The following is a 40929-nucleotide window of genomic DNA, read 5'->3' as shown; positions in this document are numbered from 1 at the left end:
ACATCTAATCTCGACCTTAGAACAGTTGTCAATGTTGGCGATACAATGCAGGCTAAAGTTCTGAAAGTAAATGATGGTGAAGGTCAGGTTCTCTTAACATATAAGAGACTGCTGGCTGAAAGAGGCAACAAGAGAATTGAAGAAGCTTATAACAACAAGGAAGTCCTTACAGCAAAAGTTGCTAACGTTCTTGACGGTGGCTTAAGCGTTGTTGTAGAAGAAGCAAGAGTATTTATTCCTGCAAGCCTTGTTTCCGATACTTATGAGAAGAACCTGTCCAAGTACCAGGATCAGGAGATCTCTTTTGTAATCACAGAGTTTAATCCACGCAAGAGAAGAATCATCGGTGACAGAAAGCAGCTGATCCTTGCTGAGAAAGCTCAGAAACAGAAAGAATTATTTGAAAAGATCAATATCGGTGATACAGTTGAAGGCCGTGTAAAGAATGTAACAGATTTTGGTGCATTCATCGATCTTGGCGGTGCAGATGGTCTGCTTCACATTTCTGAAATGTCATGGGGCAGAGTTGAGAATCCAAAGAAGGTTCTTAAAGTCGGTGATACACTTAAAGTCCTGATCAAAGATATTCAGGGCGAAAAGATTGCATTAAGCCTGAAATTCCCTGAAACAAATCCATGGCTTACAGCTGCTGATAAGTATGCGGTAGGCAATGTTGTTGAAGGTAAAGTTGCAAGAATGACAGACTTTGGTGCATTCGTTGAACTTGAACCAGGCGTAGATGCACTTCTTCATGTATCTCAGATTTCCAGAGATCATGTTGACAAACCATCTGATGTTCTTTCATATGGTCAGACAATCACAGCAAAGGTTGTAGATTTCAATGAAGAATCTCAGAAGATCAGCCTGAGCATGAAAGCACTTGATGCAAAGGAAGAAACTGAAGAATAAATTATCATTTATGATTTCAGGAGAGGCTTTGCCTGCTGTTGGCAGGTAAGGCCTCTTTTTTCAAAAGGAGGTTTTATATGCAGCCTTACTATGCGATAAAGTTAAAATGCTTTGTATTACGCTTGATGATGGGATGCTCACTGTTGTTGATTTCAGCAGGGATTGTCGTCTCTATTTTGCAGGAAGTCATGAACAGTTATGATGCCAACAGCAGACTTGCATATATATTAGGACTGCTGATCTGCGCATTGATGGTTGCGTTGGGAATTGTGCTGATTTATCAGGCTTTTCATTTTGAAAGATTCGTTTTTGGACGAAGTCAGCGAAGTTATGATCTGTTGAAGAAAGATATGCAGGACAAGTCAGTGGTCAGTGCAGGCAATCTGATTGTAACGGATCAGTTTATGCTACTCTTTTCCAAGCATATTTTTAATATGTGTAAGGTGATACGGCTGGAGAATGTTATTGCCTGTTTTGAAGATCCTGTTTATGGAACTGTTGCAAAGCCTTCAGAATATACACTGTATATTTATGACCGGGATTTTAAGTGCCATACCATTGTATTGGATGCGAAGCAATCAGAGGCCGGACACCAGGCAAAGGAGAAGATTTGTCAGACACATCCGTGGATTTATGCAGTCAGTCGTGATACTTTTCTTGATCGCACGATGTCTAAAAACAGCAGAAGGAATTTTCTGAATCAGATTGAGAAGAGAAAGTATGAAATGAATTCCACGGTCAATGTGGATAAAGAGGCTGAAGCAGAAATTGATCAGATGGTCAATGATGCCAGAAAGAAGCTGGATTTTCACTCCATCCTCGGCAAAAATAAAAAAGATGCAGAATCGAAGAAAAAATAAAAGGGCACAGAGCCCTTTTATTTTTGCTTTTTAAATCATACGGAAAAACGGTGTTACACAGAAGTAACTTCTTTGATGAGAGAGGATATATAAGACCTGAGAAATGCCGGGTCAGATGTCAATTTTTCTGTATCACACAGGATATACAGCTGCTTGTCATCGAAGCTTTTCCTGAAAGTAGGCTGCAGTGAAGTGTCAAAAGATGGGAGGAAAATCCCCTCCTGGCGGATGTAACAGGTGGCTGCGGTTGCTTTTTGACGGTATGCTTTATCGACGTAACAGGCAATAGAGCGATGGATGGCACGGTCTTCTTTGGGAAGATAATAATAGTCTTTGACGGGGCCTGGGAGAAAATATTTCAATTCACCGGATAAAACCGGAATGACAAGATGTGCCGTATCTTTCTCTAAAGAGAGAGAAAGCAGAGCATTCGACAGTTGGACCCTTTGGGGGACCGGTGTCTCTAATATGAGAGCAAGGTGACAGAAATTCTCTTCTAACCTGCAAAGATGTACTTTGGCGAACCTTCCTCTGAAAAATTGTGTATAGGCAGAGAGTGAATGGAGGTGGAGTAGTCCGATCATATCCGCTTCATGATGGGACTTCAGATGTAAAAGCAGCGTATGTTCTTTGGAAAGCTCCCATGATGTATAGCATTTAACCAATGCTTCAGGGTCAAGATGCTCAGGACGGGTATAGCGAATAAAGGCTTCAGCGGTGGCTTTTCGGGTGTTTTCCAGAGAAAGCAGATGCCTGAAAGGAGAGATATCTTTTTGAATATCCAGCTGTCGGACGCTTTGAAAGAGTGTCAGATCAGCAGTATCTTCGCTGGAAAAACAGTCGGCGTCGCTGTAATTGCGCCAGCGGTTGTTGAGAAAGCGGTAAGTAAAACTGTGACCGCCATAGGTGAGTACCTGGCTGAAATTCTCAAGTATCTGTTGGAAAGACTGCATCAGTTCACGCTCATCCATTTTCTTTTCGGCCAGCAGACATTGAAAATGCCATCCTTTTTCTTCCTGCCATCCCAGTCCGATCATAAACACAAAAGCGTTCCTGGGGGAAAGACCGGTTGTCTCGATGTTCAGAAGCAGCGTCTGATCAGTAATATGTATGTCTGATGGATAAAATGTATCAAATGTAAGCATAATAGATCCTCCTGACGCTATCTTATCATAAAGAGACATAGTTGAACAGCCTTTATCGACTGAACAGTTGTTTTGTGTTTGGACTGGACTGAACAGTTGTTTTGTGGTATGATGATTTTCGAAGAGGTGAAATGAGTGATAGCGTTTATTCAGGGAGAATTATGTGATGCCGGCCAGGATACGATTGTTGTTGCCTGTCATGGTATTGGCTATGAAATACAGATACCCGTGTCGGTAGCTCAGGTACTGCCGGATCCAGGGAATGTTGTTAAGATATATACGTATACTTATGTGAGAGAAGATGCATTGGGATTATTTGGCTTTTTGACGAAAGATGATCTGAAGATCTTCAAGCTGCTGATCACTGTCAATGGTGTCGGACCGAAAGCGGCATTGGCAATTTTGTCAGCGATGACAGCTGACGAGCTCCGTTTTGCAATATTAGCGGAAGATGCCAAGGCAATTGCCAAGGCTCCGGGGATCGGACCGAAGACGGCGAAGCGAATGATTATTGAATTGAAGGACAAGCTGAATCTTGAATCCATGATCGAAGGTCATGGCGATGCAGAGATGAGTCTTTCGGACCCTGGCGATGCGGCTGCGAATGTTCGGGATGAAGTCATTATGGCATTGACAGCACTGGGCTATGGTAATACGGAAGCTGTTCGTGCGGTGCGTGCTGTTTCAGGGGCAGATGAGATGGACAGTGAGACGCTTTTGAAACAGGCTTTGAAGAAAATTATGATATTTTAGGTGAGAGACAATGGCAAAACGAATTATTACAACCGAGTTTGCAGAGGAAGATGTCAAGATCGAGAATCATCTCAGGCCTCAGCTTCTGAAGGATTATATCGGACAGCAGAAAGTGAAGGAAACACTTTCTATTTATATTGAGGCAGCCAGACAGAGAGAAGAACCACTTGATCATGTCCTGTTCTATGGGCCTCCGGGATTAGGAAAGACGACGTTGGCGGGAATTATTGCCAATGAAATGGGCGTGAAGATGAAAGTGACATCGGGACCGGCCATTGAGAAACCGGGTGAGATTGCTGCTATATTGAATAATCTGTCGGAGGGGGATGTTCTCTTCATTGATGAAATTCATCGCTTGAACAGACAGGTAGAAGAGGTCCTTTATCCGGCGATGGAAGATTTTGCAATTGATATTGTGATTGGCAAAGGCGCAGCTGCAAGATCCATCCGTCTGGATCTTCCGAAGTTTACACTGGTGGGGGCAACGACAAGAGCCGGACTGTTGACGGCGCCACTCAGAGATCGTTTTGGTGTTGTCAGTCGTCTGGAATTTTATTCAACCCAGGATTTAATGACGATTATCAGGCGGTCAGCAGAAGTTTTACATGTGAAGATCGATGAGCGGGGAGCGGAGGAGCTTGCCAGACGTTCCAGAGGAACCCCGCGTCTGGCTAATCGGCTGCTAAAGCGTGTGCGCGATTATGCCCAGGTTTGTCATGATGGTGTGATCACGCTGCAGGTTGCCAATGAAGCACTGGATCTTCTGGATGTGGATAAGTATGGTCTGGACCAGTCAGATAGAAACATTTTGCTCACCATGATGAATAAGTTCAGAGGCGGACCGGTTGGTCTTGATACACTGGCGGCAGCTCTTGGAGAGGATTCCGGAACATTGGAAGAGGTGTATGAACCATATCTGATCAAGAATGGATTTATACAGAGAACACCGCGGGGAAGAGTTGTAACAGAACTTGCCAGAGCTCACTGCGGAATTCCGGCTGATGCGTTATAACAGGAGACAATGCCTGCTTGAAGGACGTGAATTAAGACTTGTAATTCCGGTTAATTCGTTTATAATGGTAACAGACGGGATTGGGTGACAATGAACCTTGTAAGGACTGAAGATAAAAGGAGGATATGGAATGGCATCAAAGACAGATGTTCAGGTTTTGCTCGGTGGAAAGGTCTATACACTGAGCGGCTATGAGAGCGAGGAATATCTTCAGAAGATTGCATTATATATCAACAATAAGATGACAGAGCTTAATCAGATGCCGGGATATAAGCGGATGGGCAGCGATATGCAGAAGACTTTGCTGGAGCTGAACATGGCAGATGATTATTATAAAGCAAGGAAACGAATCAGCGAGCTTGAAGCAGATCTGGAAGATAAGGATAAGGCTGAGTATGATCTAAAGCACGAATTGATCTCAGCACAGATTCAGTTGGATGAATCCACGAAGAAGATTGATCAGCTGAAAGACGAGATTAATGAACTTCAGAAACAGATTGTAAAGCTTGAGGCGAAGGCCGAACGCCAGAATGATTAATCGGCTTTCTTGACGATGTAAAAAGGGTTGCTGTACGGATTCAGTAGTGATAAGTTGCGGCGCCCTTTCTTTTTTCACGGCAGGACAGGAGATAGAGAATGAGAGAAATAGAGGTACTGGCACCGGCAGGCTCTTTTGATACGATGAAGGCGGCCTATAAGGCAGGCGCGGATGCTGTGTATATGGGCGGACCGATGTTCGGTGCAAGAGCCTATGCAGATAATGCGGATGCAGGGCAGATGCTGTCAGCGATTGACTATGCGCATCTTCATGGGCGGAAGCTTTATATGACGGTGAATACACTTTTGAAAAACACAGAAATAGAAGGGCAGCTGGAAGATTATATCCGGCCTTTTTATGAACAGGGACTGGACGCGGTCATTGTACAGGATTTGGGCGTTATGGAAATGATCCATACACTTTTTCCGGATATGGCGATACATGCCAGTACACAGATGACAGTCTGTGGAACGGATTACGGCAAATGGCTCAGAGATCATGGTGCATCAAGAATTGTTACACCCCGTGAGCTGGATTTATCAGAAATTGCGGATATGAAACAGCAGACAGGGGTGGAGATTGAGACATTTGTGCATGGAGCACTTTGTTACTGCTATTCGGGACAGTGCCTGATGAGCAGTATGATCGGAGGAAGAAGCGGTAATCGCGGCAGATGTGCACAGCCATGCCGCCTTCCATGGACCTTTCATTCGGACAGCAGGGAGAAGAGCGGCTATCTTCTCAGTCCGAAGGATTTGTGCAGCCTGCAGCTGCTGCCGGATCTGATTAATGCAGGTGTGGATTCTCTGAAGATAGAAGGCCGCATGAAAAAGCCGGAATACGCAGCACTGACAGCTTATTTATATCGCAAGTATACAGATCTATATCTGACAGGCGGGCGTGAACATTATCATGTGGATCAGGCAGATCTGGAGCAGTTAATGGATCTGTATAACAGAGGCGGTTTCACGGACGGCTATTTTTACAGGCACAATGGGCAGGAGATGATGTCGGTTAAACGTCCGAACCATTCGGGCTTGAATATCGGACAAGGAAGAATAAACCGCAGGGGTGAAATGGAGATACAGCCTATGAAGGACCTGGGAGCGGGTGATGTTCTGGAATTGCCGGATGGACAGTCAGTCAAACTGGACAAAGCTGTTTCGGTGGGTGGACAGCTGAAGGTGAAGTATACAGGCAAACCATTTAAGCAGACATGTTCCGTTATGAGAACACGAAATCAATCGCTGATCCAGACGGTTGCTGAGCAGTATGTCAAAAACAGTGACCTGAAAGAGAAGCTTTATGGATATGTAAGTATTTCGAAAGATTTACCTGCTAGAATAGATGTATATTATAGAGATATGCATGTCTGCAGTGAGGGAGCGATTGTCCAGCCAGCCCAGAAGCGGCCGCTTACAGAAGAGGAGATTCGCAGGCGCCTGATGAAGACGGGGGGGACACCTTTTGAATTCGATCAGTTGGAGATTTTCCTTGAAGAGGACTGCTATATGACGGTCCAGGAATTGAACCAGTTTAGGCGTGAGGCGCTTGATACTGTGGAAAGAGCCGTACTGACACCATTCAGAAGACAGCAGCCGTCGATTTTACAGTCGTCGAATGATAGCAGAAAGCGAGAAAAGAGACCTGTATCCATCAGTGTTCTGGCATCTTCGAGAGCACAGGTGCTTGCAGCATCAAAGGTGGATGGTATCAGCCGCATTTATTTTAATTACGAAGGCAATGACAATCTTGCAGTTGAAGCAGCTGCTATGACACATGGTGCGGGCAAAGAATTCTATCTGGCAATGCCTTTTATTTTAAGAAATGATACAAAGAAGCAGTGTCTGTCTAAAATTCAGAAGCTGAAGTCAACGACAGACGGTTTCCTGGTGAGAAATATGGAGACGCTGCTGATGCTGAGAAAGGCAGGATTTGACCAACCGTGTATATCGGATTATAATATGTATTGTATGAATGACAGAGCCGGCCGTGTATATGAGCAGATGATGGATCAGATGACCTTATCTGTGGAACTGAATCGAAGGGAGATTGCAGGACTTCAATCTGCGGTGAACAGCGAGATGATTGTCTACGGATATCAGCCGCTTATGGTGTCAGCACAATGCCTTATGAAGACAACCGGCAAATGCACCAAAGAACCCGGGTATTATGAACTGGAAGATCGCAGACACAAGAAGTTTCTGGTGCATAATGTCTGCGCTTTCTGCTATAATCTTATTTACAATTCAGTGCCGTTATACTTAATGGATGTATTGGATGAGGCAACGGAAAGTGGTATTGGCGGTGTACGCCTTCAATTTGTCAATGAGACAGGCGATACTGTCAGAGCAATGGCAGAAGCATGCATCCGTGCCCTTCAGGGAGAACGGGTGACAGCTGCCGGAGATTTCACGAAAGGACATTATAAAAGAGGAGTAGAATAGGGACAGGATGGTTAATGTTATTACGCAGTTATTTAAGTACATGGTTGCATTGATCATGGCGATTTATACGATTCGCTGTTTTACGGTTTTCAGTGTCAAAAAGGAAAAGAAAAAGCGAAGGATTTACAGAAGCCAGAATTTTCTGATGCTCTGGATTCATCTCATGCTTTATACGATTATTTTTCTGAATGAGAAATCCATGTATGTACTTGTCTTTTACGGTGCACAGCTGTGTTTCTTTATTGTTGCGTTGTTTATGTACAACAATATTTACAGGAATGCGTCAAAGCTTTTGATCAACAATATGTTTTTTCTGATGATGATCGGTTTTGTAATGCTGACAAGACTGGACATGACACTTGCAGTGAAGCAATTTTTAATTGCTGTTGCATCTGTTGCCTTCAGCCTGACAGTGCCGGTGATTGTGGAGAAAGTCGGTTTTTTGAGCAGGCTCGGTATTGTTTACGGCATTATCGGTCTCGGAGTTGTTGGTTCCGTATTTATTTTTGGTACAAAGGTTTATGGTGCGACCAACTGGATCAGCATTGCGGGTATTGGTTTTCAGCCTTCAGAATTAGCAAAGATTATTTTTGTGTTTTTTGTAGCAGCTATGCTGTATAAAAACACCAGTTTGAAGCAGATCATGCTCACCTCCGCTCTGGCGGGAGTGCATGTGCTGATGCTTGTTGTTGAGAAAGACCTTGGTGCGGCAGTTATTTTCTTTGTTACGTATATTGTGATGCTTTACGTGGCAACACGTAGAGCCATGTGGCCGCTTATGGGCCTTGCGGCAGGAGCCGGTGCTTCTGTTGTTGCTTATCATCTGTTTGACCATGTCAAACGAAGAGTTGTTGCCTGGAAGGATCCTTGGGGCAATTATAACGATGCTGGATATCAGATCGCTCAGTCACTGTTTGCCATCGGAACAGGCGGATGGTTTGGCATGGGTCTGTATCAGGGAATGCCAAAGGATATTCCTGTAAGGGAAAGTGACTTTATTTTTGCGGTGATCGCTGAGGAACTGGGTGGTTTTTTTGCCATCTGTCTTATTTTGGTATTTATGAGCTGTTTTATTATGTTCATTAATATTTCGCTGCGTTTGACCAATAATTTCTATAAGCTTCTGGCAATTGGCCTGAGCATTGCATATGGTTTTCAGCTGTTCCTGTGTATCGGTGGTGTTATCAAGTTTATTCCGCATACCGGTGTTACATTGCCACTGATCAGTTACGGCGGAAGTTCCATTCTTTCCACAATCATTGTATTTGCAGTGATTCAGGGACTTTATCTGTTGAAACAGAAGGAGGTGAAAGAGATTGAAGAAAAACGACGAGAATCAGAACAACGACAGTGGAATGACCAGACGCGTGTATAAGAAGGCCAGTCTGGATGATACCGTTGTCAATGTCAGGAAAGATCCATCGGATGACTTTGATCTGCTTTCGGATGACGGAATGATGGACTATGTGCCGGGTGTGGATGATGTGGATCATTTTGATTTTGATGAGAAGGATATCGAACACTACCGCAAGGTCAATGAACAGGAAGCGGCTGAGCGAGACAGACGCAGGAAGCAGCGTGCGCTGGAGAAACAGCGTACTGCTCAGAAACAGCAGTGTGAAACAAAGAAATCAGATGAACAGCCGCAGGGAAAAAGACAGAATAAACAGGCCGCTAAGGCTGTTGCAGACGAGGTTCCTGTGAAAAAGACAAATACCAAAAAGAAAAAACGCCGCAGAAGAAAAGATGAAGAGACGGATATTGATGATATAGAACTGCGCCGTGAACTCAGTGAAAAGAAACGCACGAACAAAGAGATCATGCGTATTACGTATGTGATGATGCTGCTTTTCTTCGGAATGATCGGTTACTTTATTTATTTTGACGGCGTGACAAGCAAGGAAGTTATTAATAATCCGCATAACAGCCGTCTGGCCAAGATGGCGGACAGTGTTGTCAGAGGAGAGATTCTTTCAGCGGACGGAGAAGTTCTGGCAGAATCCATCAAGGATGACAATGGCAATTATTACCGTTATTATCCGTATGGATGTACATTTGCCCATGTGGTGGGAACAAGTGATGTGAACAAGTCCGGTGTGGAGCTGACAGCCGATTACAATCTGATTACGTCAGATATCCAGCCAGTGGAGAAGATTATTAATGAGATCAGAGGTCAGAAGAATCCGGCGGATAATGTGGTGACAACATTAAATGCCAATCTGCAGCAGGTTGCTCATGATGCTCTGGGAGACAGAGAGGGCGCTGTAGTGGCAATAGAACCATCCACAGGTAAGGTACTGGCGATGATTTCAAAACCGGACTACGACCCGAATTCACTGGTTGATAATTATCAGGACATTATTAGTGATGAGAACAGCAAAGTTCTTCTGAATCAGTCAACGCAGGGACTTTTTGTACCGGGTTCTATATTCAAGATGGTGACGTTATTGGCATATCTTCGCAGCGGCGGTGACCCGGATAATTACAGCTATTACTGTGATGGTTCGATTTCACTGCAGTCTGACAGCGGTGACAGCTATATTAAGTGTTATGGCGGTGAAGAGCATGGACAGGTGGATCTGCTTGAATCTTTTGCAGAATCCTGTAATGCATCATTTGCCAATCTGGGGTTATCCATCAGTGTAGACAAAATGAATGAAGTGGCCAATTCGCTGCTGTTTAATCAGACACTGCCAACGAAGTTTACGACGGCTAAAAGCCAGTTCAGTCTGTCTAACACAGACAGCCAGTGGCAGATTGGTGCAACGGCTATTGGCCAGGGCAATACAGTTATTTCTCCGATCCATGCAGCTATGCTCGTCAGTGCCATTGCCAACGGCGGAACATTGATGAAGCCGTATGTGATTGATTCTGTTCAGAGCACGGAAGGTTCTGTGATTGAACAATATGAATCAGAGAACTATGGAACGCTGATGTCAACTTCGGAATCTTCACAGCTGACCAAGATGATGAAGGCGGTTGTTGAAGAGGGTACCGGTTACAAACTTTCCGGCAAGAATTACTCTGTTGCCGGAAAGACAGGAACAGCGGAAGTTGTCGGAAGAGGCAACAATGCCTGGTTTGTCGGTTTTGCACCGGCGGATGATCCGAAGATTGCCATCTGCGTATTGGTGGAAGATGCCGGAACAGCCAGCATCGAAGCGGTTCCTATTGCCGGAGAGATACTGGATGCTTATCTGAATAATTAAATGGACAGGTATTCCTTTACAAACAACAGGTTAAATTCCTGTGATATTATTGTAAAATACCTCAAAGCATTGTATACTAATAGATAGAATACTTGATTGACACACCAATGAGCAGGGAGGAATTGCGATGACAAAGGCAACGAGCTGTGGCGGTGTGGTTATATTCAGAGGTAAAATCCTTCTGCTGTATAAGAATTACAGAAATAAATATGAAGGATGGGTGTTACCGAAAGGTACTGTTGAGGCAGGCGAAGAATTTAAGGAAACGGCACTCAGAGAAGTGAAAGAAGAAACGGGTGTAGACGCATCTATTGTGAAATATGTAGGCAAGAGCCAGTACAGCTTCAATACATCCCAGGATGTGGTGATGAAGGAAGTCCACTGGTATTTGATGATGTCTGACAGCTATTTCAGCAAACCACAGCGTGAAGAGTATTTCGTGGATTCGGGGTATTATAAGTATCACGAAGCTTATCATTTACTGAAATTTACGAATGAGAGGCAGATCCTTGAGAAGGCTTACAGTGAATATATAGAATTCAAGAAGAGCAATCTCTGGGGAAGAAAAAAGTATTATTGATCTATCTGTCCTGCGGACGGAGCACAAAAGAGGGGATGTTGTAAAATACGGAGAGGTCGCAGTACCTTTTCCGGGTATGTCATTTTACGGCATCTCCTTTTGTTTTATTTGCAGAGGAGAATGAAATGCTGAGAGAAGTCGATTTAAATAAAAATCTTACCAAAAACGAATACAAAGAAATGATGGATAAACTGGCGCCGAAGTTTGCTGCGCTTCAGCGAGAAGCGCGGGCTAAGGGTTTGCCGGTGATGGTTGTTTTTGAAGGATGGGGCGCATCCGGTAAGGGAACGATGATCAGTCGCCTGATACAGCCGCTGGATCCGCGTGGATTTAAGGTATTTACCATTCAGGCAGAAAATGAAGAAGAGCATATGCATCCGTTTTTGTGGCGTTTCTGGACGAAGACACCGGCGAAGGGGCGCATGCATATCTTTGACCGAAGCTGGTATCGGCGCGTGATCACAGAACAGATGGATGCGCCAATGGATCAGAAGCGCCTGGATGCAGCGTATCATCAGATTCTTTCATTCGAGGAACAGCTGTCGGCTGACGGAACATTGATCATCAAATTTTTCCTGCATATTTCTGCCGATGAACAGGAGAAGCGTCTGAAGAAGCTAGAACGTTCATCTGAGACGAAGTGGCGTGTGACCAAAGCGGACTGGAAGCATTTTAAGCAGTACAAGGCGTATCTGCCGATGTATGATCATATGCTGGAACAGACCGATATGTCATGGGCACCATGGCATGTCATTGAGGCAACAGACAGGGAATATGCAGCAGTGAAAGTCATGACAATTGTTGCCGGGATGATAGAAGAACGTTTGAATGAAGAGAATGCAAAAGAGAGCCGCAGTCATTTGGCAGAGAGGGCGCAGGAAGAATTGCCGGGTACGGAAGAGACAATGCGTACAACGGTTCTTGACGGTGTGGATGTCAGTCTGACAATGACAAAGGAAGATTACAAGAAGCGTTTATCTGTGCTGCAGAAAGAATTGACCCGTCTGCAGAATGAGATGTATCTGAAGAGGATTCCTGTTGTTGTGGCTTTGGAAGGCTGGGATGCGGCAGGAAAGGGCGGTGCGATCAAGCGTTTGACAGAGCCTCTGGATCCGCGCGGATACGAGGTGGTTCCGACGGCGGCACCGAATGATATAGAAAAGGCCCATCATTATCTGTGGCGCTTCTGGCGAGCCATGCCGAAGGATGGTCATATGACGATTTTTGATCGGACATGGTATGGACGTGTGATGGTGGAGCGTATTGAAGGCTTCTGTAGCCAGGCAGAATGGCGCCGTGCATACAGAGAGATCAACCAGATGGAGCAGAATTTGACAGACCACGGGGTGATTGTTCTGAAATTCTGGCTTCAGATTGATAAGGATGAACAGGAACGACGTTTTAATGAGAGAATGGAGGATCCTGAGAAACAGTGGAAGATTACGGATGAGGACTGGCGCAATCGTGAGAAGTGGGATGCGTATGTCAAGGCTGTCGATGAGATGATCTTGAGAACTTCTACTACCTATGCACCGTGGACGATTGTTGAGGCTGATTCCAAGTATTATGCAAGGATTAAGATACTCGAGACGGTTGTCCGGGCCTTAAAGAACAGAATCTGATTTCTGATGTAGAAAAATAACACAAGAAAAAGTGATTTATCCATTGCATTCTGTTAAAAAATATTGTACAATAACAATTGCATCTGTAGCTCAGTGGATAGAGCAACGGTTTCCGGAGCCGTGTGCGAGGGTTCGATTCCCTTCAGGTGTATTTTTTTAACAGAATTCGCAGAATGATTCTGCAGTGCTGCAGATGAATGTTCAGGAATGAAAGCATCGTTATGATGAGTAATTGTATGGAGGAATAGAGAGGAATGAAAAGTCCATTAGGAGATAGAGAGAGCAGAAGAAACAGTTCTGCCGGTGAGGAGAATATAGCTATGAACCGAAACAGTATATTGATTATTATATTATCGGTTGTTGTCGTTGTTGCTGCCATTGCAGGTTTGGTGGTGAACCTTGGAAGCAAGGAGAATAAAGGGACGGCCGCCAATTCCGGCAGCTTGACTGCAGAATCAACCATCAGTGTCGATGAGAATACCAATGCCCTTCAGGAGAATCAGTATCCTGCAGTGAATGAACTGATTGCCAATTACCGTAAGGCATTTAAGGAGGGTGACACAGATCTTCTGAAGAAGGTTTATAATTCTGATCAGGAGATCAATGCAGATGTATTGACAGCAACCTCACAGATTATTGAGGATTATCAGAATACGCAGTATTATACAAAACGCGGTCTGAATTCCGGAGAATATGTTGTTTTTGTATATGATGAGTTGAAGTTGGCAGATATTAAGACACTGGCACCGAATCTTTCCGTATTTTATGTGAAGTCAGCGGATGACGGAACATTGTATATTTATCGCGGTGATTATAATGCTGCCACAGGTTCTTTTCAGTATGATGAGGCCACTCAGAATTACATCAATCAGCTTTACCAGGATCAGGATGTCATGGATCTTATTTCTACAGTGAATACCAAGATGGACAGTGCCTGTGCGAATGATTCAAGCTTGATGGAATTCATGCAGAAGGTGCGCTCTAAGACAAGTGTAACGAATTCAGCATCTACTGATACCAGCGATACATCTTCAACTGAATCAGGACAGTCAGAGACTGAATCTGCAGCAGAGACTGAGTCGGCCGGTGAGACAGAATCACAGACGGACAGTAGTACAGCTACACAGAACTAATTAGATGAACGAATGATAAAAGCTTTTGCTGGAGGTGTCTGCAGCAAAAGCTTTTTTTGTAACAGAGGTATAGAAATGAGTAATTTTAAAAAGGATATATTACATGAGAATGAAGATAAATCAGATGTTCGTCTTAATCGTTTCCTGAGTGATGCGGGTTTTTGTTCCAGAAGAGAAGCAGATCGTCTGATTGAGGCAGGACGCGTGACAGTGGATGGCACGAAGGCTGAGCTTGGTACCCGGGTGAGGCCGGGGCAGGTGGTTAAGGTAGGATCGAAGGTTGTCAGACAAAACGACAGGATGGTTTTGATCGCTTTTAATAAACCAAGGGGAATTGTCTGTACAACAGATAGAGTCCGTGAGAAGAATAATATTATAGATTATATTCATTATCCGGAGCGGATTTACCCGATCGGACGTCTGGACAAGGATTCGGAGGGATTGATTCTTCTGACGAATGACGGTACAATTGTCAATCATATTCTGAAGGCCAGTCAGTATCATGAGAAAGAGTATATTGTTCGGGTGAATAAAAAGATAACAGATGAATTTATTCAGGGCATGTCAAAGGGAGTGCCGATTCTGGATACGGTGACACGTCCGTGTATGCTTCGGAGGATAGATGATTACACATTTTCTATTATTCTGACACAGGGGCTGAACCGGCAGATTCGGTATATGTGCCGACATTTTGATTACCATGTAACGAAGCTTAAGCGGGTCCGTATTATGAATATCCGTCTGGGCAGTCTGCCGGTTGGAAAGTGGCGGGATGTAACAGCGGAAGAACTTGAGCAGCTGAAAAGACAGTTTATTGCAAATGATCGCAGGAATCAGTCGAAGCGGAGGAAGAGCAGATGATATCAAAAGCAGATAGAATCAAAGAACTGACAGGAATTCTGAATCGAGCGTCAAAGGCTTATTATATGCAGGATACAGAGCTGATGAGCAACTATGAATATGATGCCCTTTATGATGAACTGGTACAGTTGGAGAAGGAGACAGGCATCACCCTTAGTAACAGCCCGACGATTCATGTGGGTTATGAAGTGTTGAGTGAATTACCGAAAGAAGAGCATGAATATCCGATGTTGTCCCTGGACAAGACGAAGGATGTACAGGTTCTTGCGGACTGGCTGGGGGATCAGACCGGAGTTCTGTCATGGAAGATGGATGGACTGACAATCGTTCTGACTTATGACAACGGAGAGCTTGTGAAGGCGGTTACAAGAGGCAATGGTTATGTGGGTGAGGTCATCACCAACAATGCCAGAGTATTTAAGAATGTGCCCCACCGGATTGCTTTTAAGGGAAAATTGACACTGCGCGGCGAGGCGGTGATCAAGTATTCGGATTTCAATGCGCTGAACAGTCAGATTGAGGACAGTGAGGCGAAATATAAGAATCCGCGTAATCTCTGCAGCGGTTCGGTCAGACAGCTGAATAATGCAGTTACAGCGGAGAGAAATGTTTACTTCTTTGCATTTACCCTTGTGGTGGCTGAAGGCATGGATTTTTATAATTCAAGGATGCAGCAGTTTGAGTGGCTTTCCTCACAGGGGTTTGACGTAGTGGAGCATGTCCTGGTTGACAGAGAGAATCTTCCGACTTATGTAGCACAGTTTGCAGATCGAATAGCGGATAATGATTTCCCGTCAGATGGACTTGTTTTGATCCTGGAGGATATCGCATATGGCGAATCCCTTGGTACTACAGCGAAGTTCCCGCGAAATGCCATTGCCTTTAAATGGGCGGATGAGATTCGGGAAACGCATTTGTTGGATGTGGAATGGAGTGCATCTCGAACGGGTCTAATCAATCCGATTGCAGTTTTTGAGCCGGTTGAACTGGAAGGAACCACCGTATCAAGGGCAAGTCTTCACAATATCAGTATTTTGCGGGCGCTGCAGTTGGGCAAGGGTGATGTGATCCAGGTTTACAAAGCCAATATGATCATTCCTCAGATTGCGGAGAATCTGACCAGAAGTGATACGCTTGAAATTCCAAAGGAATGTCCTGTCTGTGGAAAGCCGACTGAAGTCAGATGTGTGAATGATGTTTCATCGTTGTATTGTGTTAATGAAGAATGTCCGGCCAAGCATGTCAAACGTTTTTCGTTATTTGTCAGTCGTGATGCTTTCAACATAGAGGGAATGTCTGAGGCAACGCTGGAGAAGTTTATACAGAGCGGTTTTCTGCGTGAGCCGGCAGATATGTTCCATTTGGATAGTTATCATGATGTGATTGTAGAGATGGACGGTTTTGGGGAGAAGTCTTATCAGCGCTTGATGGCATCCATCCAGAAGGCAAGAAAGGTGACGCTGGCGAAGCTGATCTACAGTCTTGGAATCCTGAATATCGGCCTTTCAAATGCACGATTACTTTGTCAGCATTACAGGAATGATTTACAGGCAATGCTGGCAGCATCAACGGAAGAATTGACTGCGATTGATGGTATTGGCCCTGTGATTGCCGGCAGCTTTACAGACTATTTTGCAGATGAACAGCACAGGATAGAACTGAAGGATCTGCTGGGGGAAGTGGAGATTGAGCAGGAGAATTTCTCGGAAGAGGGTCGTGTCTTTGATGGAAAGGTATTTGTTATTACCGGTTCGTTGGAACATTTCAAGAATCGAAACAATTTAAAGGCGCTTCTTGAAGAAAAGGGTGCCAAGGTGGCGGGGTCTGTTTCATCTAAGACCAGTTATTTGATTAATAATGATTCGACATCAGCTTCGTCCAAGAACAAAAGGGCCAGGGAACTGGGAGTACCGGTCATTACAGAGGAAGAACTGATAGATATGATGAAGAAGCCCTAAAAAACTGTTTTCCCTACCAAAATAGTATGAAAAAGACTTGACGAATATGTGATGAAATGTTAAGATAAAAAGGCAAGTTTTCATTAAAAATGCGGGACATATAACATAGAGAATAATTATGCATATATATAAATATATAAGAGACGGGGAGAGTGTCTGTCCCCTCGCTTTGGAAATATGTCACCAATGATTAATTTTGAATAATTGAAGGAGATGAGCAAAATGGATCATTTAGTTTATCTGGATCATGCAGCAACAACTGCTGCAAGACCTGAAGTCGTTGAGGCCATGCTGCCTTACTTTACAGAGAAATACGGCAATCCATCCAGTATCTACAGTTTAGGCTCAGAAACAAAGGCAGCTATTACACATGCGCGTGAGATTATGGCGAAGTCCATCGGTACAACGTCTGAGAATATATATTTTACAGCCGGCGGCAGTGAATCAGATAACTGGGCACTTGTTGCGACTGCTGAAGCATATGCTTCAAAAGGCAAGCATATCATTACATCCAAGATTGAACATCATGCGATTCTGCATACATGCGATTATTTGGCATCCAGAGGATATGAGATCACTTATATTGATGTCGATGAGAACGGTGTGATCAAACTGGATCAGCTGAAAGCAGCTATCCGCCCGGATACGATCCTGATTTCTGTTATGTTTGCCAACAATGAGATCGGAACGATTCAGCCAATTGAAGAGATTGGTGCTATTGCGAAAGAGCATGGTATTTTATTCCATACAGATGCCGTACAGGCTTATTGTCAGGTGCCTATTGATGTAGGCAAGATGCATATTGATATGCTCAGCATCAGTGGTCACAAGATCAATGGACCGAAGGGGATTGGATTCCTTTATATCCGCAAGGGTGTGAAGATCCGCTCATTTATTCACGGCGGTGCTCAGGAACGTAAGCGTCGTGCCGGTACAGAGAATGTTCCGAGTATTGTCGGTCTTGGCAAGGCAGTTGAGATGGCAGTGGCTGATATGGAAGAACGTACATCGAAGGAAATCGAATTAAGAGACCGCATGATTGATGCCATTTATAAGAGAATCCCTTATGCACGTCTGAATGGTGACAGAACACGCAGATTGCCGAATAATGTCAACTTCAGTTTCCAGTTTGTTGAGGGTGAATCCATGCTGATCATGCTGGATATGGCACATATTTGTGCATCCAGTGGTTCTGCCTGTACATCAGGTTCCCTGGATCCATCCCATGTCCTTCTGGCGATTGGTCTGCCTCATGAGATTGCACATGGTTCTCTGAGACTGACACTGGGTTATGATAATACACAGGAAGAAATTGACGGTGTTGTAGATGAAATTGAGAAGATTGTTGCACGTCTTCGTTCCATGTCACCGTTATATGAAGATTTCATCAAGAAAACAGGAGGAAATAAATAATGTACAGCGAGAAAGTTATGGATCATTTCCAGCATCCGCGTAATGTTGGAGAGATTGAAAATGCAAGTGGTGTCGGCACAGTAGGCAATGCGAAGTGCGGCGATATCATGAGAATATATTTTGATATTGATGAGAACCAGGTGATCAGAGATGTCAAATTCAAAACATTTGGCTGCGGTGCCGCTGTTGCAACTAGCAGTATGGCAACAGAACTTGTCAAAGGCAAGACAATTTATGAAGCGTTGGAAGTAACCAACAAAGCGGTTATGGAAGCGCTTGATGGTCTGCCTCCGGTCAAGGTACACTGTTCTCTTCTTGCTGAAGAAGCAATTCATGCTGCCCTTTGGGATTATGCAGAAAAGAACGGCATCAAGATTGAAGGCCTCCAGAAACCGAAGAACGATATCAGTGAAGGTGAAGAGGAAGAAGACTATTAATGAATGATAAGGGAGGACTGCTGCGTTATGACAGATGATGCGGCAGTCCTTTTGTTACATGAGAAGGAGGATGCATATGGCATCGAAAAAGGTTGTAGTAGGTATGTCCGGTGGTGTGGATTCTTCTGTAGCTGCCTGGCTGCTCAAACAGCAAGGGTATGATGTGATCGGAGTGACCATGCAGATCTGGCAGGAAGAGGAAGATGAAATCGTCGAAGAAAACGGCGGTTGCTGCGGTTTATCTGCAGTGGATGATGCCAGAAGAGTGGCGGAGAGAATCGGTATACCGTATTATGTGATGAATTTCCGGGAAGTGTTCAGAGAGAAAGTGATTGACAATTTTGTTTCTGAGTATGAAAAAGGGCGGACACCGAATCCATGTATTGTCTGCAATCGTTATGTCAAATGGGAAGCACTGCTTGAGAAGGCATTGGCTCTGGGTGCCGATTATATTGCAACGGGCCACTATGCCAGAATCGTTCATCTTCCAAATGGCAGATATGCGATTGAAAAGGCAGCATTTGACAGAAAAGATCAGACGTATGCATTGTATAATCTGAATCAGCATCAGCTGGCGCATACCCTGATGCCGGTGGGGGCTTATGATAAATCAGAAGTGCGTCGTATAGCTGGGGAAATCGGTCTGTCTGTGGCCAATAAGATGGACAGCCAGGATATCTGTTTTGTATCGGACGGCAATTATCAGGCGTTCATTGAAGATTATACAGGCAAAAAACTGCCGGAAGGTGATTTTGTCGACAAGAATGGCAAAGTGCTGGGACATCACAGAGGTATCGGTGCTTATACCATTGGTCAGCGAAAGGGGCTGAATCTGGCCATGGGACATCCGGTTTTTGTTACCGGTATTAATCCTGAAGAAAACAAAATCATTATCGGTGAGAATGATGAATTGTTCCAACGGGCATTGTATGCATCTAATGTGAATCTGATGTCCCGTGCGTCTTTGGATGAACCGGTGCGCCTGACGGCCAAGATACGTTACGCCCACAAAGCAGCACCGTGCATAGCCAGACAGTTGCCGGACGGAAGATTATATGTATGTTTTGATGAGCCTCAGCGTGCGATCACACCGGGCCAGGCAGTTGTTTTGTATGACGGAGATCTTGTCGCAGGCGGTGGAATTATCGAGAAAATTGCGCCGGAATTAGATGATGCGAGTTAAAAGATTGTCAAATCTGGATAGAACTGTGTGTATAATCCTGGATTTTTTGCAAATAATGTACAGATGTAAAAACAAAAAACTTCAATTTGCGAAAAAATCATGAAAATTATGCAGTAATCTGCATCAAATTATAAGGATTGTTAAAAAATTAATAAAGTGGTTTTTGTACTTGAAAAAAACATTAAAATCCGATACAATAGGGACAGAGCGAAAGTGATAAGAAAATTCTTTAAGCTTTCGGTAAAATAATAAAAATGATATACAATATCAGGAGGAGTTATTATGGCAGTAAAAGTAGCAATTAATGGATTTGGTCGTATTGGTCGTCTTGCATTCAGACAGATGTTTGCAGCAGAAGGTTATGAAGTAGTTGCAATCAACGATTTAACAGATCCTAAGATGCTTGCACATCTTTTGAAATATGATTCATCTCAGGGCAGATATGCCGGACATACAGTAACTGTTGGCGAAGACAACGCATCTATCGTTGTTGACGGCAAACAGATTACAATCTACAAAGAAGCAGATGCTTCTAACTTACCATGGGGTGACCTGGATGTTGATGTTGTTCTTGAGTGTACAGGTTTCTATACATCCAAGGCAAAAGCTGAAGCACATATCAAAGCAGGCGCTAAGAAAGTTGTTATTTCTGCACCAGCAGGCAATGACCTTCCTACAATCGTATACAGCGTTAACGAGAAGACACTTACAGCTGATGACAAGATTATCTCTGCTGCATCCTGTACAACAAACTGTCTTGCACCTATGGCAAAGGCTTTGAATGATTATGCTCCAATCCAGAGTGGTATCATGTCTACAATCCATGCTTACACAGGTGACCAGATGATTCTTGACGGACCACACAGAAAAGGTGATTTAAGAAGAGCAAGAGCAGGTGCTGTCAACATTGTTCCTAACTCAACAGGTGCTGCTAAAGCAATCGGTCTTGTTATTCCTGAATTAAAGGGCAAACTTATCGGTTCTGCTCAGCGTGTACCGGTTCCTACAGGTTCTACAACAATCCTTACAGCTGTAGTTAAAGGCAGTGATGTAACAGTTGACGGTATCAACGCTGCTATGAAGGCTGCTGAAAGTGATTCCTTTGGTTACAACGAAGATCAGATCGTATCATCTGATATTGTAGGTATCACATATGGTTCTTTATTTGATTCTACACAGACAATGGTTTCTCCGATTGGCGATGATTTATATCAGGTGCAGGTTGTTTCATGGTATGATAATGAAAACTCCTACACAAGCCAGATGGTTAGAACAATCAAATATTTTGCTGAATTGGCTTAATTTTGAAATCAGAATAAATAAATAAGATCCTTGGCGGGTCCGGTCTCATTGGACCGGACCCGTTTTTGCGCTTAAAGGGCGCTTAAATATAGTCAGACAAAAGGAGATAATAATATGCTGAATAAAGTTTCTGTTGATGATATTAATGTTAAAGGCCAGAGAGTCTTAGTAAGATGCGATTTTAATGTTCCTTTACAGGATGGAAAGATTACAGATGAGAACAGACTGGTAGCATCCCTGCCGACAATCAAGAAACTCATCGCTGACGGCGGCAAAGTTATCCTTTGCTCACATCTTGGTAAGCCAAAGGGCGAAGCAAAGCCTGAACTTTCTCTGGCACCTGTTGCTGTTCGTTTAAGCGAACTTCTTGGTCAGGACGTAAAATTTGCTGCAGATCCTGAGGTCGTTGGTCCAAATGCAAAAGCTGCTGTAGCTGCCATGAAAGATGGCGATGTTGTTCTTCTTGAGAACACACGTTACAGAATTGAAGAGACAAAGAATGGGGAAGCCTTCAGCAAAGAACTGGCAAGCCTTTGCGATGTTTATGTGGATGATGCTTTCGGTACAGCTCACAGAGCACATTGCTCCAACGTCGGTGTCACTCAGTATGTGAAGACAGCAGCTGTTGGCTATTTGATGCAGAAGGAAATCGATTTCCTTGGCAATGCAGTCAATAACCCTGCAAGACCTTTTGTTGCTATTCTTGGCGGTTCCAAGGTATCCAGCAAGATTTCTGTTATCAACAACCTGCTTGACAAAGTGGATACTCTGATCATCGGCGGCGGTATGGCTTATACATTTATGAAGGCTCAGGGCGGTAAGATCGGTACATCTCTTTGTGAAGATGATTATCTTGATTATGCCAACGATATGATCAAGAAAGCTGCTGATAAGGGCGTGAAGATGCTTATTCCTGTAGATACAGTAACTGCTGATGCATTTTCTAATGATGCCAATGTGAAAGTAGTCGATGCCGGCCAGATCGATGACGGCTGGATGGGCCTTGATATCGGACCGAAGACAAGAGAACTGTTTGCCAACGCTGTCAAAGATGCGAAGACAGTTGTATGGAACGGACCGATGGGTGTATTCGAAATGCCGAACTTTGCTGCAGGTACTGTTGCAGTTGCTCAGGCACTGGCTGATACAGATGCAGTGACGATCATCGGTGGCGGTGATTCAGCAGCTGCTGTTAACCAGCTTGGTTTTGGTGACAAGATGACACATATTTCCACAGGCGGTGGTGCATCTCTTGAATTCCTTGAAGGCAAAGAACTTCCGGGCGTTGCAGCAGCAACAGACAAATAATTTAAGTGGATAATGAGTCAATTATTTATTATAAATAGAAGGGATCGTAATATCATGCGTAAGAAGATTATTGCAGGCAACTGGAAAATGAATAAAACACCAAGTGAGGCAGTGGCTCTTGTAGAAACACTGAAACCACTTGTAGCAAATGATGACGTGGATGTTGTTTTCTGCGTACCTGCTATCGATATCATTCCATGTATGGAAGCAGCTAAAGGCAGCAACATCAATATTGGTGCTGAGAATATGTATTTTGAAGAATCCGGCGCTTATACAGGCGAGATTTCTCCTGCTATGCTGACAGATGCCGGTGTGAAATATGTTGTACTTGGTCATTCTGAGAGAAGAGAATACTTTGCTGAAACAGATGAAACTGTCAACCGTAAGGTTCTCAAGGCTTTTGAACACGGTATTACACCGATTGTCTGCTGCGGCGAGTCTCTGACACAGCGCAAACAGGGAATTTACATCGAATGGATCCGTATGCAGATCAAGATCGCATTTCAGAATGTAACAGCAGATCAGGCAAAGACAGCAGTTATTGCTTATGAGCCAATCTGGGCAATCGGAACCGGTGAAACTGCAACAGCAGATCAGGCTGAGGAAGTTTGCGGTGCAATTCGTCAGTGTATCCGTGAAATCTATGATGAAGCAACAGCAGAAGCTATCCGTATCCAGTACGGCGGTTCTGTGAATGCAGGCAATGCAGCTGAACTTTTCGCAAAACCGGATATTGACGGCGGCCTTGTAGGCGGTGCATCTCTGAAACCGGACTTCGGCAAAATTGTTAACTACAACAAATAATTTTTATCAATAACAATATCAATTGGGGCGCGTCTTGAATAATTCGGCGCCCTTTTTTGAAGAAAGTGAGAGAAAATGAGTAAAAAACCTACAGTTTTAATGATTCTTGATGGTTTTGGTTTAAATGACAAAAAAGATGCCAATGCTGTTTATGAAGCAAAGACACCTGTCATTGATAATTTAATGGCAACCTATCCATTTGTCAAAGGCAATGCCAGCGGGTTGTCCGTTGGTCTTCCGGAAGGTCAGATGGGCAACTCTGAGGTCGGACATATGAACATGGGCGCCGGACGTATTGTTTATCAGGATCTTACAAGAATTACCAAAGAGATCCAGGATGGTACATTCTTTGAAAATCCGGCTTTATTAAAGGCCATTGAGAATGTTAAAGCCAACAATTCTGCACTGCACTTATATGGTCTGTTGTCCGACGGTGGTGTCCACAGCCATAATACACATCTGTATGGGTTGCTGGAGCTGGCAAAACGTCATGGACTTGAGCAGGTCTATGTTCACTGCTTCCTGGATGGCCGTGATACACCTCCGGCATCAGGTGCAGATTATATCAAAGAATTATACGAGAAGATGCAGGAACTGGGTGTTGGACAGATTGCTTCTGTTATGGGCCGTTACTATGCCATGGACCGTGACAACAGATGGGACCGTGTAGAAAAAGCTTATCGTGCCATCGCTTTTGGTGAAGGCATACAGGCAGAATGCCCATATGATGCGGTTAAGGCATCCTATGAGCAGGAAGTTTATGATGAATTTGTTGTACCGACTGTCATTATGAGAGACGGCAAGCCAACGGCTACAGTCAATGACGGTGATTCCATTATCTTCTTCAACTTCAGACCGGACCGCGCTCGTGAGATCACAAGAGCTTTCTGCGCAGATGAATTTGATGGTTTTGACAGAGGCGAACGCAAGAAAGTAACCTATATCTGTTTTACAGAATATGATGTAACAATCCCGAATAAAGAAGTGGCATTCAACAAAGTAGAAATCAAAAATACATTTGGTGAATTCCTGGCTTCTAAAGGACTGAAGCAGGCAAGAATTGCTGAGACAGAGAAATATGCACATGTGACATTCTTCTTTAACGGCGGTGTCGAAGCACCAAATCCGGGAGAGGACAGAATCCTTGTGAATTCTCCAAAGGTAGCAACTTATGATCTGAAGCCTGAGATGAGTGCTTATGAAGTGTGCGATAAACTCGTAGAAGCCATCAAATCAGATAAATACGACGTGATCATCATCAATTTCGCTAATCCGGATATGGTGGGTCATACAGGTGTTGAATCTGCAGCGATTAAAGCAGTTGAAGCAGTGGATACATGTGTCGGCCGTGCTGTTGAGGCATTGAAGGAAGTGGATGGCCAGATGATTCTCTGTGCAGACCATGGCAACTGTGAACAGTTGGTTGATTATACAACAGGGGTGCCTTTCACTGCTCATACAACCAATCCGGTGCCATTTATTTTGATTAATTATGATCCGGCCTACACACTGAAAGAGGGAGGCTGCCTGGCAGACCTGGCGCCAACACTCATCGATATGATGGGGTTGGAGAAACCGGTAGAGATGACTGGTCATTCACTTCTTGTGAAACGATAAAATATACTTTACATGCTGTAGGAACCTGTGCTATAATGATTTAGATTGAATGCAGGAGGTGTACGCATGAGCGGTATCAGAATTGCAGCCACAGTGGTATATATCATTGTATGTTTAGTACTTGTATTTTTAGTATTTAAAGGAAAAGGTCAGGGTGCGGATCTGTCTGGCGGAATTACAGGCAGAAGCAACGACACATATTTCACGACCCATGGTAAGAAGCACACAGAAGATGCTTTACTTGAAAGATCAACAGCTATTTTGGCAGCGATCTTTATTGTATTATCTCTTGTGATGAACATGAGCTGGGGATACTAAGAATGTCAGACTGCTGAAGGCAGTATCATTCAGCCGGTAATACTTCCGGCCTGAACATGTACAGCAAGATGAATAGAAACACTCCTTCGGGAGTGTTTTTGTTCTTTCTGCAGATAGAATGTATAGAATGCACAGAGAATGTTAGCGGCAGATACAGATCCGGCCGAAGAATAGAAAAGCGAGTATAGAAACAGGAGGTGACAAACATGGACAAGGTTATTTTTGATGTAAGAAGAAAAATGGTCCTGGATTTTATTGAAGAGAAGAACTACAAACCGATGAAGTTCAAAGAGCTTTGCATGGTATTTTCAGTGCCGAAGCGTGAGAAGGAGGAATTTAAGGAATTTCTGGATCAGCTCATTGCTGGCGGAGAACTGACATTGACTGAGAATGGGCGATATAAGAAGGCAGAACCGGATACCTTCACAGGCAAGTTCTGCGGCAGTACAAGGGGCTTTGGTTTTGTGACAGTTGAGGGCATGGAGCAGGACGTATTTATCCCGGCGGATGAGACAAAGGGTGCTTTTCACGGAGATACGGTTCTGATCCAGCTGGTGGCACCGGCTGTCCCGGCGGGCGGTACAAGGGCAGCCAAGAGGGCTGAAGGAAAGGTACTTCAGATTGTTGAACGCGGTTTTACGGAAGTAATCGGTATTTTTCAAAAGAATAAGAATTATGGTTTTGTGATCCCGGATAACCAGAAGATTGGCAGTGATATTTTTATCCCGTGCGGGAAGACCATGCGGGCGGTGAACGGCCATCGTGTTGTGGTGAAACTGACGGATTATGGCAATGATCGTAAGAATCCGGAAGGAACTGTGACAGAGATTCTCGGCCATGCGGATGATCCGAAGACAGATATTCTGGCGGTTGTGAAAGCCTTCGATCTGCCGACGGAATTTCCGGAGGATGTGAAAACACAGCTTTTATCTGTTCCGGAATCTGTCAGCCCGGAAGAGACCGAAGGGCGCAGAGATTTGAGAGATCGGATGACCGTGACCATTGATGGAGAAGATGCCAAGGATCTGGATGATGCGATTACTCTTGAGATGAAGGATGGCCATTATTTTCTGGGGGTGCATATTGCAGATGTGACGCATTATGTCAAGGAGGGATCTCCCCTTGACAAAGAGGCACTGAAGCGAGGCACCAGCGTCTATCTGGTCAATAAGGTGATTCCGATGTTGCCCCATGCCCTTTCCAATGGTATCTGTTCCCTGAATGAAGGGATGGACAGACTGGCACTCAGCTGTCTGATGGAGCTGGATGAACGGGGCGGTATTATCGGCCATGAAATTACGGAGAGTGTGATCAGAGTCAATCACCGTATGTCTTACAACCAGGTTAGTCGTATATTGGATGGGGACAAAGAATTAACGGTCGTATATGCGGATGCGGTGAAGATGTTTAAAGAGATGAAGACATTGTCGGATCTTCTTCGCAAGAAACGCAAGGAGCGCGGAGGTATTGATTTTGATTTTCCTGAATCCAAGATTGAACTGGACGATCGGGATTTCCCGGTGGATATTCATCCATATGACAGAAATCCGGCAACGAAGATCATCGAGGATTTCATGCTGATGGCCAATGAGACCATTGCAGAGGATTTCTTCTGGCAGGAGCTGCCATTTCTTTATAGAAGTCATGAATCCCCGGATACAGATCGTATTAAACGTCTGATGATCCTGATTAAGAACTATGGATATTATATGAATATCCGTCAGGACAGCATTCATCCGATGGAATTTCAGAAATTGTTAGGTAAGATTGAAGGAACGCCGGAAGAAACCATGATTTCAAGACTGGTACTGCGGTCCATGAAGCAGGCCCGCTATACAACGGAAAATCTCGGCCATTTTGGACTTGCAGTTTCCTATTATTGTCATTTTACGTCACCAATCCGAAGATATCCGGATCTTCAGATCCATCGTATCATCAAGGAGAATCTTCACGGTCAGCTAGACGACGGGCGTCAGGCGCATTATCATCATATTCTGCCGGATGTCGCTGTTCAGACGAGCAGTACAGAGCGCAGGGCGGATGAGGCTGAACGTGAAGTTGAGAAGATGAAGAAGGCAGAGTATATGTCCAAACGGATTGGTCAGAGATACGAAGGCGTCGTCTCAGGCATTACCAACTGGGGCATGTATGTGGAATTGCCGAATACCTGTGAGGGTCTGATCAGACTGCAGGATATGGACGATGATTATTATATTTTTGATGAGAATACGTATACATTGACGGGAGAAGATACCGGAAGAACCTTCAAGCTGGGTGAACATGTCCGTATCATTGTCAAAGATGTAGATTTTCTGGCGAAAGCCGTGAATTTTATGCTGGAGGACAGCATTTTTGCAGAGGGGGAAATGTAATGGCCGGAAAAGGAACCAAACTGATCGCCAATAACAAGAAAGCGTATCATGATTATTTTATCGAGGATAAGTATGAGGCGGGTATCGTTCTGCACGGTACAGAGGTAAAGTCTCTCCGCATGGGCAAGTGCAGCATTAAGGAATCTTTTATTCATGCAGATCATGGAGAGATTTATATTGAGCATATGCATATAGCGCCTTATGAGAAAGGCAACATTTTCAACAAAGACCCGCTTCGTACAAGAAAGCTTCTGCTGCATAAACGCGAGATTACGAAGCTTCTGGGACAGGTTTCTCAGAAAGGTTATACGATCATGCCGCTGCAGGTGTATTTCAAGGACAGCCTTGTGAAAGTCCAGATTGGCCTTGCCCGAGGAAAGAAGCTATATGATAAACGTGAGGATATTGCCAAGAAGGATCAGCGGCGAGAAGCAGAGCGTGAGATGAAGATCCGCCTTCGCTGATTGACGAATCGGGATGCAGCCTTTATAAGACAAAAATTAATAAAATTTTTGTAACTGTTCAGAGCTAACCTCCAAAATGCTACGCATTTCGTCGGTGTGGCGTATCCGCCAAATAAAATTTCAAAAGAAGTCTTAAAAATGCAAGCATTTTATACCTGTTTTTTGAAATTTTGCTTGGCTCTGAACAGTTACAAATTTTTACAGTTTGGTCAAGACTTTGATGCAAAGTTTTTGCTATAATATTAAGAAATAAAGGGGCTGCGATATATGAGAAAAAGAAGAACACGTTATTCAGAACGAAATACAAGGTACCATAGTAGAAAAGGACAGACATTTCAGCAGATTATTTTATCGATAGTGGCTTTGTTTCTTGTTGTTATATTTTTGGTTGTGCTGTGCACGGATCCAATGGGGAATAACGGCAGTGTGCCGCCGGAGAGTGTCATGGCCGCCAAAGATGCGGATGAGACAGCGGACAGCAATGTTTCACAGAGCGATGAGAGTGTATCAGATACAGCATCCGCAGATGGATTAGATCAGACATCTGACGGTCAAACAGACAGTACCGCTTCAAGTTCAGACTGGCGGCTGCTCCTGGTGAACAGTACCCATCCGATTGCTGATGATTACAGTATTGATCTGACGGAATTACGCAATGGTCAGTCTGTTGACTCACGTATTCTCACAGATCTTCAGGAGATGTTTGATGCGGCCAGATCGGAGGATATCTATCCGATCGTCAGCGATGCATACAGAACACGGGAAGAGCAGCAGGCGCTGATGGACGATACGATCCAGAATTATGAGGATGAAGGCTATTCTGCAGAAGAAGCAACAAGTAAGGCTGAACAGGTGATTGCAAAGCCCGGAACCAGTGAACATGAAACCGGTCTGGCAATTGATATTGCCGGTGATGAAGACTATGGACAGGATACAGACAGTGTCCTGGCATGGATGAATGACAATGCGTATAAGTATGGCTTTGTCCTGCGTTATCCATCCGGAAAGGAATCAGTGACGGGGGCTGCGGCTGAGGATGATCATTATCGCTATGTCGGCAAGGAAGCGGCTAAGGTGATGTATGATAAGGGCATTTGTCTGGAGGAATATCTGAGTCAGAACAATTAATAATGATTGGATATAAAAATTAACCCGCAGCGTAAATCTGAAAATTTGGCAGCGGGTTAATTTTTGAGCATTTATTCCACAGATTCGGAAGATGATTCAGATGGAAACTCGGTTGGATCGGTTTCGTCTGGGTAAATTGTTTCATCTAAAACAACAATGGTTTCGGTAACATAAGCAGGGGCGATACTTTTTGTATAGATGATATCACATATGCAATATACAACAAATAAAATAATCGTAGTCATCGCAATAGCTGTAATATATACTTTTCTTTTTTTTGCCCGATTAGTTACCTCTATCTTTTGCATTAATGTGTGAAAATCAATGTTTTCTATACCGGCTTGAACAAAATCACCTATTTCACAAATACATTGCTTAATATTTTCTTCAGAAGCGGATGGATTTTGTTCTAAAAAAATATTAACATGTTCCTGGATGATATCCATAATTGCTCGAACATCTTCTTTAGAATAAACAAGCGACAACTGATATTTCATGTTTTTCAAATAATTTTTGATTTTTTTTGGTGTATTCATTTTTCTCCATTAATTTGAGATTACTTTAAGATTCTCAAAAGCTGTGTCGATAATCCAGTTTCTTATTTCTAGCGAAAGGATACTTAAACAAATAAAAATAAGTATGCAAAATGCAATAATGATAATTATTTTTTTATTAATAACTTTTGTATCTATTTTGCTGATAACATGGTCAACAGGCGCGTTTTCTATCCAATCGCATAATACGTCATTTATTTGAATATGTTCTTTAAATTGTTCCAGTGAAGCTCCGGGATTATCGGAAACATAATTTCTGGCATCAGAGCAAACAGCTTCCATTATATCTATAAATTCAATATCGGAATAGATAGCTTTCAATTGCTTATCTTTATCTTCCTTGAATCCTGATTTTTCAAATTCAAATCCGAATTATGCCATAAAAATAACGACACTGTAGATTACTTTCGCAACATACAATGTCGTTACTTTTATTTTCTTCGATACACCAAACAAAACATATTCCTGTATACGATAATAGCATATACAGAGATTAACGTGTTCAGCTTTAGTGGACCTGCGGGGAGTCGAACCCCGGTCCGAAGATATCTCCATCCAAGCATCTCCCATCACAGTCATTATACATTCATTCCCTCTGCCATATGCCTAATGACAGGCCTACAGCATCAGTAGCTTCATAAATTTTCCAAAGCCGCAAAGCTTAAGCTCTGGAGGTCCTCACCTTCTTCGATGCCGGTAACCGGAATGGTGAGCAGTCCCGGGCCGACAAGCGCCTAATTAGGCAGCTAAAGCTAACTTATCGTCTGCTTTTATATTTAGGTTCCGGCTTTTAACGCAGCTCCGGAGTCTGCGGATGGCTTCTCAAACTTCAACATCCCCGTCGAAACCAGTACAAGCCCTTATGATGATGATTCACTTACAATTACAATAATCTATCATCTGAACATGCGCGGTATGCAAACGAATGGATAAAGCATAGTTTATTATAGCAGATTTTATTTTAAAGTCAACGGGTTAATCAAAATGTGTGGTCGTAATTTTTTGGAATGTCTCGGATTGAAATCATTCAGCTGGATGTGCGTGCTTATCTTGAAATTCAACCTCAATTCCAGTATAATAAAATCACCAGAGAAAGGGTGAGGTTATCCTGTGAATACAGAAATCACGAATGCGCTGAAAGCGACCAGTGACACAGCTCAGTATGATAACAGCGCCAAACGCTTACTTGGCAATAAGTATATTTTGGCGCAGATACTGGTCTATACTGTAGATGAATTCAAGGGGATGCAGCCGATGGATGTAGTTCCTTTGATAGAGGGAGAACCAAAGATAGGAATTGTTCCGGTAGAACCGGGACTCACAAATGAACGTCAGGGAGATAAGATTATCGGTTTAAATACCGAGAATACAGAAGAAAAAGAAGGCCTTATACGATTTGACATTGTATTTTACGCTCGAATGAGAGATGGACTCACACAGATCATTATCAATGTGGAAGCACAGAAGGATGATCCTGATGAGTATGATATTCTGAACAGAGCTATTTTCTATGTCAGTCGAATTGTTTCATCTCAAAAGGAACGGGATTTTGTTCATCAACACTATAACGATATCAAGAAAGTTTACTCAATCTGGGTGTGCATGAATAACAAGGCGAATACGCTGAATCATATTCATTTGAAAGATGATAAAATCATCGGTCATCGCACATGGGCCGGAAAACTGGATTTGATAAATATCATTATGATTGGCTTGGCGGATGAAGTTCCCAGTCATGACGAAAGACTTCAGTTGCATCGTTTATTGAGTGTACTGTTGTCAATGGAGATGAAGGCAAAGGATGAAATAAAAATCATGGAAGCAGAATATGGTATTCCGATTGAGGATGGTATCAGAGAGGAAGTGAATATCATGTGTAATCTTGGTGAAGGACTTGCAATCAATTATATGAAGCGAGGTTGGGAACAGGGACTTAGTAAAGGTATGAAGGAGGGGATAGAACGTGGCCTGAAGCAAGGCCTGAAGCAAGGCATGCAACAAGGCATGCAGCAAGGTATACAGCAAGGCGAGCGGACGAATAAAAAAGTAGTTATTTTGAATATGTATGTAGACGGTGTCTCAATGGAGAATATCATAAAATGGGCAGATGCAGACGAAAATCTGGTAAAAGCTGTCATCGCCGAGTATAAAGAAAGCCGTGCATAGAAAAAATATATGAATGAAAGAATGCCAACATGTATCGAAGATGGAATTACCAAATATACATGCAAAAACTGTGGTGATACTTATACAGAATTTTTGCGGCTAATTCAGAGACCCTTCCGGAATATTCCGGAAGGGTCGATTTTTAATCGCCGTTTTTTTCAGTGATCAAATAAGAAATACGAATAAACTGATCATAGCCATTTTTTAATAATCGCCAGTGTGCCCGGCCTTTGTCTTCAATATGATAATACGTGCGGTTTCGCCCGTTTTCAAGCGCAACAGTGTAGGAGGAGATCATCTGGGCGTTGAGTAATCGACTGATAACGGGATACAGACCAGCTTCGCTATATTCTATTAAGCCGAAAGTCATTGTTTTGATGTCTTTCGTAAGCCGATAGGGATAAATGTCCTCCGTCATAAGGGCACTTAAAACAAATAATTCGGTCGTCGCTTTCTGCATTTTGTCAATTATCGGATTTTTATTGTCCATTTTCGTCTCCTTTCTGCTAAATTTTTATCTTCATCATATCATAGATTGGGGTAATTGTATATTAACAAATAAATTTTGAAGGTTATTATAATGCAAAAATGGCCGTTAATCAGGCCATTTTTTGAATAATTATTTTTGCTAAAAACAAAGTTACAGGTATAATAATGATGCATTGAGTATACTTGGACGATTCTATAAGGAGATTGTGAATAAATTTGTAGAAGAGATTATAAGATTGATAGTGAAAAAATAAACAAAATTATCAAAATTGAATTTTTAAAAACACATTTTAGTAAAAAATGGTTAATTTGAAACAATTACGTAATAATTAGCTCATAATGTTGTAATAGTCTTTCAAAAGTGCTATAATAGATTGGTCGAACAAATTAAAAGGAGGACTATGTAGTGAAACAGAGCAGAAGAATTGCAGGCAGCATCCTTGTTGGTGCGTTATGTTTTGCAATGGCTATGCCGGCTTTTGCGGATTCCAAATCAGATGTGAGCAGCCAGATCAACAGTCTGGAAGGACAGGCATCTGAGCTTGAATCAGAACTGGCCAGCATGAAAGCGAATAAAACGAGCATTGAGTCTTACATAGCGGAACTGGACACCAAGATTAAAGAGACCTTATCTGCACTGGATACAGTTTCTGATGAGATTGAGCAGACAGACCAGGAGATTAAAACGACAAAAGCGAATTTGAAAGAGGCGGAAGCAAATCAGGAGACTCAGTATGAGGCGTTGAAGGCACGAATCAAGGCCATTTATGAATCAGAAGAGGATGCTTCATTTTTTAAGGTTCTGCTGAAGGATGCAGATTTGAAGAGTGTTTTGAATTCTCAAGAGTATAAGTCACGAATCAATATGTATGATTATGAACTTTACAATTCTCTTGAGGCGACAACGAAACAGATTCAAGCTTATGAGCAGGAACTTGGAGAGAAACAGGACAGCCTGACCAAGGACAAGGATTCTTATGAACAGCAGATGAGTGAGTTGGATACCATCCTGAACGAGAGACAGAATGAATTGTCCTCATTGGATGACAGTATGCGCGCTGCCTATTCTGATATTTCGGATATCCAGTCACAGATTGATGCCCAGAACAGCAAGATGGCATCGATTCTGGCGGAAGAGAAGGCGGCTGCCAAGGCCAAGGCTGAGCATGAAGCGGCTGTGAAGCAGGAAGCGTCGAAGAATACAGATACCAAGAAGTCCGATTCCTCTACGAAGAAGACAGATACATCCACGAAGAAGAATACGGAGCCTACGAAGACGGAGACGTCTGCGCCTGAGACGAAGACACCGGAGACATCCGCACCGGAGACCAAGGTGCCTGAGACGGAAGCACCGAGCAATGACAATTCCTATGTGTCTGATGGCAAGGTTCTTTCCAAGTATCATGGTGTTGTCTATGGACCGACGGGTAAGGAGACGTATTACAACCTGGATATGAGCGGCGTTGTCAGAATCATGCGGGATATGGGATTTTCTGCAGAAGATTATCCATATTGGGTCAGAGATGACGGCTGTAAGATGCTTGGTTCATATATTATGTGTGCAGCCAATCTGAATTATTTCCCTAGAGGTACAACGGTAGCGAGTTCCCTGGGAACATGTCTTGTCTGTGATACGGGAAGTTTTGCAGCATCGAACCCTACACAGTTAGATATTGCAACCAACTGGTAAGACGAAAAGCGTACATAAAGAATCCGGAGTGATCGACGGAAGACCGGGATGATCACTTCGGATTTTTTAAATCGATATAGGGGATTGAAATGAAAGAGCAAGTATTGAATGAAATTGTGAAGTTTGATTCCACTGCTGAGTACTATCAGCAGTTGGAGAAAAGCATTTTGGGAAATCAGAGCTGTTATGAGGCAACTGTTGTTGATGGAGAACTGCTTGGAATGAAAGTCCTGGTAGAGGGAAAGCACCCTGTTGGTCTGTATTTGCCGAAGGCAACAGATGAACGACGACAGAAGGCTGAACAGATGATTCTGGATTATGTGGCGGATCCGGATTATTTTGAGCGATATATGTCCATCGGGCCGACAGCCAATGATCATTTTGTTTTTATGGAGAAGGTGGGCAGCGGCAAGCAGATGGTGATCTGCGGAGCCGGGCATGTATCCATTGCGCTGCTTCGGCTTGCGAAAATGGTTGGCTTTAAGGTGACGGTTATTGATGATCGGCCGGTTTTCTGCAACAAGGCAAGGGAAGCAGGCGCAGATGAAGTGATCTGTGAACCTTTTAGGCAGGCGCTTGAGAGAATGGATGATCACCAGGAGCCTTATTTTATTATTGTGACAAGAGGCCATCAGTATGACGTGGACTGTATGCATGTTATTCTTGGCAAACGCCATAGTTATATCGGAATGATGGGAAGCAAAGTAAGGGTGAAGAATCTGAAAGCGGGACTTTTAGAGGAAGGCTATGATGCGGCCCTTCTGGATAGTGTACACATGCCGATCGGTCTGAAAATTGGCGCGATGACACCGGAGGAAATCGCTGTCTCTATCATTGCGGAGGTTATTGAGTGTAGAAGAACTCAGAAAGAGAAGTATTGCTATTCTTCTGAGATGCAACAGATGCTGTCTCAACCTGAGGAAGGGGTCAGGATGGCATTGGCCACCATCATCGTCAAAAAGGGCTGCGGGCCAAGAGAAGCTGGGACAAAGATGATCATTCTGGAAGACGGCAGAATCATAGGCACCATTGGCGGCGGCTGCGCAGAGGCGGAAGTTATCTCAAAAGCGCGCTATTGTATTCGGGAGAATATCTGTCTGATGGAGCATGTAGATATGACAGGTCGGGAAGCAGCAGAAAATGGCCTTGTCTGCGGCGGTGTGATGGATATCCTGATTCAGCCGCTGTCTTAGATGCATTTTATGTAGGAGACATTGACACAAGGTGTCGGATGGCATAGAATAGACAGACACTCTGCTGTCAAAAAGTCTTTAAAGTTAGAAAAATATATTTTTTTAAAAAAATTTAAAAAAAGGCTTGCATTTTGTTTAAAAGTAGTGTATGATAGCAGAGTAGCAAATGGCTCGTTGGTCAAGCGGTTAAGACGCCGCCCTCTCACGGCGGAAACAGGGGTTCGATTCCCCTACGGGCTATTTTTTTAATGCCAGAATCCACATTGATGATTGTGGGATGCAGTTGCATGACTGTGGCATATATCATATGCCGGTGTGGCGGAATTGGCAGACGCACATGACTCAAAATCATGCGGAGCAATCCATGTCGGTTCGAGTCCGACCACCGGTACTTTATTATTTTAGAAACGCTGTTTAAGCAGCGTTTTTTCTTTGTTTATAGGAGTTGAACTCTACATAAAAAGGAATGATTCTCATGATTTTGAGTCATGTGAGTCATTCCTTTTTTGATGCTGGATTTTATTGCCTTGCACATTCGCCGTCATCGCCCTTTAAAATCTTCACACCGTGAATAATCGCATCCATGGCGTATTCCAGGTTTTCTCGGACGGCTTTCGGACTTCCTGGAAGATTCACAATGAGTGTGTTGCCACGGATACCTGCAATGCCTCGGGAGAGCATGGCCTTTGGGGTATATTGCAGACTGTTGGCAATCATGGCGAAAGTGAGGTTGTCAGCCCTGCGTTCAACGACATCAGCAGTGGCTTCCGGTGTAACGTCCCTTTTGGAGAAGCCGGTACCGCCGGTTGTGAGAATCAGATCGATGCTCTGATCGCATAAGGTCATCATCTGCTTGGCCAGCATGCTGCGGTCATCAGGAAGAATGATCTTATGAGCAACATGCAGCCCTTTGGCAGTGACGAGCTCTTCAATAGTCTGACCGCTCTTATCTTCGCGCTCGCCGGCGTATCCTTTATCGCTGGCTGTAATAATAGCAACATTGTACATTCTTTATCCTCCTATCTGTGACATACCCCGAAGCTCCGGCGGCAGGCTGGATATTTCGTGGTGCTGCGGTTTACTCTGCAGTGCAAGGCAGACCTGCTGTCTCAGTTCTTCATCACTGCAGTTGTTTCTTATTAAAGATTTCAGATCAATCCCATTTTCATAGAAGAGACATGTTTTGAGCTGTCCGTCTGTAGTCAGACGAATACGGTTGCATCCGTCGCAGAACATATGACTCATGGCACTGATAAAACCGATATGTCCTTTGAACCCCGGAATGTGATAATAATGTGCCGGACCGTTGCCGAAAATGCCGTCGATGGGTTCAAGACTGCCGTAGGTATCCTTCAGGAGATGACAGACCTCGGCTTCAGAAATCATCTGAAAATCTTTGCCCAGGCCGATAGGCATCATCTCGATAAAACGGACATGAATCGGATAATCTTCGGCTAAAGCGGCGATATCCGGGATTTCAGAGAGATTGAAATCACGGACAGGGACACAGTTGATCTTGATATTCGGGATTTGAAGAGAAACCGCCTTGTTGATGGCTGCAAGGACATCCTCGAGGCCACTTTCGCCGGTGATCTGATGAAAAACGGCCGGTTTCAGGGTGTCCAGACTGAAATTGATGCCGTCAATGCCGATGGCTTTCAATTCTTCCAGATGCTGCAGTGCCAGTGTGCCGTTGGTCGTTAGTGTGACACTGTCAATGCCGGGGATCTGCTTGATCCGACGAATCAGATGGCATATATTCTTTCGGACGAAAGGCTCTCCCCCGGTAATCTTGACCTTGCGGATACCGAGATCTGCAAAGATGCGGCAGAGGTGTTCAATCTCCTCGTAAGTGAGAATTTCACGCATAGGCAGACAGGAAATCCCATCAGGCGGCATGCAGTAACGGCAGCGCAGGTTGCATCTGTCTGTGACCGAAAGCCGGATGTAATCGATTGTTCTGTTAAATCCATCTATCATAAAATCCTCCATAAAAAATTCATCATGGCATAAAGTGTCAGGATGAATCGGTTTCTGTTTAGTATTCTGATATAACGATATATCGAAATGATGAGAATGTCAAGGAAATCACAGAGGACAAATAAAAAAATGGGATGCTTTATTTTTTAAAAAAAATAGTGTATAGTATTACCAGACAGATGAAAGGGGGAATCGCGGGTGAAGTGTCATGATGTACAACGGATGATTTCGGGATTTATTGAAGAGAAATTGACAGATGAGCAGCTGGAAGGTTTCCTTGAGCATATTGAGAACTGCCAGGACTGTTATGATGAACTGGAAGTCTACTATATGATTACCATTGGTTTGATGCAGCTGGATGAAGATCATACAGGGACAATGGATCTTAAGAAGAATCTGAAAGATTTTATCAGTGAACAGAACAAAGAACTTTATATGAGAAAGCGTCTGGCGGCAAGGCGGCATTTTGCCAAGCGGGCCGGCATTGTTATCATGGCAGTGATTCTCGCATTCTGCAGTCATACGCTGTTGTTCAGTGAGCAGGAGATCCATACACTGAATGATTTCAAGGACGCAGCAGCTGTATCCCTCTATGCATTCTGGTTTGGTGAGGATGCAGTGACGGAGGATATGGGAGATATTTCGGAGACGTCAGATGTATCCTCGGGACGGTTATATTTTGAACAGCATTATCCGGTAATCCTTCCGGCCGGTTTTTCAGTTGAACAAAGAGGTTTGCCGGATGGCGGCAATATGATAGAAAAGGAATTGATAGTTAAATGAGTAAAGTGATTTTGATCGACGGACACAGCATTTTGAACAGAGCTTATTATGGCATTCCGCTGCTGTCGAATGCAGAAGGGCTGCATACCAATGCAGTTTACGGCTTTTTGAATATTATGTTTAAGATACTTGATGAAGAGAAAGCAGATTATCTTGCGGTTGCTTTCGATGTTCATGCGCCGACATTCCGCCATGAGATGTTTGAGGCTTATAAGGGGACAAGAAAACCGATGCCTGAGGAACTGCGGGAGCAGGTTCCGGTGATCAAGGAAGTTCTGCATGCCATGCAGATACCGACCCTTGAACACGCCGGTTATGAGGCGGATGATATTCTCGGTACGCTTGGGAAAGCTTATGAGGCGGCGGGATATGATGTGTCCATTATATCCGGTGACAGGGATCTGCTTCAGCTGGCAACGGACAAGATCAAGATCCGCATTCCGAAGACGAAGATGTCAGGTACAGAGATCGAAGATTATTATGCAGCAGATGTCTTTGAAAAATATCAGGTCACACCGACAGAATTTATTGACATGAAAGCACTGATGGGCGATACATCGGATAATATTCCGGGTGTTCCCGGCATTGGTGAGAAGACGGCATCGAAGATCATCAGTACGTGGCACAGTATTGAAGAGGCTCATGCACATGCAGCGGAACTGAAACCGAAGAAGGCTTCAGAAAATCTGGTCACTTACTATGAACAGGCGCAGTTCAGCAAGGTTCTGGCAACCATTAAGACAGATTGTGTGCTGGATTTCAAACTGGAAGATGCTGCCATCGGGCAGATGATGAACGATGCATCCTATGCCCTTTTGAAGCGGTTGGAACTGAAGAATATTCTGAAGCGTTTTGACAGTGTGGCAGAAACAACGGTGAATTATCAGACAGTAAAGGTGCTGGATGATTTTGCAGCGGCTGTTTCCTGGCTGGAGGGAATTGGTGAGACAGATCAACTGGGACTTTATTATTTCTCAGAAGATGATTTTGAGGGTCTGGCTGCCTGCAAAGCAGACAATGTGCCTGTTTATATTCCGGCGGAAGGGATGATGACAGCAGCAGTTCTTCGTGAGATGGCGGCAGCGGCGGCGAAGAGAGCCGGTGTCTGCTGCATGATCGATGTGAAACCGCAGTTGTACTGGTTGGAGCTTTCGGAAGAGGACGGCATTTTTGATGCGGCCATCGCGGCATATTTGATCAATCCGTTAAAGGACAGCTATACCTATGACGGTATTGCACAGGATTTCCTTGGCATGACAGTGCCTTCAAGAGCGGATTGGATGAAGAAGATGACGTTGACAGAAGCATCGGAGAAAGAAAAAGAGAGTTTTGGACATTATCTTGCGTATTCGGCGATGATCCCTGTACAAGCTTATGGTACTTTAAAGAAGTGGCTTGAGGAGACCGGCATGGACCGGCTCTTTGATGAGATTGAAATGCCGTTGGTATATGCCTTATATGATATGGAGAAGGCAGGTATTGCTGTTGAGAAGGACGCCCTTGCAGAATACGGCAGCCGACTGACAGGCAGGATTGATGAACTGGAGAAGAATATTTATGAGCTTGCGGGAGAATCTTTCAATATCAACTCACCTAAGCAGCTGGGCATAATTTTATTTGAGAAGTTGGGATTGCCTTTTGCGAAGAAGACGAAGACGGGTTATTCTACGTCTGCCGATATTCTTGAAAAGCTGCGTACCTATGATCCAATCGTGGGGCAGATTCTTGAATACCGCCAGCTGACGAAATTGAAATCCACTTATGCAGATGGGCTGGCCGGTTATATCCGGCCGGATGACCAGAGAATCCACGGCAAGTTTAATCAGACCATTACAGCGACGGGACGTATCAGCAGTACGGAACCGAATCTTCAGAATATTCCGGTGCGTATGGAGCTTGGAAGGCTGATCCGCAAGGTTTTTGTGCCTAAGGAAGACTGTATCTTTGTCAATGCGGATTATTCACAGATTGAGCTGCGTGTCCTTGCCCATATGGCCGGGGATGAACATCTGATCCGGGCCTACAAAGAGGCCCAGGATATCCATCGGATGACGGCTTCCCAGGTGTTCCACACACCTTTCGATGAAGTGACGCCGGCTCAGAGAAGCAATGCCAAGGCGGTTAATTTCGGTATTGTGTACGGTATCAGTTCCTTTGGCCTCAGCCAGGATCTGAGTATCACCAAGAAGGAAGCGGAGAATTATATCCAGCAGTATTTCCGGACCTATCCGGGCATTAAGGCATTTCTTGACCGTTCTGTGGAAGCTGCAAAGGAGAAGGGATACGCCGTGACATTATTCGGCAGACGCCGTCCGGTTCCGGAACTGCTTTCAAGTAATTTTATGCAGCGGTCTTTTGGTGAGCGTATTGCCATGAATTCACCGATTCAGGGAACAGCAGCGGATATCATCAAGATCGCCATGGTCAGAGTGAACAGACGCCTCAAACAGCAGCATATGAAGTCCAGGCTGATTCTGCAGATCCATGATGAATTGCTGATTGAGGCCGTTTTGGATGAAGTGGATGCAGTGAAGGCGATTTTGAAGGAAGAAATGGAACATGCAGTGACATTGGCGGTGCCGTTGGAGATTGATATGCATATCGGTCATAACTGGTATGAGTTAAAATAAATCCGGGACGTAGAAAAGGGGATGTACAAATGAAGGTGTATGGCATTACAGGCGGTGCCGGTACAGGTAAA

General features: G+C 43.9%; 35 protein-coding genes, 3 tRNA genes and 1 other RNA gene. 32 read left to right on the top strand and 7 right to left on the bottom strand.

Annotated features, from left to right (window positions below; translation table 11 throughout):
- A partial coding sequence (locus tag WMO25_RS00405) for a 30S ribosomal protein S1 (RefSeq protein WP_349083269.1) occupies window positions 1-909 on the top strand: 909 nt, incomplete at its 5' end.
- 77 nt (window positions 910-986) lie between these two features.
- The gene (locus WMO25_RS00400; protein ID WP_349083268.1) at window positions 987-1769 is read left to right on the top strand and encodes a hypothetical protein; all 783 of its coding nucleotides are present in this window, start codon (window positions 987-989) and stop codon (window positions 1767-1769) included.
- Between the two features lie 53 nt (window positions 1770-1822).
- Here WMO25_RS00400 and WMO25_RS00395 read toward each other — a convergent pair whose 3' ends face one another.
- Window positions 1823-2914: a ribonuclease H-like domain-containing protein gene (locus tag WMO25_RS00395; RefSeq protein WP_349083267.1), complete on the bottom strand. Its 1092-nt coding sequence runs from the start codon at window positions 2912-2914 to the stop codon at window positions 1823-1825.
- Between the two features lie 135 nt (window positions 2915-3049).
- On the opposite strand from WMO25_RS00395, the gene ruvA reads away from it, so the two are divergent.
- From ruvA to WMO25_RS00280, 23 genes are all read left to right on the top strand, one after another.
- Window positions 3050-3667: a Holliday junction branch migration protein RuvA gene (gene ruvA, locus WMO25_RS00390; RefSeq protein ID WP_349083264.1), complete on the top strand. Its 618-nt coding sequence runs from the start codon at window positions 3050-3052 to the stop codon at window positions 3665-3667.
- 10 nt (window positions 3668-3677) lie between these two features.
- On the top strand, window positions 3678-4679 hold the full coding sequence (gene ruvB, locus WMO25_RS00385; RefSeq protein WP_227082771.1) for a Holliday junction branch migration DNA helicase RuvB: 1002 nt from the start codon (window positions 3678-3680) through the stop codon (window positions 4677-4679).
- Between the two features lie 130 nt (window positions 4680-4809).
- The gene (locus tag WMO25_RS00380; RefSeq protein ID WP_015514158.1) at window positions 4810-5217 is read left to right on the top strand and encodes a cell division protein ZapA; all 408 of its coding nucleotides are present in this window, start codon (window positions 4810-4812) and stop codon (window positions 5215-5217) included.
- A 98-nt stretch (window positions 5218-5315) separates the two neighbouring features.
- Window positions 5316-7664 carry a U32 family peptidase gene (locus tag WMO25_RS00375; RefSeq protein ID WP_349083261.1) on the top strand — a complete coding sequence of 783 codons (2349 nt, stop codon included), beginning with the start codon at window positions 5316-5318 and terminating at the stop codon, window positions 7662-7664.
- A gap of 7 nt (window positions 7665-7671) precedes the next feature.
- The gene (locus WMO25_RS00370; RefSeq protein ID WP_250796946.1) at window positions 7672-9039 is read left to right on the top strand and encodes an FtsW/RodA/SpoVE family cell cycle protein; all 1368 of its coding nucleotides are present in this window, start codon (window positions 7672-7674) and stop codon (window positions 9037-9039) included.
- Window positions 8981-10873 (top strand): peptidoglycan D,D-transpeptidase FtsI family protein, encoded by a 1893-nt coding sequence (locus WMO25_RS00365; RefSeq protein ID WP_349083259.1) that lies wholly within the window; start codon window positions 8981-8983, stop codon window positions 10871-10873. Before WMO25_RS00370 ends, WMO25_RS00365 begins: the two co-directional genes overlap by 59 nt.
- A 127-nt stretch (window positions 10874-11000) precedes the next feature.
- Complete coding sequence (locus tag WMO25_RS00360; protein ID WP_117526832.1) at window positions 11001-11453, top strand: NUDIX hydrolase; 453 nt, start codon at window positions 11001-11003, stop codon at window positions 11451-11453.
- A 125-nt stretch (window positions 11454-11578) separates the two neighbouring features.
- Window positions 11579-13075: a phosphate--AMP phosphotransferase gene (locus WMO25_RS00355; RefSeq protein WP_349083256.1), complete on the top strand. Its 1497-nt coding sequence runs from the start codon at window positions 11579-11581 to the stop codon at window positions 13073-13075.
- Window positions 13076-13154: 79 nt separating this feature from the next.
- Window positions 13155-13226, top strand: a tRNA-Arg gene (locus WMO25_RS00350).
- Window positions 13227-13329: 103 nt separating this feature from the next.
- Window positions 13330-14208: a hypothetical protein gene (locus tag WMO25_RS00345; RefSeq protein WP_349083255.1), complete on the top strand. Its 879-nt coding sequence runs from the start codon at window positions 13330-13332 to the stop codon at window positions 14206-14208.
- A gap of 75 nt (window positions 14209-14283) precedes the next feature.
- Window positions 14284-15069, top strand: coding sequence for a pseudouridine synthase (locus tag WMO25_RS00340; protein ID WP_349083253.1), 786 nt, complete (start codon window positions 14284-14286; stop codon window positions 15067-15069).
- Window positions 15066-17027 carry an NAD-dependent DNA ligase LigA gene (gene ligA / locus WMO25_RS00335; protein WP_349083251.1) on the top strand — a complete coding sequence of 654 codons (1962 nt, stop codon included), beginning with the start codon at window positions 15066-15068 and terminating at the stop codon, window positions 17025-17027. The genes WMO25_RS00340 and ligA overlap by 4 nt, the downstream gene beginning before the upstream one ends.
- 222 nt (window positions 17028-17249) lie before the next feature.
- Window positions 17250-18440: a cysteine desulfurase NifS gene (nifS, locus tag WMO25_RS00330; protein ID WP_349083249.1), complete on the top strand. Its 1191-nt coding sequence runs from the start codon at window positions 17250-17252 to the stop codon at window positions 18438-18440.
- Window positions 18440-18877: a Fe-S cluster assembly scaffold protein NifU gene (gene nifU / locus WMO25_RS00325; protein ID WP_015514167.1), complete on the top strand. Its 438-nt coding sequence runs from the start codon at window positions 18440-18442 to the stop codon at window positions 18875-18877. Before nifS ends, nifU begins: the two co-directional genes overlap by 1 nt.
- Before the next feature lie 76 nt (window positions 18878-18953).
- The gene (gene mnmA / locus WMO25_RS00320) at window positions 18954-20060 is read left to right on the top strand and encodes a tRNA 2-thiouridine(34) synthase MnmA (RefSeq protein WP_349083246.1); all 1107 of its coding nucleotides are present in this window, start codon (window positions 18954-18956) and stop codon (window positions 20058-20060) included.
- 282 nt (window positions 20061-20342) lie between these two features.
- Entirely contained in the window at window positions 20343-21362 is a 1020-nt protein-coding gene (gene gap / locus WMO25_RS00315) for a type I glyceraldehyde-3-phosphate dehydrogenase (RefSeq protein ID WP_015514169.1), read from the top strand.
- A gap of 114 nt (window positions 21363-21476) precedes the next feature.
- Entirely contained in the window at window positions 21477-22670 is a 1194-nt protein-coding gene (locus WMO25_RS00310; protein WP_015514170.1) for a phosphoglycerate kinase, read from the top strand.
- 51 nt (window positions 22671-22721) lie between these two features.
- On the top strand, window positions 22722-23474 hold the full coding sequence (tpiA, locus tag WMO25_RS00305; protein ID WP_117526842.1) for a triose-phosphate isomerase: 753 nt from the start codon (window positions 22722-22724) through the stop codon (window positions 23472-23474).
- A gap of 75 nt (window positions 23475-23549) precedes the next feature.
- Window positions 23550-25091, top strand: coding sequence for a 2,3-bisphosphoglycerate-independent phosphoglycerate mutase (gene gpmI / locus WMO25_RS00300; RefSeq protein ID WP_270513981.1), 1542 nt, complete (start codon window positions 23550-23552; stop codon window positions 25089-25091).
- 66 nt (window positions 25092-25157) lie between these two features.
- Window positions 25158-25409, top strand: a complete 252-nt coding sequence (gene secG / locus WMO25_RS00295) for a preprotein translocase subunit SecG (RefSeq protein ID WP_015514173.1) — start codon at window positions 25158-25160, stop codon at window positions 25407-25409.
- 206 nt (window positions 25410-25615) lie between these two features.
- Window positions 25616-27781: a ribonuclease R gene (rnr, locus tag WMO25_RS00290; protein WP_349083242.1), complete on the top strand. Its 2166-nt coding sequence runs from the start codon at window positions 25616-25618 to the stop codon at window positions 27779-27781.
- Window positions 27781-28245 (top strand): SsrA-binding protein SmpB, encoded by a 465-nt coding sequence (smpB, locus tag WMO25_RS00285; protein ID WP_015514175.1) that lies wholly within the window; start codon window positions 27781-27783, stop codon window positions 28243-28245. Before rnr ends, smpB begins: the two co-directional genes overlap by 1 nt.
- Before the next feature lie 267 nt (window positions 28246-28512).
- Complete coding sequence (locus tag WMO25_RS00280) at window positions 28513-29373, top strand: M15 family metallopeptidase (RefSeq protein WP_250796911.1); 861 nt, start codon at window positions 28513-28515, stop codon at window positions 29371-29373.
- Between the two features lie 71 nt (window positions 29374-29444).
- On the opposite strand, the gene WMO25_RS00275 is transcribed toward WMO25_RS00280, so the two are convergent.
- The 3 genes from WMO25_RS00275 to ssrA all read right to left on the bottom strand — a co-directional run bounded on the left by WMO25_RS00275 (window position 29445) and on the right by ssrA (window position 30787).
- Complete coding sequence (locus tag WMO25_RS00275; protein WP_349083238.1) at window positions 29445-29909, bottom strand: hypothetical protein; 465 nt, start codon at window positions 29907-29909, stop codon at window positions 29445-29447.
- Window positions 29910-29918: 9 nt separating this feature from the next.
- Window positions 29919-30248 carry a hypothetical protein gene (locus WMO25_RS00270; RefSeq protein WP_349083236.1) on the bottom strand — a complete coding sequence of 110 codons (330 nt, stop codon included), beginning with the start codon at window positions 30246-30248 and terminating at the stop codon, window positions 29919-29921.
- A 188-nt stretch (window positions 30249-30436) separates the two neighbouring features.
- Window positions 30437-30787, bottom strand: a transfer-messenger RNA (tmRNA) gene (gene ssrA, locus WMO25_RS00265).
- A 250-nt stretch (window positions 30788-31037) separates the two neighbouring features.
- On the opposite strand from ssrA, the gene WMO25_RS00260 reads away from it, so the two are divergent.
- The gene (locus tag WMO25_RS00260) at window positions 31038-32093 is read left to right on the top strand and encodes a hypothetical protein (protein WP_349083234.1); all 1056 of its coding nucleotides are present in this window, start codon (window positions 31038-31040) and stop codon (window positions 32091-32093) included.
- Between the two features lie 142 nt (window positions 32094-32235).
- Here WMO25_RS00260 and WMO25_RS00255 read toward each other — a convergent pair whose 3' ends face one another.
- The gene (locus WMO25_RS00255) at window positions 32236-32583 is read right to left on the bottom strand and encodes a PadR family transcriptional regulator (RefSeq protein ID WP_349083231.1); all 348 of its coding nucleotides are present in this window, start codon (window positions 32581-32583) and stop codon (window positions 32236-32238) included.
- Between the two features lie 405 nt (window positions 32584-32988).
- Between WMO25_RS00255 and WMO25_RS00250 the strand changes: the two genes are divergently transcribed.
- From WMO25_RS00250 to WMO25_RS00235, 4 genes are all read left to right on the top strand, one after another.
- A complete protein-coding gene (locus tag WMO25_RS00250) occupies window positions 32989-34272 on the top strand; it encodes a murein hydrolase activator EnvC family protein (protein WP_349083228.1) in 1284 nt (427 codons plus the stop codon).
- Between the two features lie 89 nt (window positions 34273-34361).
- Complete coding sequence (locus tag WMO25_RS00245) at window positions 34362-35465, top strand: XdhC family protein (RefSeq protein WP_256166707.1); 1104 nt, start codon at window positions 34362-34364, stop codon at window positions 35463-35465.
- Window positions 35466-35633: 168 nt separating this feature from the next.
- Window positions 35634-35705: transfer RNA gene (locus WMO25_RS00240), tRNA-Glu, on the top strand.
- Between the two features lie 69 nt (window positions 35706-35774).
- A tRNA-Leu gene (locus tag WMO25_RS00235) sits at window positions 35775-35856 on the top strand.
- Between the two features lie 128 nt (window positions 35857-35984).
- On the opposite strand, the gene WMO25_RS00230 is transcribed toward WMO25_RS00235, so the two are convergent.
- Together WMO25_RS00230 and moaA are read right to left on the bottom strand one after the other, a co-directional pair.
- Complete coding sequence (locus WMO25_RS00230) at window positions 35985-36473, bottom strand: MogA/MoaB family molybdenum cofactor biosynthesis protein (protein WP_250799985.1); 489 nt, start codon at window positions 36471-36473, stop codon at window positions 35985-35987.
- Between the two features lie 3 nt (window positions 36474-36476).
- Window positions 36477-37445 carry a GTP 3',8-cyclase MoaA gene (gene moaA / locus WMO25_RS00225; protein ID WP_349083226.1) on the bottom strand — a complete coding sequence of 323 codons (969 nt, stop codon included), beginning with the start codon at window positions 37443-37445 and terminating at the stop codon, window positions 36477-36479.
- Between the two features lie 198 nt (window positions 37446-37643).
- Here moaA and WMO25_RS00220 point away from each other — a divergent pair, with 198 nt between their 5' ends.
- On the top strand, window positions 37644-38228 hold the full coding sequence (locus tag WMO25_RS00220) for a zf-HC2 domain-containing protein (protein ID WP_147322559.1): 585 nt from the start codon (window positions 37644-37646) through the stop codon (window positions 38226-38228).
- On the top strand, window positions 38225-40858 hold the full coding sequence (polA, locus tag WMO25_RS00215) for a DNA polymerase I (RefSeq protein WP_349083223.1): 2634 nt from the start codon (window positions 38225-38227) through the stop codon (window positions 40856-40858). The genes WMO25_RS00220 and polA overlap by 4 nt, the downstream gene beginning before the upstream one ends.
- The last annotated feature ends 71 nt before the right edge of the window (window positions 40859-40929 follow it).

The sequence above is a fragment of the Coprococcus intestinihominis genome, assembly GCF_040096555.1.
GTDB lineage: Bacteria > Bacillota > Clostridia > Lachnospirales > Lachnospiraceae > Coprococcus_A > Coprococcus_A intestinihominis.
This window is presented reverse-complemented; position numbering and strand designations above follow the sequence as displayed.

Excerpts from the sequence above, each read along its gene's own strand:
- WMO25_RS00370 (WP_250796946.1), top strand. The coding sequence starts at position 7,672 with ATGGTTAATGTTATTACGCAGTTATTTAAGTACATGGTTGCATTGATC.
- WMO25_RS00355 (WP_349083256.1), top strand. The coding sequence starts at position 11,579 with ATGCTGAGAGAAGTCGATTTAAATAAAAATCTTACCAAAAACGAATAC.
- WMO25_RS00275 (WP_349083238.1), bottom strand. The coding sequence starts at position 29,909 with ATGAATACACCAAAAAAAATCAAAAATTATTTGAAAAACATGAAATAT.
- rnr (WP_349083242.1), top strand. The coding sequence starts at position 25,616 with ATGGACAAGGTTATTTTTGATGTAAGAAGAAAAATGGTCCTGGATTTT.
- WMO25_RS00255 (WP_349083231.1), bottom strand. The coding sequence starts at position 32,583 with ATGGACAATAAAAATCCGATAATTGACAAAATGCAGAAAGCGACGACC.
- WMO25_RS00280 (WP_250796911.1), top strand. The coding sequence starts at position 28,513 with ATGAGAAAAAGAAGAACACGTTATTCAGAACGAAATACAAGGTACCAT.
- smpB (WP_015514175.1), top strand. The coding sequence starts at position 27,781 with ATGGCCGGAAAAGGAACCAAACTGATCGCCAATAACAAGAAAGCGTAT.
- WMO25_RS00230 (WP_250799985.1), bottom strand. The coding sequence starts at position 36,473 with ATGTACAATGTTGCTATTATTACAGCCAGCGATAAAGGATACGCCGGC.
- secG (WP_015514173.1), top strand. The coding sequence starts at position 25,158 with ATGAGCGGTATCAGAATTGCAGCCACAGTGGTATATATCATTGTATGT.
- WMO25_RS00360 (WP_117526832.1), top strand. The coding sequence starts at position 11,001 with ATGACAAAGGCAACGAGCTGTGGCGGTGTGGTTATATTCAGAGGTAAA.
- gap (WP_015514169.1), top strand. The coding sequence starts at position 20,343 with ATGGCAGTAAAAGTAGCAATTAATGGATTTGGTCGTATTGGTCGTCTT.
- polA (WP_349083223.1), top strand. The coding sequence starts at position 38,225 with ATGAGTAAAGTGATTTTGATCGACGGACACAGCATTTTGAACAGAGCT.
- moaA (WP_349083226.1), bottom strand. The coding sequence starts at position 37,445 with ATGATAGATGGATTTAACAGAACAATCGATTACATCCGGCTTTCGGTC.
- WMO25_RS00245 (WP_256166707.1), top strand. The coding sequence starts at position 34,362 with ATGAAAGAGCAAGTATTGAATGAAATTGTGAAGTTTGATTCCACTGCT.
- nifU (WP_015514167.1), top strand. The coding sequence starts at position 18,440 with ATGTACAGCGAGAAAGTTATGGATCATTTCCAGCATCCGCGTAATGTT.
- gpmI (WP_270513981.1), top strand. The coding sequence starts at position 23,550 with ATGAGTAAAAAACCTACAGTTTTAATGATTCTTGATGGTTTTGGTTTA.
- WMO25_RS00400 (WP_349083268.1), top strand. The coding sequence starts at position 987 with ATGCAGCCTTACTATGCGATAAAGTTAAAATGCTTTGTATTACGCTTG.
- WMO25_RS00375 (WP_349083261.1), top strand. The coding sequence starts at position 5,316 with ATGAGAGAAATAGAGGTACTGGCACCGGCAGGCTCTTTTGATACGATG.
- WMO25_RS00345 (WP_349083255.1), top strand. The coding sequence starts at position 13,330 with ATGAAAAGTCCATTAGGAGATAGAGAGAGCAGAAGAAACAGTTCTGCC.
- mnmA (WP_349083246.1), top strand. The coding sequence starts at position 18,954 with ATGGCATCGAAAAAGGTTGTAGTAGGTATGTCCGGTGGTGTGGATTCT.
- WMO25_RS00395 (WP_349083267.1), bottom strand. The coding sequence starts at position 2,914 with ATGCTTACATTTGATACATTTTATCCATCAGACATACATATTACTGAT.
- WMO25_RS00380 (WP_015514158.1), top strand. The coding sequence starts at position 4,810 with ATGGCATCAAAGACAGATGTTCAGGTTTTGCTCGGTGGAAAGGTCTAT.
- ligA (WP_349083251.1), top strand. The coding sequence starts at position 15,066 with ATGATATCAAAAGCAGATAGAATCAAAGAACTGACAGGAATTCTGAAT.
- ruvB (WP_227082771.1), top strand. The coding sequence starts at position 3,678 with ATGGCAAAACGAATTATTACAACCGAGTTTGCAGAGGAAGATGTCAAG.
- nifS (WP_349083249.1), top strand. The coding sequence starts at position 17,250 with ATGGATCATTTAGTTTATCTGGATCATGCAGCAACAACTGCTGCAAGA.
- WMO25_RS00310 (WP_015514170.1), top strand. The coding sequence starts at position 21,477 with ATGCTGAATAAAGTTTCTGTTGATGATATTAATGTTAAAGGCCAGAGA.
- WMO25_RS00340 (WP_349083253.1), top strand. The coding sequence starts at position 14,284 with ATGAGTAATTTTAAAAAGGATATATTACATGAGAATGAAGATAAATCA.